Annotated in this window: 44 protein-coding genes and 3 pseudogenes (2 of these 47 only partly in view); 28 read left to right on the top strand and 19 right to left on the bottom strand. The window is 40.0% G+C overall.

Annotated elements, in window-relative coordinates:
- The 6 genes from PS1M3_RS06365 to PS1M3_RS06340 form a co-directional block, all read left to right on the top strand.
- Positions 1 to 863, top strand: the 3' portion of a protein-coding gene (locus PS1M3_RS06365; protein ID WP_203986823.1) for a DUF3413 domain-containing protein. It extends 631 nt beyond the left edge of the window; 863 of the gene's 1,494 nt are visible here — the last part of the coding sequence; the start codon falls outside the window, past its left edge; it ends in the stop codon at positions 861 to 863.
- 97 nt (positions 864 to 960) lie between these two features.
- On the top strand, positions 961 to 1,446 hold the full coding sequence (locus tag PS1M3_RS06360; protein ID WP_138740634.1) for a DUF4124 domain-containing protein: 486 nt from the start codon (positions 961 to 963) through the stop codon (positions 1,444 to 1,446).
- Between the two features lie 142 nt (positions 1,447 to 1,588).
- Positions 1,589 to 3,307, top strand: a complete 1,719-nt coding sequence (gene aceK / locus PS1M3_RS06355) for a bifunctional isocitrate dehydrogenase kinase/phosphatase (RefSeq protein ID WP_058429091.1) — start codon at positions 1,589 to 1,591, stop codon at positions 3,305 to 3,307.
- A 16-nt stretch (positions 3,308 to 3,323) separates the two neighbouring features.
- Positions 3,324 to 4,262 (top strand): LysR family transcriptional regulator, encoded by a 939-nt coding sequence (locus PS1M3_RS06350; RefSeq protein WP_203986821.1) that lies wholly within the window; start codon positions 3,324 to 3,326, stop codon positions 4,260 to 4,262.
- Between the two features lie 175 nt (positions 4,263 to 4,437).
- Entirely contained in the window at positions 4,438 to 4,881 is a 444-nt protein-coding gene (locus PS1M3_RS06345) for a PA2169 family four-helix-bundle protein (protein WP_203986818.1), read from the top strand.
- A gap of 252 nt (positions 4,882 to 5,133) precedes the next feature.
- The gene (locus PS1M3_RS06340; protein ID WP_203986815.1) at positions 5,134 to 5,529 is read left to right on the top strand and encodes a biopolymer transporter ExbD; all 396 of its coding nucleotides are present in this window, start codon (positions 5,134 to 5,136) and stop codon (positions 5,527 to 5,529) included.
- A gap of 88 nt (positions 5,530 to 5,617) precedes the next feature.
- Here the strand turns inward: PS1M3_RS06340 and PS1M3_RS06335 are convergent, their stop codons facing one another.
- The 3 genes from PS1M3_RS06335 to PS1M3_RS06325 are packed head-to-tail and all read right to left on the bottom strand — an operon-like array spanning position 5,618 to position 10,308.
- Entirely contained in the window at positions 5,618 to 8,653 is a 3,036-nt protein-coding gene (locus PS1M3_RS06335; RefSeq protein WP_203986811.1) for a TonB-dependent siderophore receptor, read from the bottom strand.
- 9 nt (positions 8,654 to 8,662) lie between these two features.
- Positions 8,663 to 9,739, bottom strand: a complete 1,077-nt coding sequence (locus PS1M3_RS06330) for a FecR family protein (protein ID WP_203986808.1) — start codon at positions 9,737 to 9,739, stop codon at positions 8,663 to 8,665.
- Positions 9,736 to 10,308, bottom strand: a complete 573-nt coding sequence (locus PS1M3_RS06325; protein WP_203986806.1) for an RNA polymerase sigma factor — start codon at positions 10,306 to 10,308, stop codon at positions 9,736 to 9,738. The genes PS1M3_RS06330 and PS1M3_RS06325 overlap by 4 nt, the downstream gene beginning before the upstream one ends.
- 120 nt (positions 10,309 to 10,428) lie before the next feature.
- Between PS1M3_RS06325 and PS1M3_RS06320 the strand changes: the two genes are divergently transcribed.
- The gene (locus PS1M3_RS06320) at positions 10,429 to 10,944 is read left to right on the top strand and encodes a DUF2937 family protein (RefSeq protein ID WP_203986804.1); all 516 of its coding nucleotides are present in this window, start codon (positions 10,429 to 10,431) and stop codon (positions 10,942 to 10,944) included.
- On the opposite strand, the gene PS1M3_RS06315 is transcribed toward PS1M3_RS06320, so the two are convergent.
- Positions 10,924 to 11,811 carry a LysR family transcriptional regulator gene (locus tag PS1M3_RS06315; RefSeq protein ID WP_010557299.1) on the bottom strand — a complete coding sequence of 296 codons (888 nt, stop codon included), beginning with the start codon at positions 11,809 to 11,811 and terminating at the stop codon, positions 10,924 to 10,926. The genes PS1M3_RS06320 and PS1M3_RS06315 overlap by 21 nt on opposite strands.
- 124 nt (positions 11,812 to 11,935) lie before the next feature.
- On the opposite strand from PS1M3_RS06315, the gene PS1M3_RS06310 reads away from it, so the two are divergent.
- The 8 genes and pseudogenes from PS1M3_RS06310 to PS1M3_RS06275 all read left to right on the top strand — a co-directional run bounded on the left by PS1M3_RS06310 (position 11,936) and on the right by PS1M3_RS06275 (position 20,803).
- Positions 11,936 to 12,586: a peroxiredoxin-like family protein gene (locus PS1M3_RS06310; protein ID WP_203986802.1), complete on the top strand. Its 651-nt coding sequence runs from the start codon at positions 11,936 to 11,938 to the stop codon at positions 12,584 to 12,586.
- Positions 12,586 to 13,348: pseudogene (locus tag PS1M3_RS06305) on the top strand (haloacid dehalogenase type II). The gene PS1M3_RS06310 and the pseudogene PS1M3_RS06305 overlap by 1 nt, the downstream one beginning before the upstream one ends.
- 167 nt (positions 13,349 to 13,515) lie before the next feature.
- Positions 13,516 to 14,121: a PilZ domain-containing protein gene (locus PS1M3_RS06300; RefSeq protein ID WP_006794671.1), complete on the top strand. Its 606-nt coding sequence runs from the start codon at positions 13,516 to 13,518 to the stop codon at positions 14,119 to 14,121.
- A 106-nt stretch (positions 14,122 to 14,227) separates the two neighbouring features.
- Positions 14,228 to 15,283, top strand: a complete 1,056-nt coding sequence (locus PS1M3_RS06295; RefSeq protein ID WP_203986800.1) for an agmatine/peptidylarginine deiminase — start codon at positions 14,228 to 14,230, stop codon at positions 15,281 to 15,283.
- Positions 15,280 to 16,173 (top strand): carbon-nitrogen hydrolase, encoded by an 894-nt coding sequence (locus tag PS1M3_RS06290; RefSeq protein WP_203986798.1) that lies wholly within the window; start codon positions 15,280 to 15,282, stop codon positions 16,171 to 16,173. The genes PS1M3_RS06295 and PS1M3_RS06290 overlap by 4 nt, the downstream gene beginning before the upstream one ends.
- A 49-nt stretch (positions 16,174 to 16,222) precedes the next feature.
- On the top strand, positions 16,223 to 19,696 hold the full coding sequence (mfd, locus tag PS1M3_RS06285) for a transcription-repair coupling factor (RefSeq protein WP_203986796.1): 3,474 nt from the start codon (positions 16,223 to 16,225) through the stop codon (positions 19,694 to 19,696).
- Entirely contained in the window at positions 19,696 to 20,532 is an 837-nt protein-coding gene (locus PS1M3_RS06280) for a peptidoglycan binding protein CsiV (RefSeq protein ID WP_058429101.1), read from the top strand. The genes mfd and PS1M3_RS06280 overlap by 1 nt, the downstream gene beginning before the upstream one ends.
- A 19-nt stretch (positions 20,533 to 20,551) precedes the next feature.
- Positions 20,552 to 20,803, top strand: a complete 252-nt coding sequence (locus PS1M3_RS06275; protein ID WP_008126398.1) for a hypothetical protein — start codon at positions 20,552 to 20,554, stop codon at positions 20,801 to 20,803.
- 48 nt (positions 20,804 to 20,851) lie between these two features.
- Here PS1M3_RS06275 and PS1M3_RS06270 read toward each other — a convergent pair whose 3' ends face one another.
- The 3 genes from PS1M3_RS06270 to PS1M3_RS06260 form a co-directional block, all read right to left on the bottom strand.
- A complete protein-coding gene (locus tag PS1M3_RS06270; RefSeq protein WP_008126399.1) occupies positions 20,852 to 22,204 on the bottom strand; it encodes a hypothetical protein in 1,353 nt (450 codons plus the stop codon).
- A gap of 133 nt (positions 22,205 to 22,337) precedes the next feature.
- Entirely contained in the window at positions 22,338 to 24,782 is a 2,445-nt protein-coding gene (locus PS1M3_RS06265; protein WP_203986793.1) for a TonB-dependent receptor, read from the bottom strand.
- A gap of 784 nt (positions 24,783 to 25,566) precedes the next feature.
- Positions 25,567 to 25,992 (bottom strand): hypothetical protein, encoded by a 426-nt coding sequence (locus PS1M3_RS06260; RefSeq protein WP_203986791.1) that lies wholly within the window; start codon positions 25,990 to 25,992, stop codon positions 25,567 to 25,569.
- A 337-nt stretch (positions 25,993 to 26,329) separates the two neighbouring features.
- Here PS1M3_RS06260 and ccoN point away from each other — a divergent pair, with 337 nt between their 5' ends.
- The 11 genes from ccoN to ttcA all read left to right on the top strand — a co-directional run bounded on the left by ccoN (position 26,330) and on the right by ttcA (position 36,358).
- On the top strand, positions 26,330 to 27,763 hold the full coding sequence (gene ccoN, locus PS1M3_RS06255; RefSeq protein WP_006794295.1) for a cytochrome-c oxidase, cbb3-type subunit I: 1,434 nt from the start codon (positions 26,330 to 26,332) through the stop codon (positions 27,761 to 27,763).
- Positions 27,764 to 27,775: 12 nt separating this feature from the next.
- Positions 27,776 to 28,450, top strand: coding sequence for a cytochrome-c oxidase, cbb3-type subunit II (gene ccoO, locus PS1M3_RS06250; protein ID WP_006794296.1), 675 nt, complete (start codon positions 27,776 to 27,778; stop codon positions 28,448 to 28,450).
- Positions 28,451 to 28,455: 5 nt separating this feature from the next.
- Entirely contained in the window at positions 28,456 to 28,641 is a 186-nt protein-coding gene (locus PS1M3_RS06245; RefSeq protein WP_006794297.1) for a CcoQ/FixQ family Cbb3-type cytochrome c oxidase assembly chaperone, read from the top strand.
- Positions 28,638 to 29,672, top strand: a complete 1,035-nt coding sequence (locus PS1M3_RS06240; protein WP_008126414.1) for a c-type cytochrome — start codon at positions 28,638 to 28,640, stop codon at positions 29,670 to 29,672. Before PS1M3_RS06245 ends, PS1M3_RS06240 begins: the two co-directional genes overlap by 4 nt.
- Before the next feature lie 149 nt (positions 29,673 to 29,821).
- On the top strand, positions 29,822 to 30,313 hold the full coding sequence (locus PS1M3_RS06235; RefSeq protein WP_006794299.1) for a FixH family protein: 492 nt from the start codon (positions 29,822 to 29,824) through the stop codon (positions 30,311 to 30,313).
- A gap of 8 nt (positions 30,314 to 30,321) precedes the next feature.
- Positions 30,322 to 32,697 (top strand): heavy metal translocating P-type ATPase, encoded by a 2,376-nt coding sequence (locus PS1M3_RS06230; protein ID WP_203986788.1) that lies wholly within the window; start codon positions 30,322 to 30,324, stop codon positions 32,695 to 32,697.
- Positions 32,694 to 32,861, top strand: a complete 168-nt coding sequence (gene ccoS, locus PS1M3_RS06225; protein ID WP_006794301.1) for a cbb3-type cytochrome oxidase assembly protein CcoS — start codon at positions 32,694 to 32,696, stop codon at positions 32,859 to 32,861. Before PS1M3_RS06230 ends, ccoS begins: the two co-directional genes overlap by 4 nt.
- A complete protein-coding gene (locus tag PS1M3_RS06220) occupies positions 32,854 to 33,525 on the top strand; it encodes a sulfite exporter TauE/SafE family protein (RefSeq protein ID WP_203986786.1) in 672 nt (223 codons plus the stop codon). The genes ccoS and PS1M3_RS06220 overlap by 8 nt, the downstream gene beginning before the upstream one ends.
- Positions 33,526 to 33,592: 67 nt before the next feature.
- Positions 33,593 to 34,324, top strand: a complete 732-nt coding sequence (locus tag PS1M3_RS06215; RefSeq protein WP_006794303.1) for an FNR family transcription factor — start codon at positions 33,593 to 33,595, stop codon at positions 34,322 to 34,324.
- A 100-nt stretch (positions 34,325 to 34,424) separates the two neighbouring features.
- Entirely contained in the window at positions 34,425 to 35,351 is a 927-nt protein-coding gene (gene uspE, locus PS1M3_RS06210) for a universal stress protein UspE (protein ID WP_039037900.1), read from the top strand.
- A 95-nt stretch (positions 35,352 to 35,446) separates the two neighbouring features.
- Positions 35,447 to 36,358: a tRNA 2-thiocytidine(32) synthetase TtcA gene (ttcA, locus tag PS1M3_RS06205; protein ID WP_008126427.1), complete on the top strand. Its 912-nt coding sequence runs from the start codon at positions 35,447 to 35,449 to the stop codon at positions 36,356 to 36,358.
- Between the two features lie 46 nt (positions 36,359 to 36,404).
- Here ttcA and PS1M3_RS06200 read toward each other — a convergent pair whose 3' ends face one another.
- The 10 genes and pseudogenes from PS1M3_RS06200 to PS1M3_RS06155 form a co-directional block, all read right to left on the bottom strand.
- The gene (locus tag PS1M3_RS06200; RefSeq protein WP_203986784.1) at positions 36,405 to 37,460 is read right to left on the bottom strand and encodes a hypothetical protein; all 1,056 of its coding nucleotides are present in this window, start codon (positions 37,458 to 37,460) and stop codon (positions 36,405 to 36,407) included.
- Between the two features lie 54 nt (positions 37,461 to 37,514).
- Complete coding sequence (locus tag PS1M3_RS06195; RefSeq protein WP_203986782.1) at positions 37,515 to 38,582, bottom strand: hypothetical protein; 1,068 nt, start codon at positions 38,580 to 38,582, stop codon at positions 37,515 to 37,517.
- Positions 38,583 to 38,980: 398 nt separating this feature from the next.
- Positions 38,981 to 40,303 (bottom strand): PAS domain-containing methyl-accepting chemotaxis protein, encoded by a 1,323-nt coding sequence (locus PS1M3_RS20145; RefSeq protein ID WP_203986780.1) that lies wholly within the window; start codon positions 40,301 to 40,303, stop codon positions 38,981 to 38,983.
- Positions 40,304 to 40,546: 243 nt separating this feature from the next.
- Positions 40,547 to 40,768 carry a hypothetical protein gene (locus tag PS1M3_RS06185; RefSeq protein ID WP_203986777.1) on the bottom strand — a complete coding sequence of 74 codons (222 nt, stop codon included), beginning with the start codon at positions 40,766 to 40,768 and terminating at the stop codon, positions 40,547 to 40,549.
- 4 nt (positions 40,769 to 40,772) lie between these two features.
- A complete protein-coding gene (gene recD, locus PS1M3_RS06180; protein WP_203986775.1) occupies positions 40,773 to 42,788 on the bottom strand; it encodes an exodeoxyribonuclease V subunit alpha in 2,016 nt (671 codons plus the stop codon).
- The gene (gene recB, locus PS1M3_RS06175; protein WP_203986773.1) at positions 42,785 to 46,351 is read right to left on the bottom strand and encodes an exodeoxyribonuclease V subunit beta; all 3,567 of its coding nucleotides are present in this window, start codon (positions 46,349 to 46,351) and stop codon (positions 42,785 to 42,787) included. Before recB ends, recD begins: the two co-directional genes overlap by 4 nt.
- A complete protein-coding gene (recC, locus tag PS1M3_RS06170) occupies positions 46,338 to 49,634 on the bottom strand; it encodes an exodeoxyribonuclease V subunit gamma (RefSeq protein WP_203986771.1) in 3,297 nt (1,098 codons plus the stop codon). The genes recB and recC overlap by 14 nt, the downstream gene beginning before the upstream one ends.
- A gap of 193 nt (positions 49,635 to 49,827) precedes the next feature.
- Positions 49,828 to 50,883: an alkaline phosphatase D family protein gene (locus tag PS1M3_RS06165; RefSeq protein WP_203986769.1), complete on the bottom strand. Its 1,056-nt coding sequence runs from the start codon at positions 50,881 to 50,883 to the stop codon at positions 49,828 to 49,830.
- Positions 50,880 to 52,004: an alkaline phosphatase family protein gene (locus PS1M3_RS06160; RefSeq protein ID WP_203986767.1), complete on the bottom strand. Its 1,125-nt coding sequence runs from the start codon at positions 52,002 to 52,004 to the stop codon at positions 50,880 to 50,882. Before PS1M3_RS06160 ends, PS1M3_RS06165 begins: the two co-directional genes overlap by 4 nt.
- A 69-nt stretch (positions 52,005 to 52,073) precedes the next feature.
- Positions 52,074 to 53,867: pseudogene (locus tag PS1M3_RS06155) on the bottom strand (TonB-dependent receptor domain-containing protein); the annotation flags it as partial.
- A 140-nt stretch (positions 53,868 to 54,007) separates the two neighbouring features.
- Here PS1M3_RS06155 and PS1M3_RS06150 point away from each other — a divergent pair.
- A complete protein-coding gene (locus tag PS1M3_RS06150) occupies positions 54,008 to 55,516 on the top strand; it encodes an ISNCY family transposase (protein ID WP_203983756.1) in 1,509 nt (502 codons plus the stop codon).
- A 100-nt stretch (positions 55,517 to 55,616) separates the two neighbouring features.
- Here the strand turns inward: PS1M3_RS06150 and PS1M3_RS06145 are convergent.
- Together PS1M3_RS06145 and PS1M3_RS06140 are read right to left on the bottom strand one after the other, a co-directional pair.
- Positions 55,617 to 56,111: pseudogene (locus PS1M3_RS06145) on the bottom strand (TonB-dependent receptor plug domain-containing protein); the annotation flags it as partial.
- Between the two features lie 191 nt (positions 56,112 to 56,302).
- Positions 56,303 to 57,346, bottom strand: coding sequence for an alkene reductase (locus PS1M3_RS06140; protein ID WP_203986765.1), 1,044 nt, complete (start codon positions 57,344 to 57,346; stop codon positions 56,303 to 56,305).
- A gap of 173 nt (positions 57,347 to 57,519) precedes the next feature.
- Between PS1M3_RS06140 and PS1M3_RS06135 the strand changes: the two genes are divergently transcribed.
- On the top strand, positions 57,520 to 57,671 hold the 5' end (the start) of the coding sequence (locus PS1M3_RS06135) for a TetR/AcrR family transcriptional regulator (RefSeq protein WP_013464648.1). The gene runs 427 nt beyond the window's last position; 152 of the gene's 579 nt are visible here — the first part of the coding sequence; its start codon is at positions 57,520 to 57,522; the stop codon falls past the right edge of the window.

The following is a 57,671-nucleotide window of genomic DNA, read 5'->3' as shown; positions in this document are numbered from 1 at the left end:
CGCTTTCGTACCCAACCACGGCTAAAAGCTTACTGGCTAAAAACGATTTACTAGATATAGAAACTTATAACCAAGCTCATAGCGTAAAAATTAATAACCAAAATATTAATTACCAGCCACCGGCTCCACTGGCAAAGTGTGATGACTTTACTCAGGCTAATGTAGATATATTTGTATTTGAAACTGATGCACAACTAGTAGAGTTTGCAAGTAACCACAAAGGGCTTCATAAAACTGAACTGTTTTTACAGCCTACTAACCATGACGATACGCTGTTTGGTTTAGTATATGGTTTACCTTCATTTTACAAAGCCGCTATTTTACAAGAACAAATACCGCCTGCATGGCAAAGTCAGCGCCGTAGTATTAAAGTTATGGGTATTGATAGCCTTAGCTTTATTAATGATCAAGCTCATACCAATAATGCCATTAGAGTTATTAATGGTGCTGCCGAGCAAGCGCCACGTAACAACTCGCATATTTTTGCCTTTAGTTTAGCAAGCGAAAACGCTGAAGTAGTCACTACATCAACCTTATATACCTCTGATAAAAACATTGCAGAAGTAAATGGGCTTATCCAACCTAGCGATTTAATTACAACAAGCGTTGGCAAATACTTAAACTGCAGTGTCATTGCTAAGCAAACAATGCTCGGTGTAAATTTGTACAAGAAAAAAGATGACATGGGTGTTAACTACAGCCAAGGTGTTGTAATTGCATATAAAAAAGATCGAATAACTTTAATAGACTCAGATGGTAACTTTAAAAACATTTCTGCCGCTGAGGGGTTTTCTATTGAACAACGCTTAGATATCCCATTTTTAGTACAAAGCATTAAAAAGCTAAAAACCTTCTCTGAATAGTCATGATGTTAACCTAGCTTGCGATAATGCCAAGCTAGGTTATAGTTTTATAACACGTTAAATGCTTAGCAAAAAAATACGTTCATGGATGGCTATTATGACTAAACCTACTTACCTTTTTATTGTGCTTGGTACTCTTTTATTGAGTACACACAGCAACGCAACCACCTACTACAAATGCGTGACCGAAAAAGGCACAACCTTTTCTCAGTTCCCTTGCGATAACCAAGCGACAGCTTATAAGGTGACTACAGCTAATGTCACAGAGTCAGGTCCTGATGTTGATTATTCAAAACAATTAAATGCACTTGAACGAGAACAGCTTTTAAAAGACTTAGAGGCAGAGCTACGCAGTAACAACCATAAGCTTGCTATTCTCGACAGAAACAAACAACGTAATGAATACAAGCAAAAGGAACGCCTAAATCATATTCTGGCTGACGACGATAAAAAGCGAATTGCAAAAGACATTACCAAAAAACTGAAGCTAATAAATAAAGAATATAAAAAAGAAATATCTACAGTCACCAAACGAATTAAAAAACTTGAGAAAAAAATCGAACGTTACAAAAAAAGTAATTAGCAAATATATTACTTAACTTACAATTTGTACTTTTAGTTTATCGATTAATTTAGCCCTAATTAATTTAGCTTGGTTTTAAACTTAAAATAACATACCCTTAACAAAATAGAGTATAAACTCTAGTGTCAATTAAGGAGTGCTAATGCAGCCACGTAGTATTGCTGAATTAATTTTAACTGGCTTTAAAAAGCACTATCAGCTTTTTCAAAAAATAACCGCTCAAGCGCCCCTTGCCTTTGCCAAACAAGACTGGCAAGCAATTAATGATATTAGCCGTTTACGTATTAGTTATTACGATGAGCGTGTTAACGAAACAATACATACCTTAAAGCAAGACCATCCCTCGTACGAACTTGACGAAACCCTTTGGCTTGAAGTTAAAAAGCTATACCAAGAGTTCTTGTGCTTTCACCCTCAGGCTGAACTTGCTGAAACATTTTATAATTCGGTGTTTTGCAGGCTTTACCATAGACGCTATTTTCATAACGATTTTATATTTGTACAAGCCACCCTAAAAGATGCGCCATCGGTTCCTGTTGAGTCAGAATACCGAAGTTACTTTCCGGTTGTTGATGGTCTTAAACCCACAATTAAACGCATTATTAACCACTTTGACTTTAAAGCACCTTTTGTTGATTTAGAACGCGATATTCGTCTGCTAGTAAAAGCATTTTATAAGCAAGCCCCCGACACTCATCATCAACCCTGGAAAATGCGCTTTGATATTTTACATACCGCGTTTTATCGCAATAAAGCGGCTTACATAGTGGGACGGGTTGTGTCTGAAAGTGGTGTTCAGCCGTTTATAATTGCTGTTCTTCATCACGAAGATAAAGGCTTATATCTAGATGCCCTACTCACTAAATCATCACAGATGCGTGTTATTTTTGGTTTTGCCCGCGCTTACTTTATGGTTGAAACGCACGCGCCTTCTGCGCTGGTACGCTTTTTAAATGAGCTTATGCCCAATAAAACTATGGCTGAACTCTATAACGCTATAGGCTTTCATAAGCAGGGAAAAACCGAGTTTTATCGAGAATTTTTAAATCATTTAACGCACTCAAATGACGAATTTACCATTGCACCAGGTACTCCAGGTATGGTGATGATGGTGTTTACCCTGCCTTCTTTTGGTTATGTATTTAAAGTCATTAAAGACAAATTTGGTGAGAGTAAACCATTTGGCCGCGATACAGTTTTGAAAAGGTATCAACTCGTAAAAAGCCATGACCGAGTTGGCAGAATGGCCGATACAATAGAATATTCAAACGTCGTATTTCCTTTGGCGCGCTTTGATAGTAATTTACTTGAGCAGCTGCACAAAACAATTGGCTCGTCGATGGTCATTGAAGGTGATTGGCTGATCATAAAACATTTGTATATTGAGCGCCGTATGACGCCACTGAACTTATTTTTAGAAAATGCTGACGACGAAAGCGCTGCAGATGCAATAGAGGAATACGGCCAAGCCTTAAAAGAAATGATAGCGGTTAATATTTTTCCTGGTGATATGCTATTGAAAAACTTTGGCGTAAGTAAACATAAACGCATTATTTTTTATGATTACGACGAAGTACAATATTTAACAGACATGAACTTTAGAGCTTTACCTAAAGCGAAAAGTTACGATGATTACTTAATGGATGAGCAAACTTACTCTGTTGCCCCGCAAGACGTTTTTCCGGAGCAACTTTGCACATTTGTAACACCCAATCCAACATACAAACAGTTTTTAATAAGCACACACCCTGAACTGATTGATGTTAATTTTTGGAAGCAGGCCCAACAAAATATAAAAAATGGCCTAATAAATCATATTTACCCGTACCCGACAGCACAGCGTTTTATCCATCACTGGTAAACGCAAGGACACACACATGAATATAAGCAAAATAGATTTAAATTTACTTGTATACCTCGATACACTACTTCGAGAGTGCAACGTTACACGCGCAGCAAATCAACTTAGCATTACTCAACCGGCCATGAGTAACGGCCTAAAGCGTCTTCGTAACCTTTTTAACGATCCTATTTTAGTTCGTACCAGCGATGGTATGGTACCAACAGAGCGTGCCATAGAGTTACAGCCAGTCATTCGTGGCATACTTATGACACTTGAAGAAACACTTGCACCAAATAGAGAGTTTGAAGCCAGCCAAAGTAAACGTGTATTTAGGATAATGGCCAGTGACTATGCAGCAAGCACACTTGCACCAAAACTACTGAGCAAACTGCACGAAGAAGCCCCAGATACAACCTTAGATATACTTACGCCAAGTGACGTGACCTTTCATGATGTTGAAAATGGTAAAGTAGATATGGCAATCAACCGCTTTGAAAATCTGCCACAATCGTTTCACCACAAACGTATATGGAAAGACAGCTTTTGCTGCCTTGTAAAAGCAGACAACCCAATTATTGAAAACTTCAGCCTTGATAGCTATCTTAAAGCGCGCCATATATGGGTGAGTAAAACGGGGTTTGGTGTGGGCGTTGGTATGGACCCTAAAGATGTGCAAAAGCTAGGTTGGGTTGATGAAGCACTTGCTCACTTTGGGAAACACCGAAATATTGCCACATTTACACGTAATTACCATGTAGCCATTCACTTGGCAAAAGAGCAAAATTTAGTGGCCACTTTGCCATCAAAGGCCGCAAATATTTATTTAGACGATGCCGGCCTTAAAATTTTAGAGCCACCATTTCCTATTCCTCCTTTTGAGTTAGATATGATCTGGAGCCCACTGCTACACAGGGATGCAAGCCATATTTGGCTTCGCCAAAAAGTCGCTGAAGTCGCTGAAGAGCTAAAATAAACTTATTACACGGTTATTTGTAAGATTTGCTAGGCGTAATATTGTTTTTTCGCCTAGCTATTTTTAATAATAAAAATATACACATAAATATCAGTAACTTAAATTACCTTTTTAAAATGGAATGGCCCTTGCTTTAGTTATGATAAGTTTCATTCATAACATTAAAGAGGTCATTATGAACACCCTTCAAGGAACAGACGCTAATCATATTTCAGACATCATTCAAGTAATGAACAGCGGTATCGATTTTTACCAAAAAGCACAAGAAAATATAAAAGACCCTGCCATTGGAGCATTATTCCAGCGCATGATTGACGCACGCAGAGTCAGCGTTGAACGCCTGCAACCCTATGCTATTAACGAGCAAGGTGAGCGAGAGGAAGGCTCTTCATTTGCTGTAGAAGCGCGCAGAGCATACACCGCACTTCTTACTACATTTGGCTCAAACAACGACAACACGTATGTAAGCGAGCTGGAAGAAGTTGAAGACAAAACACTAGCAGAAATTAAAGAAGCGATGGATAAGCCACAACCTGCAGATTGTGAAGCCGCGCTTGCTGCAACACTTCTTACAATGCAAAGCTGTCATGCTGAAATGAGCCGTATGCAAAAAAGCTAAATAACCTGAATTGTATTTTAGCTATTCAGTAAATTATTCCCCATACAAACCCAGCGATAGGCTGGGTTTTTTATTGCTTTAAAATCATTTAACCTGTTTGAGTAACATGTCAGAACATAGTTTATACAAATATTTAATGTTATTAGAATATTTATTTAACTGTATTATTTTTCAGCTGTGCTAGTTTTGTTAATAGGATCCTAAAAACCTCGCTGTGGCGCCGCAGCTTTAATTAAAATAGTAAGGTCCAATATGAAAAATAAAACAGCTAAACTGCAAAATAACGCCGACGTAGACATGACCCCAATGCTTGATATTGTGTTCATACTGCTCATATTTTTTATTGTTACTACCTCATTTGTTAAACCCGTCGCTATTGAATTAAATCGCCCATTAGACAAACCAAGTATTGAAAAACAAAGTAAAAATGCGGTTTTCAGTATTGATGCAAATAACGGCGTTTACTTTTCAGGGAGGTTAATTGACTTGGAGCACGTGTCGAACAACTTAGCCATGTTTGCAGCTAAATATAAAATAAGCTCTGTGCTTATAAAAGCAGATGAAAACAGCAAGCACAACACACTGATGACTGTGATGAACAGCATTAAAGAGTACGACAACTACGCTATTAGCTTGGTTTCTGACTAAAACCTGTTAGCTAATTAGCCTTAAATATAAACCCAAAAAAAGGGCCTTGCGGCCCTTTGAGTTAAATAACGAAAGGGAGAGTTATTTATTAAAAACGGTACTCTGCGCCTACATAGTAGTACGCGCCGTTAAAGCCAAAAGGTGCTGAACGACGAGAGTATTCAAACACACCGTTACTACTTACAACGGTATTGCCGTTAGCATCTACAATTGTGCCTGTACGAGAGTTGCCAATTTCATTTTTGTCTGGGTATACATCAAACAAATTATTAGCGCCTACATTCACAGATAGGTTTTCGTTAATGAAGTAATTAACTTTTACGTCTGTTAATATTTCGGCACCGTAAGTTTGACGACCACCGTCTTCAACTGTGTATTCACCAAAGCGATTAAGCGACAGATTAACGGTCCAATCTTCGTTTTGGTAAAGCGCACTTAGGTTAATACGATCTTCTGGTTGCCACTCTTCAATAATCGAAATTTCTTGATCTGAAAACACACTTTCTACCGGCACAGTTTCAAGACCTGAGCCAGAAGGTGTGAATAACGAAACAACTTCAGTCTCTGTAAAGTTTGCAGCAAGGGTAAAATCAAGTGTGCCGCCAAATCCTTCAGTGTTATATGTTGCAACAAAATCTATACCACTGGTTTCAGTGTCTGCGCCGTTTAAGAAAAACTGACCGGCACCTGCACCAGAGCTAACAAGCGCTGCGTCTAAACTAGTAGATAGCCCTTTACCTAAACGGTTACTAATAACAATTCGGTCATCAATATCGATTGAGTAGTAATCTACTGTTACGTTAATGCTGTCTGTTACGTTATAAACAATACCTAAACTACGGTTTTGAGACTTTTCTTCTTTAAGTTTTGGAATACCTAAACTTTGCGCCAGTGTTGAATCGTTTCTAAACGTGCCCACTTCTTCGGCTACCAATGTACCATTTGGCCCTACAACAAACTGTGTGCTGATGTTGTTAAAGTAAAGCTGTTGCATAGATGGCGCTCTAAAACCTGAGCTTAATGCGCCACGTAATGAAATATCGTCTGTAATTGCCCAGTTACCTGCTAACTTAAAGTTAACCGTATCACCAAAGCCTTTGTAGTTATCGTAACGAAGTGCGCCAGATAAAATAACGTCTTCAATAACATATGCTTCAGCGTCTAAGTAAAACGAAATTACATCGCGTGACTCATCTACTGAAGATGCAGGTGACGAACCACCAAAGCCTTGCGTGCCACCAGAAGCATTTTCGCTGCCAACACCGCCGCTTAAACCGCTGTAAATACTTACGCCATTATTTGTATCGTAATCACGATATGCATACTCATTACCGGCTAAAATACGATACTCATCAGTACGCATCTCTGCACCCATCGCAAGTGAGTAGTCATCAAAGTTTTTAGTGAAATCTAAATTAATTGTTTGTAGCGATAGTTCCATACCGTATGCGTATGCTTCGCGCGGGATAGTAGTACGAATATCAGCAGCGCTTAAACCTTGTTCGTAACGCAAAAAGTTAGCGTATGACGCATTAATTGTATCGCTTGTTGTGTAGTCGATGCTGTTTTCACCGTAGGTGTACGATAAATCAAGGCTTGAATCGTTATCAAACTCTGTTTTGTAACCAAAGTTGTAAGAAATATCATCAATGGTAGTGTTGATTTTTGGTAAGAAACCAAGTGGGATTGTTGCGTCGCCATCTTGCAATACTGGGTTACCACCCGCATTAGCATTATGACGGAAAAATGCGGCTGATTCGTTATCACGTGTTGAATACGTAATAAAACCATATAATTCGCCATCGCCTAACTCGTAGCCAGTATTTACCGTTAAGCCAAACTGTTGTGAATCAGCGTCACCGATTCTAAATGTGTTACGATCAGCTGTTAATTCACGCGGATCGCCGGCTAACAAAGTACCATCGCTAAGTTCTTCACAGCCGTAAAACTGACATGAACCATGCAAACCTGCACGATTAGTTGGCGCACGGTCACGGTAGTTAATCGTTGTGTTTAAGTAACCATTGTCACCCAGTGCAAACCCTTTGTTGAAGTCAACGTTAACTGTTTCGCCGTCGCCTTCAGAGTATTCACCATAGTTAATGGCTGCTTTGCCACCTTCACTACCATCTTTTAATACAATGTTGATAACACCAGCAATTGCATCAGACCCATATTGAGCAGCCGCACCGTCGCGAAGTACTTCAATACGCTTAATAGCAGATGCCGGTATAGCATTCATATCAGTACCGGCAGTACCACGACCAACCGAGGTATTAATATGGATAATACTAGCTTGATGGCGACGTTTACCGTTGATCAACACCAATGTTTGATCGGGACCTAAACCACGTAATGTTGCAGGTCTTAATGCATCGGTACCGTCGCTAATAGATGAACTTGAAAAGTTAAATGAAGGCGCAATAGCTTGTAGCATACGACCCACTTCAGTTTGTCCTGTATTTTCAAGTGCTTCAGCACTTAAAATATCGACCGGAACGGGTAAATCTTCAACCGAACGCCCTGCTACACGGCTACCGACAATTGCAATTTTTTCGATTTTGTCTTGAGCAACGTCTTCTGCTGCATTTACACCTTGAGAATTTACCGCCAGTAATGCCGGTAATACTGCTGCACTGACTGCTGAAAGCTTCATCATGTTGTTATCATTCCTGTTGATTTGTTTGAGTTTTATACTCAGTAATCCATTTTGATCAACAACCGCATCGAGCTCAGTCCCCACCAATAATGCCTCCAGCGCATCTAGTTGGGTATAGAATCCATAGACAGAATTTGCTTCATACTCTTTAGCTAACTCGTATGAAAACACCACAGTTTGCTTGGTTTGTTTAGCAAATTCTATTAAGGCTTTGTCTGCTCGCTGCGCTTTTATATCAAATTGCACCATTTGCCCGGTAGTTTGACTTGCGGCTTGCACGCTTAGGCTAAACATAGCTGGTGCAAACACACATAAACCACTCAATAAATGCAATTGGTTACTGCGCACTGTATATAAACAGCTGGCAAACAAAAATCCTCTATGGTTTTGTTTCTTTTTTTTAATCTTTTTTTTACGTGCAGGATTTAAAGATGCAACTTTATCTAACATATGTCTGATTTGCATAGCTGCTTCTTATGATTTTGTATTTTGCGTAAGCGTAACTGAGTGTTTACCTTGGCGTTCATGATTAATAGCAAAGTTAGTGTGTAAACTTTCTAGCAACCCAGCCACATCACCTGCTTTAAAAACACCCGCTACTTTAATAGACGCAAGTTCTTCAGACGATAATTTAAAACGTGTAGAAGTATAACGGCTCACTTCGTTTAAGGCATCGCTAAGCGGCTCACCATTAAAAACAAGCATGCCATTTTGCCATGCTAAGTCACGTTCAACATCATCAATAGAAAGCTGGGTAATTGGTTTGGTGATGCTTTTTTCTATAACGGCTTTTTCGCCAGATGTAACTATATTGGCGTTAATTTGGCGAATTTTATCTGCGTTTTTGTCAGCTGACTGGTATGCTTTAAAGTCACTGGCATCCACCGCCACACTCGGATCGGTGATCATTACTTTGCCTTCGGTTACCACCAGTTCTAAATCTGAAGATGTATTACGCTGAACATTAAACACAGTACCCAATGCTGTAAAACTCTTATTGCCAGCCATTACACTAAATGGACGAGATGCATCTTTAGCAACGTTAAAACGCCCTTCTCCTCTGTTGAGCAATAGCTGTCTGCGGCCTTTGCTATAGGCAACTTCTAATAAACTATTGGTGTTTAACTGCACAATAGTGCCGTCGGGTAATGCGTAAGTTGCTTGCTCGCCAACTTTAGTTTTATAAATTTTAGTGTAATTAACTTTTGCTAATTGTTGGCTGTAACCATTTTCTAAGTTGATTAATAGATAACTACACACCATAAGTGCTGCAAATAAACTTGCTGCAATAGACGTTGAAACCAGCCATTTTTTCTTGGGTTGCTTACTATTACGATGAGGGAATAAATTACTGAGCTCGTTTAAAACAGATATTTCATCCCATAAGTGGGCTAGCTCGTAAAGCGCATCTTGGTGGGCGTTGCTCTGCATCATCCACAATGTAAACTGCTCTTTTTCATCTTTTGATAAGCCGCGGTCAATGGCGCTAATCCAGTTACAAGCTGTTTCTAATATTAAATCTTTTGAAGTAAATTGATGAACATTGTTCATTTTGCAACCCTCTTTTCTGTTAACGGATGAAGAGAATTGTCGTGCTTAGTTTTTGCCACTTGGCTTTGATCGTGTTCGCGCATATAAAGCATGGTTTTTAATAACCCTTTAGCAATGTGTTTTTCAACAGTACTCTGACTAAGCTGCATCTCGCTTGCGATCTCTTTTTGGCTCATGCCATATACTTTCTTTAGTATAAAACATTTACGGGTTGATGGGCTTAACTGCTCAGTTGCTTTACAAAACAGTAAAAAACGTTCTTTTGACGTGTATTCATCTTCGAGCTGCATTGACTTTAGCAACACAGGTAATTCACTGTCGTCGTCTAGCGAATCATTAAATTTGTTGTCCCACTTAGCAACATGGTTTAATGCTAAATGTTTAGCGGTTTTTAACATGTAACTACGGGTATATTGAATATCTTGTTTTAAATCAGCCTCGTAGCTTTTAATAAATGTTTCTTGCACAATGTCGTCTACATCATCGGGCTGTACTATTCTTGAAACAAAGCGTTTAAGTTGGCTTGAAATATCAACAAATGTTGACGCAAATTTATTCTTTTTGGTCATCTTTAGTAAACACCTGTTGTTATTATTGTTAGCGTAAGATTACGAGTTTTGAATATAAAAAACTAGTTAAATGTAAATTTTTAGTTGTATAAATGTCATATTTTTTTATTAGGAGAATTAATGGGTAAAATTTTAGACTATATCCGACTGAGTTTTTTTGCTTGCGGGCTACTTTTAGGCGTACAAATACCCGCGTTTGTGAGTGATTTTGGCCAAGCACTAAACGCACAATTAGTGGAGGCAAATAATGCAATAGCGCCTTTTCAAAAAGACGCTAAAAAATACTTTAATAACGACCTTGCTAAGTTAATAAAGCACTATGAAAATTTAGGCGATGAAATTGTGGGAAAAGGTGCCAATCATATTCAAACTCTCAGCCAGCGTCAGCAAACTTTGGCGAAGGCTGTTGATGAGTTCTCAAACTCGCCTTATCTGTTTACACTACGTAGCGAGCTTCACACTATAAAACAGCAAGTATGGCAACGTTTTGAAGGGCAAATAATTTTAAAAACAGACTCAATTACCGCAGCAATTATCACCGCAATAATCATTGCGTTTATTGCAGAGCTTACAGGCTTTTTGTTTATGGTTTTAATTAAACGCGTTTATCTGCGATTAATCAGTGCGTGCAAATAACGATTTCATAAAGTCAAAAAACACATCTGTTTTTCGGGTTGTTAAGCTATTTTGTGGCCGTAAAAACCATACAGGGGCATCGCTTTGTGCAAGTACGTTAGGCATCACTTCTACTAATGTGCCATTTTTTAGCTCATCGTTTATTGCAAGCCTAGACTTTATAGCAATGCCGTGGCCCGCAATAGCAGCCTGGGTCATGTTATCTGAATTTGAAATGGTAAAGCGCGTTTGTGCATTAAACGTGTGAATTTTTTGTTGGGCATCATAAAGCTTTAATTGGCGTTGCCATGGCAGACAGACCCAAAAGTGTTTTTCTAACTCAGTGATGGTTGTTGGCATTGAATGCTTTTTTATATAACTAGGCGCAGCACATAATACACGACTGTTATTGACTATTTTACGAGAAAGCAATCCTGAATCATTTAATTGCCCTACACGAATAGCTACATCTTGCGCATCATCAACTACGTTTACAAACTGATCGGTTATTAAAAAGTCTAGTTTTAGATCTGGAAAAGCATGCTCAAATTCATTAAGCCGAGGCATTACGTATTTAGAGAAAACCCAAGGTGGCATGGTTACTCTTAATAACCCACTTACCGATGAACTACGTGCGCCAATACTGTGCTCTGCATCACGTAATGCTTCAATTATGGCACCTATGCGGGTGTAAAATACTTCTCCCGCGGGTGATAAACGCACTCTTCTGCTATCTCTAAACACAAGCACTGTAGCGAGCTCTCGCTCTAATTTACTTAAGCGATGACTGACTGTTGCAGGTGATAAACGCTGTTCACGAGCGGCTGCCAGCACCCCTTTATTTTCAACCACGGCAATAAACGTTTCTAGGTCACTTAAACTGTACATAAAAACCCACAATGTCTTTTCAATGTTTAATATTTTCGAATGAAGCTTTCAGTTTTGCAATGTTTATTTAAATATTTAAAACCATATACTTTTGACCAAGTTTAATAATTGATGAGACTAAGCCATGAGTTTAAAGGCACAAATAGATGCATTTAATGTTCAAAAAGAAGCTAATTTACCCGCAGACGTTTTAGCATTAATGAATACAACAAACGAAGAATTAATCGCTCAGCACATACGAAATAACGCCTTACAGGTTGGCGATAAAGTAGAAAACTTTATTTTGGCAAACCACCTAGGCAAAAATATAGAATTGGCCGATTTATTAAATAAAGGCCCTGTCGTTGTTAGTTTTTACCGTGGCGCATGGTGCCCTTATTGTAATTTAGAATTAAAAGCACTGAACGATTTTTTACCTCAATTTAAAACTAAGAGCGCTCAATTGGTGGCAATTTCCCCTCAACTACCAGATCAAACCTTAACGACGGCCCAAAAAAATGAGCTAGAGTTTGATGTGCTCTCAGATATTGGTAATAAGGTTGCACAGCAATTTGGCTTATTATTTACACTCGATAAACGTATTCAAGAATTATACACCGGGTTTGGTATTGATTTTGAACACACTTACGGCGATAAAACATACCAACTTCCCCTACCTGCCACTTACGTGATTAACCAAGAAGGTGTAATCACTTATGCATTTTTAAACGAAGACTACACACTTCGCGCTGAGCCATGTGATGTAATGACCGCACTTGATGGAGAAAATAAATAATGCCTTTATTAAAATCATTAAAGCTAATAAGTCTTACACTTGCCCTTGGCGCAAGCTTACTGAGTAGCTCAGTGAACGCTGAAGAAAGTAAAGAAAAACCAAAAGTACTTATTTTTGATGTAAACGAGACCCTGCTTGACCTAACAAGTATGCGCGCCTCGATTGGTAAAGCGTTGGGTGGCAGAGAAGATTTACTGCCTCTTTGGTTTTCAACCATGTTACATAACTCGTTAGTAGATACAGTGACCGGTGATTATAACGATTTTGGCCAAATTGGTGTGGCTTCGCTTGCTATGGTGGCAAATAATAACAATATTAAAATTACCAACGAGCAAGCTAAAACGGCCATTGTTACACCGCTTTTATCATTACCTCCACATAGCGATGTGAAAGACGGACTGGCAAAACTAAAAGCGCAGGGCTATAAGTTAGTAAGCTTAACTAATTCGTCAAATAAAGGCGTTAAAACTCAATTTGAAAACGCAGGTTTATTGTCATATTTTGACGCGCGTTACAGCATTGAAGATATAAAAATATATAAACCTGATTTACGTGCCTACGAATGGGTACTTAAAAAGTTAAACGTCGCGCCGAACGAGGCTATGATGATTGCTGCACATGGTTGGGATGTAGCGGGCGCTAAACAAGCGGGCTTACAAACAACTTTTATTGCGCGCCCAGGTAAAGCGTTATACCCGCTTGCGAAAAAAACCTGATCACGTTGTGAAAGATTTACATGAATTAGCCGCTCTAATTAAATAACGAGCGCAAATTATAAAATCAATACCCAAGCGGCCATTCTCAGGAAGAGTTTGACCGCTTTTTTATTGCTAAAAACCGCGTGTAAACAATGTATTTAGCCCTTTTAACTGCTAGCAATTTACCCCTCACAACGCTACTATTTAAAATAACACGTTGTGGAGATAATTATGAATAGTCAAAGATTAAGCGAGTTTGAAGAGTATTTTCAAATAAACGAGAGCATTAGGGTTAATTTGTTTGCTGTATCTAATGAGCAAGTACCTAAATCTCAGCTAGCACTTGACGATGATATCCCGCCTCTTTTTAGATTAGCTAATGAAGTGAGTGAGCTTGAACAAAGCTCGTTACGTCCACTTCGAAACTTAGGCGATGTAGCCCAAGAGCTTGCTGCATTTTTGCAGGCACAATCGCGAAAAATAGATTTAATTATGAGCCATATTTTGGCCTCAGAACAAGCGCAAGAAAATGCTATACACTGCGATAGCTATGGCGGCGGTGGTATTAAGTTTACGTCGTCAGATGTGTATTCTATTGGCCAATCGTTTAGGACAAAACTTTTTTTACATCATGAGGCATCGGCTGTTTACTGCTACACAGAAGTGGTTGCCATAGAAAAACAAGATAACGACCACTACCAATACACAGTGCTTTTTACATCTATAAGAAACACTGATCAAGAATTAATAGTAAGAGCAAGTTTACATGCGCAAACGCGCCAACTAAAAAAACGCCAAGAACTAGAGCAACCATTAGACGATTCAAGCTCTGAATAATTGGTTTTACAATACAGTTTATATGGCAAAGCAAACCTATTTTTCAAGTGACTTGGAAGTAGCACAACTGCTAAACTAGCAGTATCTCTATTTGTATAAAAATGCCATGAACTTTAGACTTTTACCTGAATGGGCTGAGCAAGACGCTGTAATGCTAACTTGGCCACATAAACATACCGATTGGGCCGATAATCTAGCCCGTGTTGAGCCTGTCTATGTTGAGCTTGCAAAGCATATAACACACTACCAATTTTTAGTTGTTGTTGCTCACGACGAAGCCTTAAAAACTCATATCACTGCACTACTTAACCAAGCCAATATTAATTTAGAGCGTGTTCATTTTGTTGTAACGCCCACTAATGACACCTGGGCGCGCGATCATGGCCCACTAACATGTGCAAATATTAATGATGAGACCAAATTAAAGGTCTATGATTTTACATTTAATGGTTGGGGCAACAAATTTGAAAGCGCACTCGACAACCAAATTAATAAAGCGGTTGTTGAACAGCTAAGCCATGCAAACAATGACTACCAAGCCCTAGATATGGTGCTTGAAGGTGGCGGTATTGAGATAAACGAGCACGGCGTATTGCTAACAACAAGCGAATGTTTGCTTAACAAAAACCGTAACCCTGACTTATCGAGCCAAGACATAGAAGCCTTATTAAAAACGCATTTAGGTGCCACCAATTTTTTATGGGTCGATCACGGTTATTTAGCTGGCGACGATACTGACAGCCACATTGATACCCTAGTGCGATTTGCACCAAACAATACGCTTGTATACGTACAATGTGATGATGAAAATGACGAGCATTTCACCGCACTAAAAGCAATGGAAAACCAATTACAAAGCTTTAAAACAGCAGGTAACAACCCATATACTTTAGTTGAACTACCGTGGCCTAAGGCAGCGTATGACGATGAAAATTCACGCTTACCTGCAACCTATGCCAATTACTTAATTATTAACAATGCAGTGCTTGTGCCTACATACAACGATGTAAACGACGACCGTGCATTAGCACAGGTTCAAATAGCGTATCCGCAGCACACTATTATTGGCGTGAATTGCCAGCCTATAATTGAGCAATTTGGTAGCCTTCACTGTATTACAATGCAATTACCGCGTGGATTTTTAGCTGGAGCAGCACAATGACAAGCCCTGCAAAATTAACCGTTGCTTTAGTGCAACAAAGCAACAACCATAACGCCGATGAAAACATGGCTAAATCAATAAAAGCCATTCGTGAAGCTGCTCAAAAAGGGGCTCAGCTTGTTGTTTTACAAGAGCTTCATCGTAGCCTTTATTTTTGCCAAACCGAAGACGTTGATGTCTTTGACCTGGCAGAAACCATACCTGGGCCAAGCAGTAACACCTTAGGTGAACTCGCAAAAGAGCTCAATATTGTGATTGTGGCGTCACTGTTTGAGAAGCGTGCAACAGGCTTGTACCATAATACTGCAGTGGTGCTTGAAAAAGACGGTAGTATTGCAGGTAAATATCGAAAAATGCACATACCTGATGACCCTGGTTTTTACGAAAAGTTTTACTTTACCCCAGGCGACTTGGGCTTTGAGCCTATTCAAACATCGGTAGGTAAATTAGGTGTGTTGGTATGCTGGGATCAGTGGTTTCCAGAAGCCGCGCGTTTAATGGCTATGGCTGGTGCTGAGCTATTAATTTACCCAACCGCTATTGGCTGGGATCCCAATGACGACCAAAATGAGCAAACACGTCAAAAAGATGCATGGGTTATTAGTCAACGTGCCCATGCGGTCGCAAATGGAGTACCGGTGATTAGCTGTAATCGTGTTGGCCACGAGAGTGACCCAAGCGGACATAGCAGCGGCATTCAATTTTGGGGTAACTCTTTTATTGCGGGTCCTCAGGGTGAGTTTTTAGCGCAAGCTAACAACATCGATGAACAAATATTAGTGGTAGAAGTTGATCAAAAACGCTCAGAAAACGTAAGACGTATCTGGCCGTTTTTGCGTGATCGCCGAATTGATCACTACAGCGACCTTACAAAAATATACCGCGACTAACTAAAAGAATGGCTCTTACCTGTTAAGGGCCAATCAAATGGAGTAATAAATGGCGTTTGAGCAATGGGCAGCCTTGCCTTGGGTAAAATCTCAAAAAGATAAAATTCAGTGGGGGCAGCTAAGCGGAAGTGGTTTAAGTATTGCCATTGCCGAAGGTGTTAAACAACAAGAGAACTTAGTATTAATTGTTACACCCGACACCCCCAGCGCGCTGCGCCTTGAAACAGAGCTAGAATATTTATTACCTAATAATCCGGTAATGGTATTTCCTGATTGGGAAACCTTGCCTTACGATCATTTTTCTCCTCATCAAGATATTATTTCTGCGCGTTTAGCTACATTAAATACCCTAAAAAAAGAACAGCAAAGCGTATTAATTGTGCCTGTGTCTACGCTTATGCTGCGAACCGCTCCGGCCTCGTTTATTTATGGTTCGACAATAAACTTTAAAGTAGGCGATAAACTCGACACACATAATTTTAGGCAAAACTTAGAGCAAGCCGGTTACCTAAACGTGCAACAAGTTATGGAACATGGTGAGTACGCAATTCGTGGCTCAATCGTCGATTTATACCCTATGGGTAGTCCGCATCCATTTAGGCTCGACTTTTTTGATGACGAATTAGACACAATTCGTCTATTTGATGTGGAAACGCAGCGCTCTGATGAAAAAGTAGATAAAATTGAACTGCTACCAGCGCATGAATTTCCAACAAATGAGTCAGATATTGAGCGTTTCAGGATTGGTTACCGTGAAAAATTTGGTGCAAGTTCAGAGCAAGACTCTGTTTACATGCAAGTTAGTAAAGGAAACTGGCCAGCTGGTATTGAATACTACATGCCGTTATTTTTTGAAAGCCTAGCCACTATTTTTGACTACCTGCCTGATAATACAACCGTTATGCAGTTAGGCGATTTGGAACACGCTGCGGATAATTTTTGGCACGATGTTAATGTTCGTTACGAAAACCGTAAAGTGGACCCTCTGCGCCCACTACTTGAACCAAATGCCTTATATCAGCCAATTGAAGAGCTGTTTTCTAATTTAGGGCAATTTGCGCGTATTCGTTTATCGCTTGCCAAACTGGGCACGAAAGCGGGTAATAAAAATTTATCCGTATGTGAATTACCTGCAATTAGAATAGATCATAAACAACACGAGCCCTATGCGGCGTTTATAGATTACGTTACAGCACAAAAGAAGAAAAAAAGTCGCATATTATTGAGCGTTGAGTCGGATGGTCGACGTGAATCTTTACTCAATATTTTAAAACCCAGCGGTTTAAAGTTTAAAGAGTTTGATACCTTTGAACAATTTACCCAAAGCGATAGTGATGTAGGCTTAATTGTAAGTCCGCTTGAGCAAAGCGTTGTGCTTGGCTCTAAACCTTCATTATCAATTATTACCGAACAAGAGCTGCTAGGTATTAAAGTCTCGCAGCGCAGACGCCGTAAACATAAGTACGAAGCAAGCCAAGACGCCCTAATTCGTAACTTAGCCGAGCTTAAAGAAGGTCAGCCTGTTGTGCATCTTGACCACGGTGTTGGCCGCTATCAAGGTTTACAAACTATTGATGCAGCAGGTGTAATTACAGAATTTGTGACCATAATATACGCTGGTGAATCTAAATTGTATGTGCCTGTGTCGGCACTACATATGCTTAGCCGTTACTCAGGCGGCGAAGAAAGCAGTGCACCACTGCATAAGCTCGGCTCTGATGCGTGGGAAAAGGCAAAAAAACGTGCTGCAGAAAAAGTTCGTGATGTAGCCGCAGAGTTACTTGATATATACGCACAGCGCCAAGCTAAACCAGGCAATAAATTTACCCTAGACGGACAAGCCTATCGCCAGTTTAGTGAAAGCTTTCCGTTTGAAGAAACCGACGACCAGCGGAATGCAATTGAAGCTGTCTTAGGCGACATGCAATCAAAACAAGCGATGGATCGTTTAGTGTGCGGTGATGTAGGCTTTGGTAAAACCGAGGTCGCTATGCGTGCAGCTTTTGTTGCTGTTAACGATGGTAAACAAGTTGCCATTTTAGTGCCCACTACCCTGCTTGCGCAGCAACACTATGAGAATTTTAAAGACCGTTTTGCTGACTTTCCTATCGAAGTGGGTGTGCTTTCTCGTTTTAATTCAACCAAAGAGCAAAAAGACACGCTAGAAAATATGGCGAATGGCAAGCTAGACATTGTTATTGGTACCCACAAACTTATTCAGCAAGACATTAAATTTAACGATTTAGGGCTACTCATCGTAGATGAAGAGCATCGATTTGGGGTACGCCAAAAAGAAAAAATTAAAGCGCTACGTGCAGATGTCGATATTTTAACGCTTACCGCAACGCCTATTCCTCGAACGCTCAATATGGCAATGAGTGGCATGCGCGACTTATCTATTATTGCTACACCACCGGCCAAACGCTTGGCGGTTAAAACATTTGTTCGCCAACGTGATGTGGAGCTTATTCGCGAAGCTATTTTGCGTGAAATTAAACGTGGTGGCCAAGTGTACTTTTTGCACAATAACGTTGAAACAATTGAACGCGTGGCGCAAGAATTAAGTGAATGGGTACCTGAAGCAAATGTAATTACCGCTCATGGGCAAATGCGCGAGCAAGAGCTTGAGCAAATAATGACCCAGTTTTATCACCAAAAATACAATGTAATTGTGTGTACAACCATTATCGAAACCGGTATTGACGTACCCACAGCAAATACCATTATTATGGATAGAGCCGACAAACTAGGCTTAGCACAATTACACCAATTGCGTGGTCGTGTAGGCCGAAGCCACCATCAGGCATATGCCTATTTGCTCACAGGCGACCCTAAAGCATTATCAAAAGATGCCAGCAAACGTCTACAAGCAATTGAATCATTGGAAGATTTAGGTGCTGGTTTTGCACTTGCTACACACGATTTAGAAATTCGTGGTGCAGGTGAATTATTGGGCGACGATCAATCTGGGCAAATGCAAACTATTGGCTTTAGCTTGTATATGGAAATGCTTGAGCAAGCAGTAAATGCACTGCGTGAAGGTAAAGAACCCACTCTTGAAAACCTCTTACAAAAACAAACCGAAGTTGACTTAAAACTGCCTGCATTACTGCCTGATGATTATATACATGACGTAAATGCACGATTAGGTATGTACAAGCGTGTAGCTAGTTGTGCTAACCTAGGCGACATTGATGAGTTACATGTAGAACTAATAGACCGATTTGGTTTATTACCTGATGCAGCTAAAAACTTATTTAGTTTGCAACAACTTAAAATGCAAGCCAGTAATTTAGGGATAACAAAAATAGAGGCAAACCCTAAAGGCGGCTACTTTGAATTTAGCCAAAATACCAAGGTTAATCCTAGCTTCATTATTGGGCTGATACAAAGTGCACCGCATATTTATAAAATGGAAGGCGCAAATAAATTGCGCTTCGCGATTAGTGAGGCAAATGCCCGCGAACGCTTAAAAATGGTCACTGCTATGATTGCAGATTTCGAAAAAAAGGTTAGCCATTAATGTTGCTAAAAAAATCGCTGGTAGTTTTATGTTGCTTATTTAGCAGCACTGCAGTTGCAGAGCGTTGGTTTGAAGCTGAGGTGCTGATATTTAAACAGCGCCCAGCCCCCTATTTACAAGAAGACTTTAGTTTAAAACACGAGGCTATTGAAGATAAAAACACGCTTGATTTATTAACGCCACTTTATACCGAACAAGCCATGCAAGCCTGTATTGATGGCGATACACGTTTTCAAAAGCGTTCATTTACGGATTCGCTCGTTAATGACAACCCACGCTCGGGTGTTTGCGATGCAAGCACCGACTATGTTCAAAGTTACGATACATTGCCTGTTACACCTGTGGCACCGGCACTTGATACCATGGAGCAACCCTACTTACTTGCCCCAGAGCAGTTACAATTTAAAACGCAGTTTGAGCAACTAGACCGTAAAGGCTTAACGCCTATTTTACATACTGGTTGGCGTTTTGAAGCAAAAAGTAAATCACGTGCGCCAAGCATGCACTTATTTGCCGGTGAGCTAATCAAAACACGCGTTTTTGATGTGCCGCGCTATTCAAATCCAGACTTTGTTAGTTTACTAGAGCCCCAGCCTAGCTTATTTAACGACCCCGATGAATCAACTAGTAAATGGGAATTAGAAGGGTTATTTAAAATTCACTTGCGTCACTATTTATTTATCACTGCAGATTTTGATATTAGCCAAAAACTACAAAGTGGTGATGTAGAGTCATCACGGTTTTCACAATTTAAACGTGTAATAAGTGGTGAAATTCATTACTTTGACCACCCTCGCATGGGCATGATTGTCCAAATTAGAAAATTTAAACATTAATACTTAATAGGATACAACAATGAAAAAACTCCTAATTATTGCAGCTACACTAAGCCTGGCTGCATGCTCTAAAGTAACAGTAGAAAACTACGAAAAAATTAAGATTGGTATGGATAAAGCTGAAGTAGAGGCTGTATTAGGTAGCGCTGACAACTGCGTAGAAAAAACACTTCATACTAACTGTGTTTGGGGCGACGAGTCTAAAAATATAGAGATTACACTCGTTTCAGACAAAGTGACTTTATACAGCAAGCACGGCTTAACTCAATAAAGTCGTGTATAAAAAAGGGGGGATAGACTGTGGTCTATCCCCCCTTTTTTATTTTTTAGAATAAATGAGCTCAATGTTGACTATTTTACTGCGATTTAAGGTAATTTTATAACGCTGATAAAGTGTTTTATCACCTTCTGTGTGCACCAATACCATATTTAATTGATAACGTCGCTCAACGGCTTGTTTTGATATTTTATTGCTATCTAAATGGTAAAGCTTACCTTCACCACGTTTTAAATAACGGGCAAATGGCGCTAGGTTAAATTGCAGTGTTTGCTGCAACGTATCGTATCCAGGTAAAAACTCTTTGGCCGACACGCGCGTTTCACTCGCAAAGTGCAGCCATTGCGCAGCCTGTTTGTTTTGCTGGCGACGTTTTGAAAAAATGGTTTGAACTTCTTTCGGTATTTTTTTAAAACGCGTGTACTCAAGCCAAATAAACTGGCTGGCTATTTTGTCTTTGGTAATACTATTTTTAAAGGTAAATCGCCATTTTGGCCGCCCTTGAACTATTGCGCGCCAAATTACACGGGTGATATCTTCTTTAAAAATTTCACGCAAACCATAAATTACACCCAGTATCAAAATAAGAGTCGCTGTTACCTCTGTAAAACTGGAACGTGCATTAAGAATTACCAGCATCACAAACGCCATAATAACCGCCGTTACCGTCCCCTTTACTAAGCGCTTTAAGTAACTATTTAAAAAGCGAGTATTGCGCTGAAGTATTACTCCATGCTCAATTAAACGTTGCAATAAACGCATTTTATTTGTGATTCGATTGGCGTCTTGAAGGGTGGTTTCAGAGTTATAGTTTTTATCTGCTCTGTACACGTTTTCGCTTTTACAAAATTGCAAAAGGTCGTTCCGCTCTTTAGCAAAATCGCTACTGCGCGGGCCTTCATCTAGTAATTTTAAAAATGATTGCTCAACGTGCCAACTCAGATAGTTATCTGCGTTTGTATAAAACGGCAGTAACTTTTCATCATCGGGTGTATAACGGCGTAACTTTTTTAATAGGCCTTCACTTTGCTCAAATAATTCATTTGCACGATTATAAAACTCTTCTGCCTCGCTTAACTTAAGCGCATCCTTAATATCAGCATCGAGCGCTAAACGCACTTGGTAACAAAATAAGTTTAGATTTTGCCTGTAGTCTTGCTGTTCGCCTTTGTTTTTACTTACAAAACGGCTTCGTACTAATGGCAAATGAATATTGTTAGCGTTGTAAGCTAAGTGAGATTTAAACTGATTGTTGAAGTAAGATTCTTCGCTCAGTGTTTTAGGGTTTATTCCCATTTCGTTAGGAATAGAAAAGTACAGATCAATACGCTGCTCTGAACGCGCATTTAACTCGGGCTCAATGACAAAAGATAAATTTTCGTCTTGTTTTAACAATCAACTCTCCTTTTTCTATTCGTTTTAGTTTACTTGCCTCCAGTAATTTGTTCAATAAAAAAGGCCCCGTAAACACGGAGCCTTACTCGTTTAAATATGTAACTTAAACCCTGTTTAAAATATTTGTTTGCAGTTAAAACTTATAGTTAATACTTGCGAATACTCGTGAACCAATTACGTCGTAAATCTCAGGTACGGTGCCCATGTCATTTCCGCCTAGTACTTCTTCTGGCTCTTTATCAAAAATATTATTCATACCACCTGTCACTTTTAGTGACTCATTTAGGTTGTACGTCATTGAAATATCATGGTAAATAATATTGTCTGTGCTGAACGACTCGCCGTAGTAGTCGCCACTCATGCCACGAATAAAGCGTGCGTTATAAAGCACGCTAAACGCATCAGACAAATCGTAGTTTACAGATAAGTTAGATTTGATTTTAGAGTAGCCACCAATGTTACCGTCAATAGTCCCCGTGTAATCAATATCATCTTGCTCAAATTCAACCAAGTAGGTTGTATCTAAGTTAATACGGTAGTTATCGGCGGTGTAACCAATGTTCCAATCAATACCTGACGTTTTTTGAGAGCCAACATTGGTTAATGCAGAGCTTAAGTTTGATAAATCACCCGCTGGGGTAATATTTACCGAATCACACGACTGCGTGTCGCCCGCAAAACAGTTGTTCATTTCGTTTTGTACATCTAAACGCGTGATGGCGTTTGTGATGTCAAACTTCCAGTAGTCAAGTGTTGTAGATAAACCGTCAACTACTTCCCATACCATACCAAATGTAAACGAACGGCTTTCTTCTGCTTGTAAGTCTGCATCACTGGTGTAATTTACCAAAATTTGTGCGTCTTGCTCGTTGCCCCATGGATCGGCTAGGTAATCGTAAGAGCCCGAGTTGCCACCAAATAGCTCAGCAACGTTTGGCGCTCTAAAGCCGGTGGCTAGTACAGAACGAACCATAAATGAATCTGTTACATCCCATGTAGCACCCAGTTTCCACGTTGTTTCACCACCAAAGGTAGAGTAATTGTCGTAACGTGCAGCCCCTTCAAGTGTCACGACTTCTAATACCGGCATCGATGTTTCAAAGTAGATAGACTGTACCGAATAGTCACCTTCAGTAGGGTCTTGCTGTGCTGCTGTACTTTGGCCCAATTGTGTAATTAAATCGGGTGTGTAAAAACCACTTTCAAAACGGTTCTCTATACCTATTGCGTAACCAATATCGTTATCGGTTAGTGCGCTGTAACCTGCAGATAAGATAAACTGCTCATTTCCACCTTCATTGCTTTCAGTGTAAATAGAATCGTTAGCAGTTAAAAAGTCGCGGCTAAGTGCATCACCACTAAACCAAATTGCTTGGTTTGCGTAAATACTTTGCTCTACTTGGCTTGCATTAATAGAGTTTTGTACTTTATCTTTAGAATCGTTTCTGCCGTATGTAGCACTTACATCCCAGCTTGCATCGTTATCTAAGACACCTTGTAATGCCACTGATGCACGGTATGTGTCTGTTGTTTGCTCGTATATTCGCGGGCCAGCATCAACCATTCTTCTGCGATACTCTAGCGAATCGGCAAGCTCACCGTCGACAATAAACGCATTTGTGTATTCGTTATCAAGGTTTGCTGTCAGTAAATCTACACTGGCTGGTTGAGGTGCCAATTGCTGTGATGAATCACGGCGTGTATACATAAGGTCAACATTGAATGTGGTATCAGCGTCTAGCTCTTTATCAAAGCTTGTAAATAAACTGTACAGATCGTTTGGTGTTTGTGCATAACTCGATGTAGTAAAGTCGTACGACGTTGTTCTATCTGCAAACTCACCATTACCTTTGTATGTTTTACCGCCTAGCGTACCTTGTGGAATAAACGAAGACTGCCCTGCAGGCACAAAGCTACGATCTGATTGAATCACCTCGCCACGGCTTGAAAACTGTGCACCAACAACTAAGTTACCATCGGCAACCTGCATGCCGTGTAATAAGCTAGTACCGTAGTTGTTACCATCACCCTTAGTTGTGCGACTTCCTTCAACATTAAGCTCAGTACCTTCAAAATCTTTTTTAGTGATAATGTTAACAACACCAGCAATTGCATCAGATCCATACACCGCTGATGCACCATCCTTTAAGATTTCAATTGATTTGATCATTGCAACAGGAATGGTATTTAAATCAACTGAAGAGTCTGCACCGGTACCAGAAGAAACCATACGACGACCATTTAATAACACTAGGGTACGTTGTGACCCCATGCCACGTAAGTTAACAGTTGCAGAACCACCTGAACCATTATTACTTGAAGCACCAAGGCTTATACCCGCAGCAGATGGCTGAGTTGAGAGAATATCGGCAACAGAAGTGAAACCACTTTTTGCAATAAAGTCATCGCCAATAACGGTAATTGGACTGGCTGTTTCCATATCAGTACGGTTGATACGTGAACCCGTGACCTGAATTTTTTCGATTGAATTTGCAGCTTCGTCTGCTGCTAGTACATGTACACTTGAAAACATTGGGATGGCTGCTATTACAGCTAGACCAAGAGTCGATTTAGTCATGAAAGAATCCTACTTGTTGGAATTTACCAAGATTGGTAATGCTCATTTGTTATAAGAAGAATGAGTCGGCAGGCAACTTAAGCGCACTTAACTGAACGAAAACTTAACGCTTGAGTGGTTTTTGACAAAGACAAAAAAGACCAACCTAAAAAAGGTACAAAGGTTACTACTTGTTTCATTGTTAATATAAAAATACAATTTAAAATTAATAAGTTAAAATAATTTTTATACAATTAAAGTACAGATGAAATCAAACACCTCTACTTTGTAATCAAATGTAATTACACCTGTTGTTTAGCAATAATTCAGGTATTAACAACTTAATCACACCCCATTATTAAAAAGGTAAAAGCACCTGAACGTTGCTAACTCATAAGAAAAGCTTTTGGTTCATAGTGAATAATAAGTTCGCTTATTTTGCGTGGGTATAACTGCTCAAAATTTGGTCTACACTATATGAATAATGTGAGATGTTGATATTAACTATGGTTATAAATCAAATTAGTTGGCTGGAACAAATCCGGCATTTGCGAAAGCTTAACTTTGTGACTACGCACTTTTGACAGGACTAATTAAAAAATTAGTTTTAGATGTATTTTTTGAAATTTTAGCACTAATGACTAAAGGGTTAGTGAATTAAATTAATTACGTTTTGCTGCGCATTGGTATTACCGGTCCAAGTTTGAGCCTATCAAAAAGAAAAGTTTATAAGCTTAGGTAAACAACAAATTTGGGATAAAACGTGATCGGTTAACTGGTTAATTCGTAATATTATTAAAGCTCGTTAGTAAGTAACATAAAAGTAATAGTTAAGGGTATCTTCGGTTGAAGTGATTGTATTTATAACAGTTAATTCAAGAGTCCAAAGCATATTGTTCTCTGAGCAAATGCCAACCATGGTTTCGCTTTGCCACAAATCTCCTTGCTGTACAAACTGCTGCGGGATAAATCCCATGTACATAGTTATGCCTTTTAATTTTGCTTGGCTGATTTTTGTATTGTTGGGTAATTTGCTGAAAATTGTAAAAGGTGTTTCAGGTGATAGAGATTGATCACTGAGCCACACTTTCACTTTATTTGGGAAGGTACATTCTTGGTTAGGTTCGCAGTTTGAATTTTCAAGTATGCTTGCGTCTTTTTGATTATCAAAATCACAGGCGGTCAACAATAAAATTAGCAAAAACACATAACATAATTGGGTTGCTTTCATAAAAATTCGCTCCGAATAAAAGCAGATACTAATAATCAAGCTCATAATTGACAAGCATGGCCCACTAAATAATCAAATTTAGGCACTCAGCTAATCAAAAAATAGACAACAAAGCCACAAAGTTTGATTGATGTCATAATATTACGTAATTGACCTATCTTTTTTAGGCCAAAAAATTTATTATTTCCCTCGCAAAAATTAGGGTTTCTCGAGTTTGTTTTCTGAAGCATTCATGCTTTGAACGTTTTAGGTAACATGCTTGTGAAGTAATAGTAGGCCCCACTTTTTAAGTGGGTAATTCATTTCTAAACGCATTTATTGCAGCGGAAGCCAGAAAATGAGCCAAACAGTAGCATCACAAACTGAGTATAACTATAAAGTTGTACGCCAATTCGCTATTATGACAGTGATTTGGGGCATCGTTGGCATGAGTATTGGGGTTCTGATTGCTGCCCAATTAGCTTGGCCAGCACTTAACTTTGATACACCATGGTTAACTTACTCTCGACTACGTCCGTTACACACGAACGCAGTAATTTTCGCATTTGGTACAAGTGCACTTTTTGCGACGTCTTATTACGTCGTGCAACGTACTTGTCAAACGCGCCTTTTCTCAGACAAACTTGCCGCAATTTCATTTTGGGGCTGGCAGCTAGTTATCGTATTAGCAGTAATTACTTTACCATTAGGTATTACAAGCTCTAAAGAATACGCTGAACTAGAATGGCCAATCGATATTCTAATCGCTGTTGTTTGGATCATTTATGCAGTTGTATTTTTTGGTACTTTAATTAAACGTAAAGTATCGCATATCTATGTTGCTAACTGGTTCTATGCTGGCTTTATCATCACTGTTGCAGTATTGCACATTGTGAACAGCATGGCAGTGCCTGTATCGTTAACTAAATCATACTCTATCTACGCAGGTGCAGTAGATGCGATGGTTCAATGGTGGTACGGCCATAACGCTGTAGGTTTCTTATTAACCGCTGGTTTCTTAGGTATGATGTACTACTTTGTACCTAAACAAGCAGGTCGCCCTGTATACTCTTACCGTTTATCGGTCGTTCACTTTTGGGCGCTTGTATCTCTATACATTTGGGCTGGTCCTCATCACCTTCACTACACTGCACTTCCAGATTGGACGCAAAGTTTAGGTATGGTTATGTCTATTATCTTATTCGTTCCATCTTGGGGCGGTATGATTAACGGTATAATGACCTTATCGGGTGCGTGGCATAAACTGCGTACTGACCCAGTACTTCGTTTCTTAGTTGTATCATTATCTTTCTACGGTATGTCTACGTTTGAAGGCCCAATGATGGCAATTAAATCTGTGAACGCGTTATCCCATTACACAGATTGGACTGTAGGCCACGTTCACTCAGGTGCACTTGGTTGGGTAGCTATGATTTCTATTGGTGCTATTTATCACCTTATCCCTGCACTATTTGCACAAGGTCGTATGTACAGCATTAAGCTTGTTAACACACACTTCTGGTTACACACTGTTGGTGTTGTTTTATACATTGTTGCAATGTGGATTTCAGGTGTAATGCAAGGTCTTATGTGGCGTGCAGTAAATGCTGACGGTACATTAATGTATAGCTTTGTTCAGTCTTTAGAAGCATCACATCCTTTCTACATAATGCGTTTTGTTGGCGGTGTATTCATCGTAACAGGTATGTTAGTTATGGCTTATAACGTTTTCCGTACAATTTCAGCTGAAAAAGAATCACTGAAGTTAGACGCGCAAGCACAATTAGCATAACGGAGTGAGATGATGAGCAATAAAAATTCACAAAACAAACATGAAATAGTAGAAAAAAACGTTGGTCTTATGGCCATACTGACTGTTTTTGCTATCAGCTTTGGTGCATTAGTTGAAATTACTCCACTTATGTTCCAAGACGACACAACAAAACCAGTAGATGGCTTACGTCCTCTAAATGCGTTAGAAATGGAAGGCCGCGATATTTACGTGCGTGAAGGTTGTTATAACTGTCATTCACAAATGATCCGTCCTTTTCGTGACGAAGTTGAACGTTACGGCCACTACTCTGTAGCAGGCGAGTCAGTATGGGATCACCCTTTCCAATGGGGTTCTAAACGTACTGGACCTGACCTTGCACGTGTTGGTAAACGTTACTCGGACGATTGGCATTATGCTCACTTAGTGAACCCGCGTGATGTGGTTCCTGAGTCTAATATGCCAGGTTTCCCTTGGTTAGCAGAGAACACTGTTGATACCAGCTTAACTCTGAAAAAACTACAAATTTTCCGTGATACATTCGCTATTAACCCAGAAAACCCAAAACATCCGGGGTTAGGTTACGGTAGCGATGAAGAACTAATAGCTGACGTTGCCAAAGTTGATGCAATGAATGACGGTAAAGGTGCAACAGAAATGCAAGCCCTTATCGCTTATTTGCAACAGCTTGGCACGCACTTGAAGTAATTATTATGGATTACGGAACATACAGAGGCATTTTAACTCTGGTAATTTTAGTATTGTTTATTGTGATTGTTGTATGGGCATACAGCAAGCGTACCAAAAATCGTTTTGACGACGCTGCTAATGCCATTTTTGAAGATGAAAAAAAACATAACAACACACTCTCTAACGAGGAAAAGGAGTCTGAAAAATGACTAGCTTTTGGAGTATTTGGGTTATTGTTTTAACCCTAGCATGCTTACTTATTATCTTTGGCCTATTAGTGTGGAATTTAAAAAACTACGCTGGTGTTGAAGAAGGTGAAGATTGTGGGCATGAGTATGACGGTATTACCGAACTGAACAATCCGCTACCTAAGTGGTGGACTTACATGTTCTTCGCAACGTTTATTTGGTCTGTTTATTACCTAGCAGCATACCCAGGTTTAGGTAACTGGGAAGGGTTAGGTAAATGGACAAGCTCTAATCAGGGTATTACCTCTTTAGCGGAATCGAAAGAAGCCGTTAAGTTAGCAGCTGAAGAAGGCCGTTTTGTAAAACTTGATAAAGAGTATGAAGCAGCAGAAGAGCGTTTTGGTCCTATTTTTAACCGACTTGCAAAAGTACCTGTTTTAGATTTAGTTCAATCTAAAATTGATGGTGATGCAGCGCAGCAGCTAGCTCTTGAAAATGGCACAGAGCATGAGCAAACAGATGGTCAATTAGCACTAGAAATTGGTCAGCGTTTATTCTCTCAAAACTGTGCACAATGTCACGGGTCTGACGCGCGTGGTGGTATTGGCTTCCCTAACCTAACTGATAAAGATTGGTTATACGGTGGCACACCAGACAAAATTAGAGAAACTCTTCTGATTGGTCGTGTTGCAGCTATGCCTCCTTGGGGTGCAGCATTAGGTGAGCAAGGTATAAAAGAAATGACAGCACACGTGCTAAGCCTTTCTGGTCGTACAGTTAACCAAAAAGATGCAGCCGCTGGTGCAGCTAAATTTGCAATGTGTGCAGCATGTCACGGTGCAGACGGTAAAGGGTCGGTTGCTCACAACCTACCGTTTGGCGCGCCTAACCTGACGGATAACATTTGGTTATACGGTGGTTCTCAACGTGCCGTTGAAGAAACTCTGCTTAACGGCCGTGCCGGTGTAATGCCAGCGTGGAAAGACATTTTAGGTGAAGATAAAATCCACCTTTTAACTGCGTACGTTTACAACTTATCGCAAGATAAATAAGTACGCTGTTAATAGAATGTTTATAAATTAATTTATTAAATTCAATAGATTAATCCAGATCAAAAAAGCCTCCACTTGGAGGCTTTTTTTTAGTCTTTTACGTACAATTACTATAAAATAACCTCTTCGAAACTAATATTAGAGTCACTATGCAACCTACTCCGTGGTATAAAAACTTTTGGCCTTGGTTTTTAATTTTTTTCCCGCTAGCAGCTATTGTTGGCTGTATTACTTTACTAATAACGGCAATTGGCAATGGCCCAGATATGGTCGTTGATGATTACTATAAAAAAGGTAAAGCAATTAATTTAGAGCTCAGTAAGTTTGAGAAAGCAAAAGCACTTTACTTACATGGTGAATTAGCCGTAACTAACGACCGAGTGAGTTTTAAATTTACCAAAGGCGATAGCAGTAATGTATCTGCTTTAAAAGTGTCGTTTTACCACCGTACAATCAAAGCACACGACTTTGAAGCGACACTTACAGCGAATGCAAACAAAGAATTCACCGCACTTCTTGAAAATTACACTGAAGGTGCCTATTCCATTTTTGTTGAACCTATCGATAAAACATGGAAACTAAAAGAAAACATTACCCTACCTACGGTTGAAACCGTTTTAGTTACGCCTAACTATAAGTAGTTATTATTATGTCTAATTCTTGCTTTCATTGCCTTGAAAGTGTGCCAAAGGGATTTAGCGCCACAGTAACAATAGACGATACCCCTCAGCCAATGTGTTGCATTGGCTGCCAGGCCGTAGCGCAAAATATTGTTGAGCAAGGAATGACTGATTACTACAAATACCGCACAGTCAGTGCGGGTAAAGTAGAGCAACTTGTTCCTGAGCAATTGGCATTTATTAAAAGTTACGACAACGAAGATATTCAAGATGAATTTATAGCCACAAGCAACAATATTTCAGAGGTATTACTGAGTGTTGAAGGCATTACTTGCGCCGCATGTGCGTGGCTTATAGAAAAGCAATTATTGAGTTTAAACACTGTTAAACGGGTAGATGTAAATACCTCAACTAACCGTGCAATGATCCAATGGGACAAAACAGCGACTCCACTGAGTGATGTTATTACCGCCTTAGCTAAAATAGGCTACAAAGCATATCCATTTCAGGCCGATACCGAAGCACAACAAAAACAACAAACTGCAAAAGCGTATATTCGCCGCTTGGGTGTGGCAGGCCTAATGACCATGCAAGTAATGATGTTTGCATTTGCCATGTATTTTGGCATGTTTTCAGGTATGGATAGTAATTTTGAACAGTACTTTAGATGGATAAGCCTTGTATTAGCTTCTCCTGTTATTTTGTATAGTGCGCTGCCCTTCTTAACCAACGCAATTAACGGCTTAAAAGCTAAACAGCTAAATATGGATTTACCTGTGTCTTTAGCAATTTTTGGCGCCTACGGAGCCAGTTGTTATGCAACCGTTATGCAAGTTGGTGAGGTATATTTTGAATCTATTTGCATGTTTACCTTTTTATTATTATTAGGTAAATATTTAGAATTTAGAGCGCGTTTAAAAGCGAGTGAATACACAGCAAACCTTCAAAAGCTATTACCTCTAACAGCTCGCACGCTTACAGATAGTGGTGAAGAACTCATTATTGCGGCTAAAAAGCTTAAACTTAATGATGTTGTGCTTATTAAAGCAGGTGAAACCATTCCCGCCGACGGCGAACTCATTAAAGGTAAAACTACGGTTGATGAATCAATGATGACCGGCGAACACCAACCGGTCAACAAGTTCATAGGTCATAATGTGTATGCCGGCTGTGTAAACCACGATGGTGTTATTGAAATTAAAATAAATAAAATAGGCCAAAACACCCTTTTAAATCAAATTATTCGTCTGCAACACAATGCGCTTACAAAGCGGCCTAAGCTGGTCGAAATAACTGATAAAGTAGCACAAGGGTTTGTAGCTTGCTTATTGGTATTTGCCTCGTTGACCGCCATTGGTTGGTATCAAATTGATCCCGAGCACGCTTTTTGGATTACTATTTCAGTATTAGTTGCAACCTGCCCTTGCGCTTTAAGCCTAGCAATACCGACAGCCCTAACTTGTGCAATTGCCAGCCTAACCAAAAAGGGGATTTTAATAAAACAAGCCCATGTACTTGAAACCCTTTCAAAACTAACCTTATTTGCGTTTGATAAAACAGGCACACTCACACAAGGTAAATTTAGCCTTGATGAAGTAGATATTATCGACAACAGCTACTCAAAAGATGATGTAATGGCTATTGCAGCAATGTTGGAGCGCTTTTCTGAGCACCCGATTGCAAGTGCATTTGACGGCTACACTCCAGCAAAGCATAGTCTTCATAACATTGAAGTGCACGCAGGTTTAGGGATTAGTGCACAAGATGAAACCACCCACTACGCTATGGGCAAAAGTGGTTGGTTTGACAGTAAAAAAACAAACGCACAAGCCAGTTTGTATATAAACAAACACGTTGTGGCACGTTTTTATTTTGTAGATAAAGTAAAGCACGATGCTCAAAGTTTAATTAAATCGTTACATGGGCAGCAATTAACTTGCCACATGCTTACTGGCGATGCGTCAGATGCGGGCAAAAAAGTAGCTAAGCAATTAAACTTAGACAGTGTGCAATCTGGTTGCTCACCACAAGATAAACAAACAGCCGTAGAGGCATTTTCATCTCAAAATGAGGTGGTCGCTATGGTGGGTGATGGCATAAACGATAGCCCTGTATTTGCAAGCGCCCATTTGTCTATTGCAATGGAAACTGGCGCTGATATATCAAAAAACAGCGCCGATGTTGTACTTCTAAATAGCGATTTAGCGTCTATTGATCACTTACTCAATATAGCTAAACAGACTCGGCGTATTATTAAACAAAACCTAACATTGTCTTTATTATATAATGGTTCAATATTACCGCTTGCAGCACTTGGGTTAGTTGCTCCATGGATGGCCGTCATTGGTATGTCTGCCAGCTCAATTATTGTGATTTGTAATTCACTAAGGCTATTAAAGTTATGAGCATAATTTATATTTTGATCCCCATTGCCATATTGTTTGTGCTTATTGCCATTGGTGTATTTTTTTGGGCGGTAAGAAGCGAGCAGTTTTCTGATTTGAACAAACAAGGCCACAGTATTTTGTTTGAAGATGACAAAGAGCAGCATAACAAAAGTAATGATTGACCCTTTATACATTAGCGCATTTTTAATGGGTTTGATTGGCAGCGGCCACTGCATAGCAATGTGTGGAGGAATTGCCAGCTCTTTACAATTAGCCAGCGACAAACGTAAAACACTTACCTATTCATTTGCTTATAATATAGGGCGAGCAATAAGTTACATGCTTGCAGGCTCACTCGTTGCGGGTATAAGCAGCCAATTTGCTAAACAAAACACATCATTTTCTATAACGCTTTCATTTATTGCAGCAATTTTTATGCTGTTGGTAGGCGTTTACATAATGCGCTTAGGACCTACACTTCAATGGCTTGAAAAAGTGGGTAAAACACTTATTTGGCAGCATATTGTTAAGCTTAACAAATATTTAATGCCGGTTGACTCAACAGTAAAAGCCATAGGCTATGGGGCTTTATGGGGCTGGCTTCCGTGCGGTTTGGTTTATTCAGCGCTAACCTGGGCAATGACGAGCCCCACAGCATTTGATGGCGCAATGGTTATGCTATGTTTTGCACTAGGTACATTTCCTGCCATGATCACAGTAGGGATCACTGCGCAAAAACTCAATAGCATTATAAATCATCCTTGGACCCGAATAGTATTAGGCAGTGTTATAGTTTGGTATGGTATCTACTTATTGATTATTGCAACCGACAAGTTAGTACATTAATGTTAATATGTATTAACCTTTTCAGGTTTATTTGCCCCTGTATATAAAAACTAAAACGGATAAAATTATGGATTTCACTCAAAGTCGCGCTAAAGGTAATTGTGCTATTAGCTGTAATAACTGCAGCATAAGCCAGTTGTGTTTGCCGTTTTCGTTAAATGGCCAAGAAATGGATAAGCTTGACGAAATTATTGAGCGAAAAAAACCATTACACAAAGGTGACTATTTATTTGAATCGGGTGCACCATTAAAAGCGATTTATGCTGTACGCTCCGGCTCATTTAAATCATACACCTTGTCTGAGCAAGGTGATGAACAAATTACTGGCTTTCATTTAGCAGGCGATTTAGTTGGTTTTGATGCCATTAGTAAAATGGCACATCAGAGCTTTTCTCAAGCCCTAGAAACCTCAATGATTTGCGAAATTCCCTTCGACACTCTTGACGAGCTTGCAGGTAAATTACCTAAACTACGCCAGCAAATAATGCGTTTAATGAGCAGTGAAATTACCTACGATCAAGAAATGCTTTTACTGCTTAACAAAAAATCGGCAGAAGAACGCCTAGCTAGTTTTATTTATAACTTGTCTGAGCGATTTGGTGAGCGTGGTTTTTCGCGTAAAGAGTTTAGGTTTACTATGACCCGTGGTGAAATAGGTAATTACTTAGGCCTTACAGTAGAAACCATTAGCCGTTTATTAAGTCGCTTTCAAAAAGCCGATTTAATTAAAGTAGAAGGCAAGTTTATAACTATTTTAGATAATGATGCACTTGCTAAAGCAGCAGCCATTGTTAAATAAATATACATTGATATAGAACAACAATTTATGTGCTAAGCCTTTAACTGTTTTGTATTTGAGTTACACTAAAAGTACACCAGTTAGATAAATGGAGTAGCACATGAACACAATTAAACGCATTCTCGCGGTTATTGACCCCACCAAAGACGATCAACATGGTTTAGCGCGCTCAGTCGAACTGGCAAAAAAATCTGGCGCAACAATTACAGCATTCATGACGGTCTATGACTTCTCTTATGAAATGACAACGATGCTTTCAGGCGATGAGCGTGAAGCGATGCGCGAAGCCGTTTTAAAAGACCGCGAACTCTGGCTCAACGATTTAGTTTCACCTTACAATAACTTAAATATTGAAACATTAGTTGTTTGGCATAACCGCCCTTACGAAGCCATTATTGAAACAGTTATCGATCAAAATTACGATTTAGTCATTAAAAGTACCCACCAACATGGCGCACTAAAATCGGTAATATTTACCCCTACAGATTGGCATTTGGTGCGTAAATGCCCTACTCCAGTATTATTTGTAAAAGAAATGGCATGGCCTGAAAATGGCAATATTTTAGCTGCTGTTAACGCAGTGAGCGAAAATGATCAGCATATAGCGTTAAACAAACGAATAATTAAAGACGCGCAATTTTTATGTGAGCTTGCTAATGCAAAACTTAACTTAGTCAATGCATATCCTGCCACCCCTATTAATATAGCTATTGAAATACCAGAGTTTAATCCAAGTCTTTACAACGAATCAGTTAAAAAACACCATATAGAATCAACTAATGCACTGGCTACTGAATTTACATTAACTACTGAGCAATGCTTTATTGAAGAAGGCTTACCAGAAGATGTAATTCCTGATATTGCAAATCGTTTGAATAGTGAATTAGTGGTTATTGGAACTGTTGGCCGTACTGGGTTAAGTGCTGCGCTAGTTGGCAATACTGCAGAGCATGTAATAGATAGCCTAGACTGCGATGTATTAGCACTAAAACCAGACGGCTACGTTAGCCCACTGGCAAAAGATTAATAAATTTTGCTGTAGCTCCCGATATGCTAATAACATATAATACGCCCCTTTATTTCTAGCAAGTAATTTGCTGCATTGTTTACTAAGGGGGCGTAGTGTCTAACTCAGCTCAAGCCAAAGCTCAATATAACTTTAATAAGTTACAAAAGCGTTTACGCCGTTTAACTGGCCAAGCGGTTATGGACTTTAACATGATTGAAGAAGGTGACCGTATAATGGTTTGCCTCTCTGGTGGTAAAGATAGCTATACAATGCTTGAAATGCTGCAGCACCTTAAACGTGTTGCCCCCATTAAATTTGATCTTGTAGTTGTTAATTTAGACCAAAAGCAGCCCGGCTTCCCTGAACATGTATTGCCAGAGTACCTAGATAAACTCGATGTAGAGTACAAAATTGTAGAAGAAGATACCTACAGTATTGTAACCGACATAATTCCTGAAGGTAAAACCACCTGCTCGCTGTGTTCTCGCTTACGCCGTGGTATTTTATACCGCACAGCTAAAGAGCTTGGTGCAACTAAAATTGCTCTTGGTCATCACCGTGACGACATGATTGAAACACTGTTTTTAAACATGTTTTATGGTGGAAAACTAAAAAGTATGCCTGCTAAATTAATGAGCGACAACGGCGAGCATATGGTTATCCGCCCGCTTGCCTACTGTAAAGAAGCAGACATTAGCAAATACGCGTTTACTCAAGGCTATCCTATCATTCCGTGTAACTTGTGTGGTTCTCAAGAAAACTTGCAGCGTAAACATACAAAAAACATGTTAGCGCAATGGAATAAAGATCATCCGGGTCGCATTGAGAGTATTTTTACAGCCATGCAAAATGTTGTGCCATCTCATTTAGCCGATGCTGAATTATTTGATTTTGAAAACCTAAAAACGGGTGAAGTGATTGATGGCGGCGATATTGCACTCGACAAGCCAGATATTCCTAAAGTGCCTGTCAACAGCGATACAGACGAAGAAAACGCTGGCGTTGTAACAATTAACTTAAGCTAACTAAGTTGTATTTTTGGGTTTGCATTAAAGCAAACCCAAAACTAGTTTAACCGTCGGCTAACCCTTTCAAAAATTCCAAGCTTAATTTTTCTTGCTCATTAGGTTGGTATGGCAGCTGTTGTAAACTGTCAAAAGGAAAGTCATTTATATCAAAGTGGCTAATTTCACTATTACCAAAACTGTTTCGCTCGCCAGGACTTGGCGACATCCTTTCAATTACAAATCCACTCAAACGCATATCAGCCATGCCTTGCGGCAAAATTGACCAGTGCGCTTTTAAATCAATAGTTTGGCTTCCTTCACTTAAACGTTGTTTACTCACCAAGTGCGCAAGTGGTGTGTCGCCAGTAAAAAGGTTCGCCCTAATCCGGTACAAGCCCTTTTTTACTACTTTTAAATTGGCGGGTATAAGCATGTTTTCGCTTTGTGGGTATGCCGACTCAAAACCAATAAGTGTCGCACTCGGTGGCATATATTGAATTTGCGCCACTACAGGGATTTGTTTTCCATCAACATTTGCTTCAACAAATATTTGTAAATTTCGCGGATAGTCTTCCTCAGCTTTAAAAATAACATTGGCTTCGCCATCTCGTGCATTACTTTTATAGGTTGTTACAGTCTCTTTTGTATCTGTATTGGCAAGCTCTACATTCACATTTTTAAGGCCACCTGCGCTGACTTTTAATGTTATTTCTTCTGGATACACAAACCTATATTTACTAAGGCTGACTGTAACCGCATTTCCTTTGTCGTCTATTGGACTTTCAACAGGGTAAAATTGATTAGGTTTTAAACGGTCTTCATCAAATTCAGACAATGGTTGTGAATATGGCGGATATTTAAGCGCACGCTCGTATTGAGTAGCTACCTGCTCTGCTGCTTTTGCTAAGTTGCTATTATAATCTGTTGTTACTTTTTGTTTTGGTGGTGATTTAGCGGGTAAGTTTGCAGTGGTTGCTTGTATGTTTAATTTACTTTCAGCGGGCAAAGGCTGTTTTATCTTAACAACAGCGACTTCAACTTTAGCCTCTTCTTGAGAGGGCCAAACTAATAAAGCCAGTAAAGCCATTACCGAAACGACTACTAGGATTTTTTTTATCATTAATAGCTCAATCCTTATAAAAAGTGCAGCTTAATTAAGCTGCACATTTAACGTTTATGGGATCACATTATAAATTAATGCAGAAGCACTCGTTGTGTTTGAATTTTTAATATAACGGTAGTTCTTTTTCCAAAACCACGACCCTGTTGTTTGATCAAATGTATTAAAGCCAACATTTTGTCCGTCGACATTAATGTTATTCATAGCAATGGTTACATTACCTTTACGCTGAGCATTATGAATTTCATTATGGCTGTAGCTGTCACTCATCATCATAGGGTAATGGTTAGGCATAAAACTATTTACCGCATCACTTTGTGATTTTAATCGACCATCAGTATCAATACTGCTGCTACAGCTACCAAATGAACGTGCTGAGCTTGCACCGCATGATGAGTGCGACGCAACAACCGAATCATCATTACCTTTTAAAAATGCGCCTGTGATCCCTAAGTATTCATTACCGTCGGCAATAAAACGTAAACGAGGTGTACGCGCATCTGGAAATGGAGAAATTTTACGCGCATTATTTACTTTTAAATCGTGTAACACGCCAACCGCTTCGGTAACATCGCTTCCTAGCCACCATCTAAGTGCAGCATCTATAGCAAAATTCCACGATGCACCTGTAAGTGCGCTTACAGCAACATCAGCAAGTTCACTACCGCCACCAGCACCGGCTAAATCAAATGTAGCAACAATATTAAGTGGCGAAAGCCCTGCGTTTTCTAACCAGTTTGCTTGGTTATCAATAATATGGCGAGCAATTAAATCCCCAGTAGAGTGTGTCACTAATACACAGCCATCAGCACATAAGTTTGAGCGAGATAACTGCTTTAATTTAGGCCAAACCCAATCTGTTGCTATTTTACCTTCAACACGCTCGTAGGCAGGCCAATCAATTCGTTCATCTGCTCTGTTATTCCAATACGACTGCCAATATGTTTCGCCATCATTTACAACGTCGCTACCTGATTTATTGGTTATTTGAGACACCTGCAAACCATGAATTAATATTATTTTGTGATCTTTACTTGCAGCTGAAAAACTCATTAGCATAGCAAGGCATGCGCCCACTATATGCTGAGGTTTTATCCACTTGTGTGTGTGTGTGTTGTTCATAAAATTCCTTAATGTGTGTGTTAAATATTATTTGTTAAGGTATTCATTATTAGTGTCTTTTTTTACTTATCTGCAATATTAAGCATTAGAGAAAATAACCTGACTCTACTATCAGCGAGTTATAACTCTATTTTACCTGCCTTAGGTAATGTACTTAGTTAAGCAAATTAGTATGACTGATCAGTCCAGACAATGACCAGTATTAGGAACAAAGAACAAAAATGCAACAATTTATTATCATTTATATAAGATCAAAACAAAATTTGCTTTTAATCAATAATTTAAAAATTGTCTTTTTTGGAATTATATGGTGGGTTTGTAAAAGTATAGCTGAGGAGTGCAATCTATTTTGCCAAGCCTAAACGTGGTTTAGCCTTGGCAAAAATTTTTAACTGCCTTTATTGACCTTTAAGCTCGCTTGTAAATTGCCCTATAGCATTTACAACTTCTTGAGCACCATTTTGTATTTCACTCATAACATTGCCCGACTCTTTAGATAAAGCTAAGCCTTGCTCTGCTTTTTCTTTCCCTTTTTCGATTACATCAACCGTGTTTTGGGTTTGCGATTGGTTACGCTGTACAACTTCAACAATTTCCTCTGTTGCTTTAGATGTACGTGATGCGAGTAAACGAACCTCGTCTGCTACAACGGCAAACCCCCGACCTTGCTCACCAGCACGGGCGGCCTCAATAGCTGCATTGAGTGCAAGTAAATTAGTTTGCTCAGCAATACTGCTAATGCTTTGCACAATGCTCGCTATTTGTTGAGATTGTTGATCCAATGCAGAGATTTCGCTGGCCGCTTGTTCCATATTAATTGCAAGCTCTGTCATTACTGCCACAGTGTCTTTAACTACTTCAGCGCCTTGCTCTGCTTTTTTATCTGTTTGAGTTGAGGTGCTGTAGGCAATTTCTGCTGCTTGCGAAATTGCAATTTCTCGATTTACTTGCTCTGTAATGACAGTCGCAAACTTCATTACTTTATAAAGCTTTCCGGCATCGTTAGAAATAGGATTGTAAGAGGCCTCTAACCATACAATATTGCCGTGCTTATCTACTCGCTTAAATCGAGACGCAATAAACTGTCCTTGCCTGAGCTTTGACCAAAAAGCCTGATACTCTTGTGATTCAGCCTCTTCTCGCTCACAAAAAATACGGTGATGTTGGCCTAATATTTCTTTTTCTTTATAGCTCATAGCGTCTAAAAATTGCTGATTAGCTTTTAAAGCATGCCCCTCTAAATCAAATTCAATAACCGCCATAGAACGATAAATTGCTTTAATTGTGTCACTTTGCTCACGAGATGCAGTAATTGTTTTGGTTAATACGGTACAAAAAATAGAAAAATACAAAAGCTGATCTTGCTCTCCTTTTACAGGATGAACAATTAAGCGCAACCATTCAACTTGGCCATCTTGGCGAATAAATTGTAATGCACCGCCCCAATGGCCCTCTTTTTTAATTGCTTTTTGTAGGCTTTTATATTCTTCAGAGTGTTGAGAGTGCTCAGAAATAATATCTACAATTGGTGTATTAATAATATGATTTTCTCGATAACCCAACATTTTTAATAGCTGTTCATTAGCGTGGGAAATTCGCCCATCATAAAGGATATTAATCACCAGCATTTCACGATTAAGGCCTTCCCATACTTGTTGCAGGGGATAAAGCTCCGCTTTTAATGATGCTATTTCGTTTTGTTTACTATTAGAAAAAAACATTAATATCCTTACTAATACTCGAGGTATGAAATTTATAAATGCAGAGGCTAATTTATCTACGTGATAAATGAAATTTGCCCTAGCGTTAAATAATTTGCTTAAAGTTCAACCAAAACCAAGACTTTTACATGGTAAAGTAAATACTTAACACACATTTGGGACCATTTATTACTTTAATATAGCCTCCATATAAGTCAAACTTTACGATGGGCTATTTTACTAAAATCACTGTTTAAGCCCCATTTACGCTTTTAAATGCAGTAATAGTGCAGGTAATAACGTTTCTATGCACTGGGCGTTTTCTTCATATTGGTGACTTATACGTACCCAACCGTCTGTTCCCATTATTTGTAGCGAGGTTATTTCTACGCTATCGATGTTTTCGTGTTGAGTGCACCACAGCCCTTTTACTCTAAATATGCCAGAACTTGTAGTAATGCGATTTATTGTAAATGAGGTTTTCATAAGGTTATTTCACTTGTAACCGCTCATATAAACCAGATGAGCGCGATACAGTTTTATTCATTGCTAACTGCAGTACCTTTTTATCGGCAACTAACTCAAAAGTATGTTTAGCACGGGTAATTCCGGTATAAACAAGCTGGCGATTAACCCCAACACTTGCCTGCTGTAATGGCGGTAAAACCATTGCGGTATAGCTAAATTCTGACCCTTGAGACTTATGTATTGTCATTGCAAACACCTTGTCGTGGGCGGGTAAACGGGCCGGTGAAAATGCACGTGTGCAGCCCTGCTCGTCAATAAATATAGCCTTAAGCTGCCCAGCTTCATCATTCATTAAAATACCAATATCGCCATTAAAGAGCTTTAATTGGTAATCGTTTTGGCTAACCATTATGGGCATACCACTATAGTGGCGCTGGTTTGGGTTTACGTTTATTAACCCTTGTTGCTGCAGGGTGCGTTCGATACGTTGGTTCAAACTATTAACGCCGTAGTCTCCCTCTTTTACTGCGGCCAGTAATTGATAACCTGCAAACGCAGCATGCACTTTGGCTACACTCTCACCTTGGGCAATTAAATTTAAATAATGTGCATAATGTTTGGCTGCTCGCTTTACTAGGTTTTCTATTGGTTTACCTATAAAGTCGTAATCCAAAATAACATCACTAAAACGCCCTTCAACACTTTCCTGCTCTACATAATTTAATAAGCCACTATTATTTGTATTAACTGCCAATGCCAGTTGCCCTATGCCACTTTTAGCGTCAAAGCGGTAACTGCGTTGTAAAAAGGCAATGCAATCGGCTAGTTTAAATAGGCTATTTCCCTGCGATATTAATGTAGGCTGATCATTAAAACAAAGCGCATTTAATTCATCACACCGCTGCTTTGAGTAGTTAGGTGTGCGCCCAAGTGCTAGCCCTTGGCACAAATCGCTCATAACGCTGCCTGTATCAACCGAGGCAAGTTGGTCTTTATCACCAAGCAGTATTAATCGAGCATGAGCAGGCAAAGCTTCAATTAATTTCGCCATTAGCGATAAATCCACCATGCTTGCTTCATCAATAATTAACACATCTAAGTGCAGAGGGTTGCTTTGACTGTGTCTAAATTTATTAGTAAAAGGTTTTACCCCCAATAAGCGATGAATAGTTTGCGCAGTATCAGGGATCAGCGCTTTTATATCGTCGGGTATACTACTTAGCTGATTTTTAGCCCCTAAAATAGACTCACTTAGCCTTGCCGCAGCTTTACCCGTCGGTGCCACCAGCTTTATGCTTAATGGCGCTGCTTTGTAAAGCGATTGCAATATAGCCAGCAACTTAGTTACTGTGGTTGTTTTACCTGTTCCTGGCCCACCGGTTATTACACTAAACCCTTTAGTTGCTGCAATGGCGCACGCCACTTTTTGCCAGTCAACGTCGGCCACGGGTGGCTCTGGGAAATAATGTTGTAATAAAGTAGTAAGAGTTTGACTATCAATATTAAGCGCTCGCTCACTCATCGCTAATAGCCGCTCTGCAAGTATGTGTTCGTAAGCTGCCATACGCGAAAAATAAAGGCGTTGGTCAAATAACTGAAGTGGTTTGGCATCCCCAACGCTTTGATGATTTTGTAAGTAGGTTAACGCGGTTTGTTGGTTAAACCCTTGTACAAATGGGCTATACGTAGTGGGAATATTCCCTTCAACTTTATTAAAGTCGCTTTGACGTAAATTAAACGGATTGGCCCAATCTATGGTGTTTAAAGTTAAGCAACTGTGCTGGCTTTGTTGGGCTATACATAACAATAAAACAATATAAAACAGCTCATTATGTGTTCTTTCATCCGTATTTGAGAGTAACTGCGCAAGTTTTACATCAACGACGCGTATTCTATTTTCACCCAGTAAATAATCCAGTAACGGCACTTCAGTAACCACGCTATTAGATTCTGCCTGTTGCTCATACGCTAAAGGCGTTTGTTCAACGTCGTCTTCTAGCGCGTCAAATAAACCCGGCTGTTGATTTAACTCACTCATAGCATGACTCCTTGGCTAAATAAGCCATCTAAGATAGTTACTTGCTCTAGTGTCAATTGATTAAAGAAAACACCTTGCCCTGCTGGCATGCCACGTAAAAAGGTGTAATACACGCCCCCTAAGTGACGCTCAATTGAGTAGTCACTAATGCGTTGCTTTAATAGCCTATGCAGCGCTACGGTATATATTAAATACTGTAAATGGTATTGATGGCTGCTCATGGCTTGCTCTAGCTGCTCGGGTTCATAATCTTTAGGCGTATTACCTAAGTAATTAGATTTATAATCTAAAATATAATATTTCCCTTGGTAGCAAAATATTAAATCTACAAAGCCTTTTAAAAGCCCTTTAACATGAGAAAAATCCAGCTTACTTTGCACAAAGCCAAAGTGTTTAATGAGCACTTCGTTAAGCTTGGGGGCACTTAAACTAGTCAGCGGTAAATTAAATTCCATTTCGACTAAGCAGTCACTGGGCGCTAGCTTACTTAAACTTAAATCAGTTTGAGCATTCAATGGGCAATTTAGTACATCGAGCACCCACTGCTGGGCAATTGGCTGCCATGTGTCGCTAATGTGATATTTTTCAAAGGCCCGTTTAATTACCTGTGACAAATTTTGCTCGCTGTTTGTGGGGTGAACAACGGGACTTGTAAAATCAATTTGTTCAAAAATTTCGTGTAAACAGCTTCCTGGCTTTGCCCCTTTAGGAAAACTAAAAGGTGAAGGAAGTTCGTCTTGTTGAACGGCAAACTCATCTTTCTCGTGATCTTCATCGCTTCGCCCTGGGGCTAATTCATCGCTGTGCTTTTTAAAACTCAATGCACTAAAGCTGGTTGCACGCCAATCTCGTTCTATGTGCGCCTTACTATTGTTTACACTCAGAATTTGCTGAGCAGCCTCGGTATTAACAAACTGTAAGGTTCCCTGTTGGCGTAATTCTTCAGAGGTAAATTGTTGATAACACATAAATGTGTGCTTGTCGCAAAACTCACTTAAATGTGTTCGCCATATTTGGCTGCTTGAAATTTCGAGCTCTGAGAACAGCACATGCCCAAGCGCACTACTTTGAATTGCTAACCGACTACTTTGCCCTTGCCCTATGTTATAAACACCCAGCGCACAAAAATGCACTGCGCGCGTAAGCGCTACATACAATAAACGTAAATCTTCGGCTAAGCGCTCTTTTTCAGCCTGCTGGAGTGCGTCTTCATCCTTACTTAAATCATAAATAAGTTTGCCATTTTTATGATAAAGCGCTTCTTTAGTTTCACGATAACCACTGGCAAACGGCATAAATACCAATGGATATTCGAGCCCTTTTGAAGCATGCATTGTCACAATCTTAACTAAGTTGGCATCACTTTCTAAACGTACTTGAACAGTTTCGCCATCTTGTTGACTCACCTTTTGCGCAAACCAGCGCAGTAGGCGTAATGTGCCTTCAAGCTCAATTTGTTTTTGCTGTAATATTTCACCAAGGTGTCTAAAGTCGGTAAGCCACCGCTCCACGTTGTAGCCTAAACCTTGCCATTTAGCACTTAACTGATTATGGCTTAGTAATCGCTCAAGCATGGCCATTGCCCCTTGCTTATGCCAAATGTGGCTAAGCTGAGCAAAAAAGTTTAAGTGCTCTTGCCAAGCGTTTTCGTTATCCGCAAGTGCGTATACATCGTTATAGCTTAAACAAAATAACGGTCCTGCGAGCACACCACGAAGTAATGACTCGTCATATTGACCATGTAGTGCAGTTAAAAAATTAAGTAAATGATGGCTTAACTCTTGGCTAAACACGCTGTCGCGGGATAGATACACACTGGCAATTTTAGCCTCGCTCAAAGCCTTTTTCATTATTTGCGCTTCAACGCGGTCACGCACCAAAATACATATGTCTGCCGCACTTATTGGCGTTTTACCTATGCACGCTGTGCCTTGTTTAGCGTGTTCTAATAAAGTGACTATCTTATTCGCAAAGTAAGTGGCTAGGTGTGCTTGCCCTAATCCTTTACTGGTGGGTTTATTTTTTTCATCGGCGGCTTCATCTACAAACACGTTAAATTCAAAGGCGTTGGCCGGTTTACCATCAATTAAAAACGATTCATCTGCTTTTTTACCCTTAGCGCTCACTTTATTAAACGGAATCACATCGTTATAAATAAAACTGTTGTCGTGTTTGCTAAATAAACTATTTACGCTGTTTACTATATCGCTGCTTGAGCGAAAATTAGTGCCCAGTGTAAATTGTTGAGGCTCGTCTACCGCCTTTTTTGCGCCTATATACGTAAATATATCTGCGCCTCTAAAACCGTAAATAGCTTGTTTAGGATCGCCTATCATGGCAAGTGTAGTATTGGCTTGGCCATAAATTTGACTAAAAATACCATACTGAATCGGATCGGTGTCTTGAAACTCATCTATCATAGCAACCGGAAATAACTGCGCAATTTTTTGCGCAAGCACATCACCTTGCTCATTATTAAGTGCAGTGTATAAATTAGTGAGTAAGTCGTCGGGGGTGATCACACTTTGCTCTTGCTTACGCTTAACAATGGCTGATTTTACCCAGCGTGCAGCTTCTTGTACCAACGCTATTTTTAAACCTTGGTTCATGGTGTTGTTAAGCGCTGATAAGGTATCAAACTGACTTAATAATGGATGCGTAAACAAAGGCTGATTTTTTTTATAGTTAGTGGTGTCACTTAAGTTCTCGGTACTCCATATTTCAAACGAATACTTATTGGTACCAAACTCAAAAAACATGTCACCGCTTGCACAAAATGCATCAAGCGCTGCAAGGTTTGCTTTGCGAGCGGGTGTTTTAGCACCACTTAGGCCTGAGCCTTTAATAGCATCAGTAAATGCGTGTTCTTGGCAATCTTTTTTAAACTGTGGGATGAGAGCTAGGTATTCATCACGAGCTTGCCATACATCATCTAAGTTTATTTGCGGTGTTATGTGCGCATTGGCTTTATTTAAAATGCTGGCTACTTGAGAAAATAAAGACTCGGGTGCTGAAAATACATCTAAAATAGCATCGGTTCTGTCTTCACTCAGTGGATAAACAAACGAACGCCAGAAGTCTTTTATTGTTTCGAGCAGTATGTCGCGCTCGTCTAAAATAAACTCTAAATTAAATGCCACACCCGACTCAAACGCATGTTGTTTTAACATTCGCTGACAAAAGCCATGAATCGTAAATATAGCGGCTTCATCCATCGATTTTGCGGCAGCGTCCAGTAAATCAAAGGCGCTGTGTTTGTCATCTACTGCGGCAATTACGCCTTCAATTAACTCATCGTTTGGGTTTTGCCCAAGTAATGCATCTCTGGCTGCAATAATACGGTTACGCACACGATCTTTGATTTCTTGAGTAGCAGCGTCGGTAAACGTTACTACCAAAATCTGTTCTACGCTTAAAGGAGCATTAAGCTCACCCGGTATTTGCATGCCAAGTAAATAGCGTAAATATAACCCGGTAATGGTATACGTTTTACCCGTTCCGGCACTGGCTTCTATTAAACTTTGCCCTTTGAGTGGCATAGTAAGTGGATTAAGCGCTTGCATGGTCGCTCTCCTTAGCATGCTCATATAACGGCGTAAGTAGCTTTTCGCTCCAGCTAATAAACTCGTCTTGGCAGTCGTTAAGTGATTGCACCGTTAATCTAATGTAGGGGTTTTCACCTTCACCTCGGCCTATGTATTGCGGACTAAATTTATTCATCGCTTTTGCCATATCGCCACCCGTTTTTATGTATTCGTACCCACTTACCGGATAAAACGCCACAGGCTCTTTGCGCAGTGCTTTGTATAATTCAAACCAATCTGCCAAAATTAAATCAGCGTCAGCTTTGCCCATAGGCGCAAAACTAATTTGTTTATCAAGCCCAAGTAATAAAGTTTCGAGGTTATGCCCCAAACTTTGTGACACAAGGTGATAAATAAAGCCCCTAATCATGTCTTTGGCTTTAATACTGGCGCTGCGGTAAAACACCTGCTTTTGCATAAAAATATGGTTAAGCCAGCCCTGAATTTGTGTTCCTTGAATATTAAACGACACCTCTATAGGCTCACTTTTACCCGCTTTTATTTGCTCTTTCACCTGCCCTGCAAGCGCGTCAACGCGGTGTTGCATGCTTTGTAAAACTAAACTTCCCACATTCGCTTGCGGTAACTCGCCGCGTTGCAAAATTTGCTCAGTACTCATTGGCGTATCGTTAATTGTGGCTTCTAATATTTCGTCTAAATAAAAGTAACGGCGCAGCGCATCAATACTAAATGGCTCTTCATCTTTTGCTACTTCGTTAAATTGCGGCAAACGTAAACCCAAGGTTTGATTGTAAAAACTCTCTTGTGCGCTGCAAACACTGCGAATAAATACATCAAGCTCTAACTGTTCAGGTGGTTTTACATCAAGTGCGGTAACTGGCTCTGGTAATATGGGCTCATTTGGCAACCAAATTGGGTTATAACTGTGATCATTAAGCACGGTACTATTTTTATTATCTTGGTAGTAGTGGCTATTAAACGGTTGCAAGTGTTGCTGGCTAATCAAACATGCCGGTAATGCTTTAGATGAGTCGTCACCCAGCGTAAAACTACGCCCTATGTATTCTAATAACTCGCTCACCAGGGTTGATGGCATACGAGGTTGGTTATCAAAGCAGGAACGGCCAATATAGCTCATGTAAAGATTTTCACGGGCGCTAAGTAGCGCCTCTAAAAATAGGTAACGGTCATCTAATTTTCGTGATCGGTCACCTTTTTGTTTTTTAGAGTGTGGTACTAAATCAAACCCAATAGGCTGCACATTACGTGGGTAGTCAGCGTCGTTTAAACCTAGCATGCACACTACTTTAAATGGCACGGCGCGCATGGGCATAAGCGTACAAAAATTTACTTGCCCCACTAAAAATCGCTGACCGACGCCTTTTTCTTGTATACCCTGTTTTATTAAATAGCTAACTATGCGCTGCGACACCGCTTGATTGTAGTCACCGTTATCGTGGTGCTTTTGAATATCTTCTAGCACTTTTTGCAGCACTAATAAATCCCAACTGTCGTCGCTTTCACTCTCGTAAACAGCGCCAAGTAGCTCGCTTAAAATTTGTGCCTTATTAGTGAGGGTGTCATCGGGGGTAAGCTTAGCTTTAAAGTTTTGAAGCACATCGATAAAGTCTACCAGCTTATTAAGCGTATCAAGCGCCATTCCTTCTACTTCGTCGGCGCTGTAAATACCATTAAATGGGCATTGCTCGTCGCGCATGGCAATACCCAGTAATAAACGGTTTAAACCATGCTGCCATGTATTTAGTTCAATGGCGGGTAAATCAAAACTGTGCTTATGTTCGGCGTTGATGCCCCATTTAACACCTACGCGTTCAAGCCAGTACTGTATTTGTTCGTACTCGTGCGCTTCAAGGCCAAACTTTTCAGCTATTTGAGTTACTTGGAGTAAATCTAAAATATCTGATACGCCAAACCGCGAGAACGGTAAGTTAGCTAAGCTGGCAAACGAGCTTAGTACTGGTTTCTCTTGCTCTATGGCTAAATCAGCTAACGCGTAGGGAATATAGCGGCTGCCTTGCGCACCACCAAATACAGCTTCTATATAGGGGCTGTATGTGCCTACATCGGGCATCATTACAATAATGTCTTTTGGGGTAAGCGCAGGGTTTTGGTTAAACAAATTAAGTAAGTAGTCGTGTAATCGCTCAACTTCTCTAAGCGGTGTATGGCAGTCACTAAGGGTAATACTGGTATCGTTTGCACTTACTGGTAATTTACCTTCATCGTTTATAAACCATTCTTTGTTATCGGTAAGCGACTCCCCTTTAAACGCAAGCTGATAAATTTCGCTTTGTACTTGCCCAAGTAAGGTAGTGTCAAAAGCATCTATAAAGCCATCAATCCAACGGGCATCAAGTTGCACTAGCTGTTCAAAATAATCGCGACCTAACTTCCCCCACGACGATAAAAGTGGGTTACCTATAAAGTAATAGTCTTCATCTGGGTTAGATTGTTTTTTTTGCTGCGCTTCTACTAGCGGCATTTTGGCGTATTTAGCGTTTATTTTAGCCGCTGTTTTTTCGTCAATTATGTCACCCCAGTAATGCTCACTCGGGTTAAAAAAGAATAAAAACACCTCTGTTTTTTTGCTCAATGCTTCAAACACATCAAGCTGAGAATTGGCAATGGCTGATATACCAAATAAACTAATGCGTTTGGGTAATAAGCTGTTGTCCATATTTTCCAACGCAGCAAGTAATTGCCCCTGCATATTTGCGCGGTGAAATTGGCTTTGGCCTAGCGCTTTGCTTAATTTTACAATTCGGCGCCATAAATCAGGCTGCCATGGTGCAATGGTGACATCTACGTCATCAAGTTCATCATTGCCACTATCCCAAGTTGCTATCCAATGCGGTCGATACATTAGGTATTGATCGTACACATCGGCTATTTTTTCACATAGAGCAAAGGTTTTTTGGCCATCAATATCGCCCTCTAAGTAGGTTTTTAGGGGTAAATAAAGCGGTTCGTCAATACAAGTGGGTAAAATTGAAAATAATTTCCATGCAAGGTTAGGTTTGTTAAAGGCCGACTCTTTAGGCACATTAGGTAATAGCTGCTGATAAAGTTGCCAAATAAAACTCGATGGCAACGGAAAATCAACCTGAGCAGCCACACCTAAATGCTCACTCAAGCCAATTTTTAGCCACTGCGACATACCCGGAGATTGCACCAGCACCACTTCTTTATCGAACGGGCTTTGCAATGGGCTTACCTTTAACAGTTGATGAAACTGTGCCTGCAGGGCTTCCATACGGTTTGATTGAATAATATTGAGCATACGACACTGTCCTTACTTGAAGTAAAACCAGTGTAAGATATTTTCAATTATAGGGGTAGCAATAAGGGGAAAATGACGTTAATAAAACAGCAAGTTAGAAGGTAGTTAAACAAAAAATAAACGCACAGAACTTACTTTAATCACTTTTTAATCACTTTTTAATCACTGTGCGTTTGTTATTTATATCACGCTCTTATTTATAAGGGCTAATACTTGAAAGGCCAAAGTTACTTTGCATAATGACCTTGCCGTCAATTCCTTTGAGTTTTAATGAGATAGCTGGGTCAGCTTGTTTCCAATCAATGCTTAAATCACCATAGTTTACATTGTGCGTGTAATTGCCCACGCGATGCTTATTTGGGCTGACGTCTTTCCATTTTTCAGTCAAACCTGAGCTGGTCATTTCAATAAGCGGGTAATCTAGGTTTTGATTGTATTTAGATATTTCCCCCCAATGTGTATCGCCACTAATGATCACCACGCCATTTACTTTATGTTTTTTAATTAACGTAAATAAACGATTTCGATCTTCTGGAAAGTTTGCCCATGACTCCCAGCCTGTAAAATCAGGTAATAACTGCAAGCTTGATGCAATAAGCTTAATAGCAGCAGGTTTTTTAAGCTCGCGCTCGAGCCACTGCCATTGCGCTTCACCTAGCATTGATGCGCCTTTAACTTCTGTTGGGCTATAAGGGCCTTGGTTGTTTAATTTACGCTTGGTGTAATATTCAAGCTCGCTTACATGATTAAGTGTGTCACGGTTCCAACGTAAATCGGGCATAATCACTTGCACCGTTTGCTCGCCTTCACCATACATATACGAGGTATAAATACCGTCTGAGCGTGTTCTACGCTCTGTGTTTTTAGGCTCGCCCCAAAAGTCGAGCATAATTTGTCGGGATTCTTCTTTGTGAGGGTATTCTTTTCCGGCATCGTTTTGACCAAAGTCGTGATCGTCCCACATTGCAATAATAGGTGTGTTTTCTTTTAGGGTTTTAAAGCCGGGTTTTGCACCTAGTTTTTGATATTTATTAGTAAGCACTGACATGTCATTGGTGTCGCCGTAAATATTGTCGCCTAAAAATATAAACAGATCGCCCTGCTCTTTGTTTATGGTGTCGAATATTGGGATGTCTTTGTCTTGATGCCCGCACGAGCCAAACAATATTTTTGATGGTGCAGCCATCGCGCTTGCACTAACAACCAACGCAAGCGTTGAATATAAAATAGGGTTTAATAACATTTTCATTTTAAAATCTCTTTAATAGCGGGTGCCATATTGGGGTTTATTATATGTGGTTGCTGACCAAGTGCCGAAAGCACTGTAGCGGCAATTTGCGCTTGCTTAACATTTTTAATTTTTATTAGGCCATTTCCTTTAATGGCAGGGCCAATTGCGCCAAGCCAAATATGCTCCGAACCAACAATTCCCTCTGGAAATGCCCTTTTACCTTGCGCTGAATTGGCTAAGGCCTGTTTAGAGCTATGGTGTTGCCAATCACTTGCATGACTCCCTCGGCCATGGTCAGTAGTAATAATAAGCGTTGTTTTGTTTTTATAACCAGGGGTACTTTGAATGGTTTGCCATAAGTCTTTTAAAAATGCATCGCTTTGTTTCGCTGATTTTAAGTAAGCATCGTAATGACCATCGTGGGCAAAATCATCTGTTTCACCTAAGCTTATTACCAGCAATTTTGGTTGTTTAGCCAACATGTAGGCTTTAGCAAAACGATAGGTAAAACTGTCTAATCGTACATTGACCCACGGGCTGGGAATTTCTTTTTGCATTGCATTTAAAAGTGGCGCATTTGCAAATAAATCCTCTGCAACGGGCATAAACCCTGCATTTACATAGACGTTACTGCGCTTGGTATTTACAATGTATGGAAACACATCCCAGCTACCAAATAACGCGGTGCTGTTTTTGAATTCAGCTTGCGCGTCTAAACGCTCTAAAATGGTTTTATTTGGGTTATATACTTTATCGTTACTGTTAATGTTTTCATCTACTTCGCCACTTAAGATTTCGTTATAACCGGGATACGAAAAATACCACGGATTACTAACCGACATTGTCGATCCCTTTGTTCTGTCGCCAATAATCACGCCTTGTTTAGCCACTACTTGCGTTAAAAAAGGCATTAATAATTGCTGACGCTTTTGTGGGTTTTCATCCCAAAACTCATTACTTAAATCGCTCGGCTGTTTAACAAAGTCTTTATTACTAATAAGATTTTTATCAGCACCACTAAATACTTCTTGCCAGCGCACGCCATCAAGGGTCACAAGCACAACGTTTGCGTCACTCGCACACACAGAGCTGGTAAATAAAATAAAGCTCGCCAATAATACTTTTAATATTTTATGCATGAATTTTTCACCTCACGTTAAATAAAAAGCCCATCAAAGTGACGGGCTTATATTTACGTAATTGATTGCTTAAAACGTAGCTGTAAAGGTAACTGCCGCAGTGCGAGGCGAGCCTATAAAGTAAGTTGAACCATTACCTGTGCCGCCGGCTAAGTAGCTTTCATCTGTTACGTTATAAACAACAAAAGCAATATCGATAGCTTTAAATGGCCCTGCATCAACTTGTGCTACGTAACCCGCATTTAAATCAAGCACAGTGTAGCTATCTACGTCGCCACGCTCACCGGTATATTTAGCCGACAAACCAAAGCGAAAATCGCCACTGTAATAATCGGTAGAAAGCACAAATAAGTCATCCACTGAGTCTATAACCTTATCGCCCGCTTCAAAACCTGGCGCATCACCTTTGTACTCTGAGTTATTATTTGTATACGAGCTGTAAAAACTCCACTCAGGGCTAAGCATGTAGCTTGCTGAAAGCTCTAGCCCTTGTGATTCAATACCGCCTACATTTAAGTAAGAACCGTTAGTACCAATGGTATAGTCAATGCCGCCAGTATCACTGCCAGGTGCAATAAAGGTAATACGGTTATCAAACTCAATTGAATAAGCTGTAGCGGTGAGTTTAAGAGCATCATTTTGGTAACGAACACCTAAGTCAATATTTTCAGCTGTTTCTGGTTCAATGGCTGACAAATCAGAGCTGTCGCGCTCAAGCACACCATCTTTTATAGCTGCAAAATTTTCGCTATAACTAGTAAATAGCTCTGTTGAGTTATTCAACTGGTACACAATACCACCACTAAACAGTATATCTGAGTCACTGTTTACTTTTGCAGTTGTTGCATTTTGGTAATAGTCGAACTTTTCAATATCAACGAGGTATTTTTTGACACCTACGTTAAGCGTTAAATCGCCAAATGCCATTGAATCTTGTGCGTACCATTTTAGCGTATCGGCTTCAAAGGTATTTTTATATTGAGTCCAGTAAGGCATGCTGTCGTAGTGGTGATAAATACGTGCATCTATCACTTTGTGCCAATCGCGCGATTCGTCGCGGTCACTTTGTTCATACCAAAAGCCCGCTTCTATGTCGTGCATACCAAATGTAGCGGCATAATGGGCTGTTACGCCTAAGCGATCTTTATTGTAATGAGTATGACGATACGACATAACCGGTGTTGCTCCTGCATCGTAACATGCAGGGTTTAACCCCGGGCCAGACTCCCATGGCCAGCTTAAGCTAGCTGTACAATCTGCGTTGGGTGCAAGCGGATTACCTTCACTGTCGGTAAAACCGTAAGACCCTGCATTTGAGCCACCTTCGGTTGTTGGGTTACCATTTTCATCAACTGGGGTTGTTAGGTAAGGTGGGATCCAATCGCCACGTCCTGAATTTTTATGATAATAAGGGCTAACAGTAAGTAATGACGTTGGCGAAATAGCGTATTCAAACTTTAAATATGCTAACGTATTTTCGCGAAGTGTACCCCAACCTTCTGCAAACATTTGGTCAAAATGCGGCACACCCGTCCAATTCCACGTTAGTTGATCCCAATCAGGTGTTTGCTCAAATTGGGCTAGACTCACGCTGTTGTAATTTGTTTCGCTTACGTCGTCGTATGATATACGACCGGTAATGGTTAAATCCGTTAATGTAGTAACAAATTTAGCTTCAGCGTGTTGGTTATCTTTACCACCATTGCTACCCGAACCAATCCAACGGCTAGTATCAGTTTGTGAGTAACTAACGTAAGCTTGGGTGTTATCAAATAATGTACCCGTTTCGTGTTTTAAGTAGTATCTTGTAGCATCGTGACTGCCCGACGTGTAAGCAAAAGTAGTGCTTTTTTCAAGGCTTGGTGTTAACACCAAGCGACTTTGTCGTATCTTAATTACCAAGCAATTCTGTCGTAATTGCTAATTACCAAGGGAAACTGTCGGTCTCTTTTTTACATGTTTGTTAGTGTTCTTGTTTTTGAATACTAGAAGGCATGTTGAGGATGATTGTGATGGATTCTAAAGCTCAACTAACCGTTGATATAATTGCCAAAGTGGTTGAAGGCAGAATAACAATTACCAATGCTGCTAAGTTACTCAGTAAGTCTAGACGTTCAATAGAACGCTATGTGAAGAGATATCAGAAAGTCGGTATTCAGTTTGTTGTGCATGGTAACAGTGGCAAAGCCCCATCCAACAAAACGCCGGTATCAATAAAAAAAGCGGTTCAAAAATTGATTCAGGAAAAATATTACGATTTGAATCTGTTGCACTTGGCTGAACAATTAGCTACGAATGAGAACATTGTTATTAAGCGTGAAACCCTTCGCGGTTGGGCACATGATATTCATCACGTTAAACGAGCCAAACGAAGACGTAGCAATGTTCGAAAACGCAGAGAGCGTATGGCAGCGCCGGGCTTAATGATGCAGATGGATGGTAGTCCCCATCGTTGGTTTGGCGATAAGAAGCATTGTTTGATTGCGATGATTGATGATGCCACCAGTGAAGTACATGCAGAGTTCTTCCCATCTGAAACCACCGCTGGTTGTATGAAAGTCATGCGAGATTGCATCGAAACTAAGGGCGTGTTTAAAACGCTGTACGTGGATAGAGCGGGTATCTTCGGCGGCCCTAAGCGTTGCAACTTCTCACAAATGCAGCGTGCATGTGAAGAATTGGGTATTGAGATTATCTTCGCCAATTCGCCTCAAGGTAAAGGCCGTGTTGAACGTGCCTTTGATACATTTCAAGACCGTCTTGTACCTGAGCTAAGGCTTAACAATATTAAAGATATAGCCAGTGCTAATGCATACCTGAAACATGTATTCATCCCACAATTCTGGCAGTCTAGAATTCAAGTGAAATCAAAGCAAGCGCCTGAATTTACACCATTATCGAAACACACCAACCTTGATGATATCTGCGTCATTAAAGACCATCGTAAGATCCGCAATGACCACACCTTCAGCTACGGTAACAAGTTCTATTTGATTGATTCACCGCTAAAACATTCCATAGCTAATCAGAAAATTGAGATCCGAAACACCAGCAAGAAAGGCTTCACCGCACACTTCGCAGGGCGGCAACTCAAGGTATCTGAAGTAAATGAGCCAAGTAAGCTTGAATCAGAAGACTTAGCAGTACAAAAGAAACTAGAGGTGTTGGCATTAATCGAAAAGCTTGGAAGTATCAGTGCAGCTTCACGACAAAGTGGCGTCTCACGAGACACTATTCACCGACACTTAAGACTGGTTAAGCAAGGCGGTCCTGATGCCTTAAAACGCCAAGAAACTCCCGATATAAGACATAAAAACTGTGTAGATAAAGCCATCGAAGATGCAGTCGTAAAATTCTCCGTTGAGCATCCCCACCTTGGTCAACAGAAAGTGGCCATCAAGCTGACTGAAGCCCTCGGTATTGATATTAGCGCAGGCGGTGTGCGTAGCATGTGGTTAAGAAACAATTTGAATACCACTGCACTGAGAGTTGCAAGGTCGCAAGCGTTGTAAGAATAGGCATAAATCATAGCCAGTTTAACAACTGGCTGATATGCTATTTACGACAAAGTCGCTCGGTAATTAGACCGACACAATCCCTTGGTAATCACATTTTTTCAAGGCTTGGTGCTTTACTGACAAAGTTAAATGTACCGCCAAGTGCTTCAAGTGAAGCCGATTTAATATCAGACGTGCCTTGACCTACTTCAACGGTTGCAAGGTTTTCAGAGTCTAAGTAGCGGTTTGCTTTTGCACCGCCGCCATAGTTAGAGCCACCATTAGGAATGCCATCAACTGTCATACCTAACTGTTGCTGATTCCCGTCAATACTAAAACCACGCATCGTAATTGTGGTAGACCAATCGTCACCGCCAAATGCATCACCTTCGTTTATGCTAATACCTGGCAAATTATCAATGACTGACAACACACTTGAAACCGTGCTTTGCTGCTCTAACATGGCAGGTTCAATCACATTATTAGCGTAACTAGTTGGCTTTGCCACAACCGTTACTTCTTCAATAGTCGTGTCGTTAGCATAAGCAGAAGTTGATACCGCCATGGCAATGGCCATGCTCAAAATCGATTTACTTTTTAAAGCGTACATTGTTGTCCCGTTTGATTTTATTAATGGTTTATTATGAAAACGGGCACAGTATGATTTTTAAATATGACAATAAAGCTTTGTTTTATTGACATAAAGATTAAACAAATATGAGAAAAGAATGGCGAAAATATGTAAAAAAAAAGACACTTAATAAGGCTATTAAGTGTCTTTTTTTATTTAGTTGCTAAACGTTATTTAAGCTCAGCAAGCATCTCGTCGCTATAAGGGACTAACTCTTCGCCGTTTGTTACTTTGCTAATGTAATCAGGGTTTGCAATTAGCGGGCGGCCAATCGCAATTAAATCAAACTTACCTTCATTAATTGCCTCTTTAGCTGACTCAAAGCTGTAGCTACCTACGCCTACCAGTGTTCCTTTGTATCCCGCACGTAAAAACGCTGAAGTTGTTTTGCCTTCAAGCGATTCGAATGTTGTGCTGTCATCAAAAATACCACCGTGCAGGTAAGCAAGGTTTCGTTTTTCAAGTTCAGGTAGTAAGTAGTCAAATACCGCTTTGTCGCGGTTATCTTCGCTCATATTAAAGTAGGCACCAGGTGTTACACGCAGTGCTGTACGCTCGTTACCTACTGCAGCAATAACTGCATCGGTAACCTCAAGTGCAAAGCGAGCCATGTTTTGCGGTGTTTGGCCGTACTCGTCTTCACGTACATTGGCTTCATAATGTAAAAATTGATCAATTAAGTAGCCGTTTGCGCCATGAATTTCCACACCGTCAAAACCTGCTTCCATCGCGTTTTCTGCCGCTTTAGCGTAGTCAGCCACTAAGCCTTTAATATCATCTTTAGTGGCAGCTTTTGGCGTAATATAAGTTAGCTCGCGCATACGCGGTACTGAACCTTCAACCCCTATCGCCGATGGTGCGAGTACATCACCACCAAAAAAGTGAGGGTGAGCAACACGGCCAACATGCCATAATTGCGCAAACATTTTACCGCCATTGGCATGCACGGCGTCAGTGACATTTTTCCAACCTTGAACTTGTTCACTAGTGAAGATACCCGGTGTATTTGGGTAACCTTGTGCATCGGCACGAATAATAATTCCTTCACTAATAATTAATCCTACATCAGCACGGCGTGCATAATAATCAACCATTGCTTGTGTAGGTACTAAATTGTCATCTGCCATACAACGAGTTAGTGGTGCCATTAATACGCGGTTTTGCAGTTCAATGCTGTTATTTAATTTAAAAGGTGAAAGTAAGTCTGTCGACATAATGTTTATCCTTTGTTGAATGTACATTCAAGATAAGGTCACTTGAATGAATATTCAAGTATAATTTTGAAACTTTGTTCAAGATTGCGTAAACTGCTTTACCTAAACGCTGCTTAAAGTAGGATTATTGCTGAAAGTTCGCTTTACCTACTCTGCCAACGAGAAGAGTCATTATGAGAACTGCAGAATTTGATACAGAGTTTGTACTGCGCCAAGCAATGGCGATGTTTATGCTTCATGGCTATGCAAAAACCAGTATGCAAAAACTGACTCAAGCAACCCATTTACATCCAGGCTCGTTATACGCGGCATTTGGAAGTAAAAA

Source organism: Pseudoalteromonas sp. PS1M3, from assembly GCF_016865405.1.
Taxonomy (GTDB): domain Bacteria; phylum Pseudomonadota; class Gammaproteobacteria; order Enterobacterales; family Alteromonadaceae; genus Pseudoalteromonas; species Pseudoalteromonas marina.
The sequence above is the reverse complement of the archived record's forward strand: the minus strand, read 5'-3'. Positions and strand labels throughout refer to the sequence as shown.

Bases quoted from the DNA above. Each gene is read 5' to 3' on its own strand.
- PS1M3_RS06260 (WP_203986791.1), bottom strand. From the start codon at position 25,992: ATGAAAGCAACCCAATTATGTTATGTGTTTTTGCTAATTTTATTGTTG.
- PS1M3_RS06350 (WP_203986821.1), top strand. From the start codon at position 3,324: ATGAATATAAGCAAAATAGATTTAAATTTACTTGTATACCTCGATACA.
- ccoS (WP_006794301.1), top strand. From the start codon at position 32,694: ATGAGCATAATTTATATTTTGATCCCCATTGCCATATTGTTTGTGCTT.
- PS1M3_RS06160 (WP_203986767.1), bottom strand. From the start codon at position 52,004: ATGCATAAAATATTAAAAGTATTATTGGCGAGCTTTATTTTATTTACC.
- PS1M3_RS06340 (WP_203986815.1), top strand. From the start codon at position 5,134: ATGAAAAATAAAACAGCTAAACTGCAAAATAACGCCGACGTAGACATG.
- PS1M3_RS06220 (WP_203986786.1), top strand. From the start codon at position 32,854: ATGATTGACCCTTTATACATTAGCGCATTTTTAATGGGTTTGATTGGC.
- PS1M3_RS06230 (WP_203986788.1), top strand. From the start codon at position 30,322: ATGTCTAATTCTTGCTTTCATTGCCTTGAAAGTGTGCCAAAGGGATTT.
- ccoN (WP_006794295.1), top strand. From the start codon at position 26,330: ATGAGCCAAACAGTAGCATCACAAACTGAGTATAACTATAAAGTTGTA.
- PS1M3_RS06240 (WP_008126414.1), top strand. From the start codon at position 28,638: ATGACTAGCTTTTGGAGTATTTGGGTTATTGTTTTAACCCTAGCATGC.
- PS1M3_RS06185 (WP_203986777.1), bottom strand. From the start codon at position 40,768: ATGAAAACCTCATTTACAATAAATCGCATTACTACAAGTTCTGGCATA.
- ccoO (WP_006794296.1), top strand. From the start codon at position 27,776: ATGAGCAATAAAAATTCACAAAACAAACATGAAATAGTAGAAAAAAAC.
- PS1M3_RS20145 (WP_203986780.1), bottom strand. From the start codon at position 40,303: ATGTTTTTTTCTAATAGTAAACAAAACGAAATAGCATCATTAAAAGCG.
- uspE (WP_039037900.1), top strand. From the start codon at position 34,425: ATGAACACAATTAAACGCATTCTCGCGGTTATTGACCCCACCAAAGAC.
- PS1M3_RS06360 (WP_138740634.1), top strand. From the start codon at position 961: ATGACTAAACCTACTTACCTTTTTATTGTGCTTGGTACTCTTTTATTG.
- PS1M3_RS06325 (WP_203986806.1), bottom strand. From the start codon at position 10,308: ATGACCAAAAAGAATAAATTTGCGTCAACATTTGTTGATATTTCAAGC.
- PS1M3_RS06320 (WP_203986804.1), top strand. From the start codon at position 10,429: ATGGGTAAAATTTTAGACTATATCCGACTGAGTTTTTTTGCTTGCGGG.
- PS1M3_RS06195 (WP_203986782.1), bottom strand. From the start codon at position 38,582: ATGAACAACACACACACACACAAGTGGATAAAACCTCAGCATATAGTG.
- PS1M3_RS06200 (WP_203986784.1), bottom strand. From the start codon at position 37,460: ATGATAAAAAAAATCCTAGTAGTCGTTTCGGTAATGGCTTTACTGGCT.
- PS1M3_RS06165 (WP_203986769.1), bottom strand. From the start codon at position 50,883: ATGAAAATGTTATTAAACCCTATTTTATATTCAACGCTTGCGTTGGTT.
- PS1M3_RS06140 (WP_203986765.1), bottom strand. From the start codon at position 57,346: ATGTCGACAGACTTACTTTCACCTTTTAAATTAAATAACAGCATTGAA.
- PS1M3_RS06215 (WP_006794303.1), top strand. From the start codon at position 33,593: ATGGATTTCACTCAAAGTCGCGCTAAAGGTAATTGTGCTATTAGCTGT.
- recC (WP_203986771.1), bottom strand. From the start codon at position 49,634: ATGCTCAATATTATTCAATCAAACCGTATGGAAGCCCTGCAGGCACAG.
- PS1M3_RS06310 (WP_203986802.1), top strand. From the start codon at position 11,936: ATGAGTTTAAAGGCACAAATAGATGCATTTAATGTTCAAAAAGAAGCT.
- PS1M3_RS06295 (WP_203986800.1), top strand. From the start codon at position 14,228: ATGAACTTTAGACTTTTACCTGAATGGGCTGAGCAAGACGCTGTAATG.
- PS1M3_RS06280 (WP_058429101.1), top strand. From the start codon at position 19,696: ATGTTGCTAAAAAAATCGCTGGTAGTTTTATGTTGCTTATTTAGCAGC.
- PS1M3_RS06335 (WP_203986811.1), bottom strand. From the start codon at position 8,653: ATGCAAATCAGACATATGTTAGATAAAGTTGCATCTTTAAATCCTGCA.
- PS1M3_RS06275 (WP_008126398.1), top strand. From the start codon at position 20,552: ATGAAAAAACTCCTAATTATTGCAGCTACACTAAGCCTGGCTGCATGC.
- PS1M3_RS06235 (WP_006794299.1), top strand. From the start codon at position 29,822: ATGCAACCTACTCCGTGGTATAAAAACTTTTGGCCTTGGTTTTTAATT.
- PS1M3_RS06265 (WP_203986793.1), bottom strand. From the start codon at position 24,782: ATGACTAAATCGACTCTTGGTCTAGCTGTAATAGCAGCCATCCCAATG.
- PS1M3_RS06245 (WP_006794297.1), top strand. From the start codon at position 28,456: ATGGATTACGGAACATACAGAGGCATTTTAACTCTGGTAATTTTAGTA.
- aceK (WP_058429091.1), top strand. From the start codon at position 1,589: ATGCAGCCACGTAGTATTGCTGAATTAATTTTAACTGGCTTTAAAAAG.
- PS1M3_RS06315 (WP_010557299.1), bottom strand. From the start codon at position 11,811: ATGTACAGTTTAAGTGACCTAGAAACGTTTATTGCCGTGGTTGAAAAT.
- recD (WP_203986775.1), bottom strand. From the start codon at position 42,788: ATGAGTGAGTTAAATCAACAGCCGGGTTTATTTGACGCGCTAGAAGAC.
- PS1M3_RS06290 (WP_203986798.1), top strand. From the start codon at position 15,280: ATGACAAGCCCTGCAAAATTAACCGTTGCTTTAGTGCAACAAAGCAAC.
- recB (WP_203986773.1), bottom strand. From the start codon at position 46,351: ATGCAAGCGCTTAATCCACTTACTATGCCACTCAAAGGGCAAAGTTTA.
- PS1M3_RS06345 (WP_203986818.1), top strand. From the start codon at position 4,438: ATGAACACCCTTCAAGGAACAGACGCTAATCATATTTCAGACATCATT.
- mfd (WP_203986796.1), top strand. From the start codon at position 16,223: ATGGCGTTTGAGCAATGGGCAGCCTTGCCTTGGGTAAAATCTCAAAAA.
- PS1M3_RS06300 (WP_006794671.1), top strand. From the start codon at position 13,516: ATGAATAGTCAAAGATTAAGCGAGTTTGAAGAGTATTTTCAAATAAAC.
- PS1M3_RS06330 (WP_203986808.1), bottom strand. From the start codon at position 9,739: ATGAACAATGTTCATCAATTTACTTCAAAAGATTTAATATTAGAAACA.
- PS1M3_RS06150 (WP_203983756.1), top strand. From the start codon at position 54,008: ATGATTGTGATGGATTCTAAAGCTCAACTAACCGTTGATATAATTGCC.